The sequence below is a fragment of the Pseudomonas monsensis genome (assembly GCF_014268495.2).
Classification (GTDB): Bacteria; Pseudomonadota; Gammaproteobacteria; order Pseudomonadales; family Pseudomonadaceae; genus Aquipseudomonas; species Aquipseudomonas monsensis.
In genome coordinates this window covers 5470172-5527256 of sequence record NZ_CP077087.1, presented here as the reverse complement: position 1 = coordinate 5527256, position 57085 = coordinate 5470172, and the positions used below count along the sequence as shown (strand labels likewise).

Annotated in this window: 49 protein-coding genes, 1 other RNA gene, 1 pseudogene and 1 riboswitch (2 of these 52 cut by a window edge); of the genes and pseudogenes, 33 read left to right on the top strand and 18 right to left on the bottom strand. The window is 59.5% G+C overall.

Annotated elements, in window-relative coordinates:
• Window positions 1–230, top strand: the 3' portion of a protein-coding gene (locus HV782_RS24340) for a PA4642 family protein (RefSeq protein WP_123463076.1). Its footprint begins 58 nt before the window's first position; only the last 230 of its 288 coding nucleotides appear in the window; the start codon falls outside the window, past its left edge; its stop codon occupies window positions 228–230.
• A 125-nt stretch (window positions 231–355) separates the two neighbouring features.
• On the opposite strand, the gene mqo is transcribed toward HV782_RS24340, so the two are convergent.
• Both mqo and HV782_RS24330 read right to left on the bottom strand, forming a co-directional pair.
• Window positions 356–1864 carry a malate dehydrogenase (quinone) gene (gene mqo, locus HV782_RS24335; protein WP_123463077.1) on the bottom strand — a complete coding sequence of 503 codons (1509 nt, stop codon included), beginning with the start codon at window positions 1862–1864 and terminating at the stop codon, window positions 356–358.
• A gap of 706 nt (window positions 1865–2570) precedes the next feature.
• The gene (locus HV782_RS24330) at window positions 2571–2804 is read right to left on the bottom strand and encodes a hypothetical protein (protein WP_123463079.1); all 234 of its coding nucleotides are present in this window, start codon (window positions 2802–2804) and stop codon (window positions 2571–2573) included.
• 205 nt (window positions 2805–3009) lie between these two features.
• Here HV782_RS24330 and HV782_RS24325 point away from each other — a divergent pair, with 205 nt between their 5' ends.
• The gene (locus HV782_RS24325) at window positions 3010–3594 is read left to right on the top strand and encodes a YajG family lipoprotein (protein ID WP_123463081.1); all 585 of its coding nucleotides are present in this window, start codon (window positions 3010–3012) and stop codon (window positions 3592–3594) included.
• Between the two features lie 267 nt (window positions 3595–3861).
• Here HV782_RS24325 and HV782_RS24320 read toward each other — a convergent pair whose 3' ends face one another.
• Window positions 3862–4068: a hypothetical protein gene (locus HV782_RS24320; RefSeq protein WP_123463209.1), complete on the bottom strand. Its 207-nt coding sequence runs from the start codon at window positions 4066–4068 to the stop codon at window positions 3862–3864.
• 193 nt (window positions 4069–4261) lie between these two features.
• Between HV782_RS24320 and HV782_RS24315 the strand changes: the two genes are divergently transcribed.
• A complete protein-coding gene (locus tag HV782_RS24315; RefSeq protein ID WP_123463083.1) occupies window positions 4262–4540 on the top strand; it encodes a hypothetical protein in 279 nt (92 codons plus the stop codon).
• 90 nt (window positions 4541–4630) lie between these two features.
• Here HV782_RS24315 and HV782_RS24310 read toward each other — a convergent pair whose 3' ends face one another.
• Window positions 4631–5794, bottom strand: coding sequence for a 1-acyl-sn-glycerol-3-phosphate acyltransferase (locus tag HV782_RS24310; RefSeq protein ID WP_177490484.1), 1164 nt, complete (start codon window positions 5792–5794; stop codon window positions 4631–4633).
• Between the two features lie 142 nt (window positions 5795–5936).
• Here HV782_RS24310 and HV782_RS24305 point away from each other — a divergent pair, with 142 nt between their 5' ends.
• From HV782_RS24305 to HV782_RS24295, 3 genes are read left to right on the top strand one after another with little or no spacing between them, the layout of a single operon-like run.
• Window positions 5937–6119: a CPXCG motif-containing cysteine-rich protein gene (locus HV782_RS24305; protein WP_128614484.1), complete on the top strand. Its 183-nt coding sequence runs from the start codon at window positions 5937–5939 to the stop codon at window positions 6117–6119.
• Between the two features lie 9 nt (window positions 6120–6128).
• Entirely contained in the window at window positions 6129–6389 is a 261-nt protein-coding gene (locus HV782_RS24300) for a putative signal transducing protein (protein WP_025109321.1), read from the top strand.
• A 36-nt stretch (window positions 6390–6425) separates the two neighbouring features.
• Complete coding sequence (locus tag HV782_RS24295) at window positions 6426–7049, top strand: SOS response-associated peptidase (RefSeq protein ID WP_123463089.1); 624 nt, start codon at window positions 6426–6428, stop codon at window positions 7047–7049.
• A gap of 206 nt (window positions 7050–7255) precedes the next feature.
• Here HV782_RS24295 and HV782_RS29085 read toward each other — a convergent pair whose 3' ends face one another.
• Entirely contained in the window at window positions 7256–7999 is a 744-nt protein-coding gene (locus tag HV782_RS29085) for a methyl-accepting chemotaxis protein (RefSeq protein WP_371748317.1), read from the bottom strand.
• Window positions 8000–8110: 111 nt separating this feature from the next.
• A pseudogene (locus tag HV782_RS29080) lies at window positions 8111–8308 on the bottom strand (HAMP domain-containing protein); the annotation flags it as partial.
• A 1352-nt stretch (window positions 8309–9660) separates the two neighbouring features.
• Between HV782_RS29080 and HV782_RS24285 the strand changes: the two are divergent.
• Window positions 9661–10476 carry a M48 family metallopeptidase gene (locus HV782_RS24285; protein ID WP_123463092.1) on the top strand — a complete coding sequence of 272 codons (816 nt, stop codon included), beginning with the start codon at window positions 9661–9663 and terminating at the stop codon, window positions 10474–10476.
• Between the two features lie 67 nt (window positions 10477–10543).
• Here HV782_RS24285 and HV782_RS24280 read toward each other — a convergent pair whose 3' ends face one another.
• The 3 genes from HV782_RS24280 to HV782_RS24270 form a co-directional block, all read right to left on the bottom strand.
• Window positions 10544–11128 carry a TMEM165/GDT1 family protein gene (locus tag HV782_RS24280; RefSeq protein WP_077574495.1) on the bottom strand — a complete coding sequence of 195 codons (585 nt, stop codon included), beginning with the start codon at window positions 11126–11128 and terminating at the stop codon, window positions 10544–10546.
• Window positions 11129–11215: 87 nt separating this feature from the next.
• Window positions 11216–11340, bottom strand: a riboswitch (yybP-ykoY riboswitch).
• 50 nt (window positions 11341–11390) lie between these two features.
• Window positions 11391–12389: a methyltransferase gene (locus HV782_RS24275; protein ID WP_123463094.1), complete on the bottom strand. Its 999-nt coding sequence runs from the start codon at window positions 12387–12389 to the stop codon at window positions 11391–11393.
• A gap of 33 nt (window positions 12390–12422) precedes the next feature.
• The gene (locus HV782_RS24270; RefSeq protein WP_186747993.1) at window positions 12423–13388 is read right to left on the bottom strand and encodes a 2-hydroxyacid dehydrogenase; all 966 of its coding nucleotides are present in this window, start codon (window positions 13386–13388) and stop codon (window positions 12423–12425) included.
• A gap of 304 nt (window positions 13389–13692) precedes the next feature.
• Between HV782_RS24270 and HV782_RS24265 the strand changes: the two genes are divergently transcribed.
• Window positions 13693–14322, top strand: coding sequence for a LysE family translocator (locus HV782_RS24265; RefSeq protein ID WP_166221232.1), 630 nt, complete (start codon window positions 13693–13695; stop codon window positions 14320–14322).
• A 50-nt stretch (window positions 14323–14372) separates the two neighbouring features.
• Here HV782_RS24265 and HV782_RS24260 read toward each other — a convergent pair whose 3' ends face one another.
• A complete protein-coding gene (locus HV782_RS24260; protein ID WP_128614459.1) occupies window positions 14373–15137 on the bottom strand; it encodes an AraC family transcriptional regulator in 765 nt (254 codons plus the stop codon).
• Window positions 15138–15222: 85 nt separating this feature from the next.
• Here HV782_RS24260 and HV782_RS24255 point away from each other — a divergent pair, with 85 nt between their 5' ends.
• The 5 genes from HV782_RS24255 to HV782_RS24235 all read left to right on the top strand — a co-directional run bounded on the left by HV782_RS24255 (window position 15223) and on the right by HV782_RS24235 (window position 24800).
• Window positions 15223–16407, top strand: coding sequence for an MFS transporter (locus tag HV782_RS24255; RefSeq protein WP_186747992.1), 1185 nt, complete (start codon window positions 15223–15225; stop codon window positions 16405–16407).
• A gap of 146 nt (window positions 16408–16553) precedes the next feature.
• Window positions 16554–18236 carry a fatty acid--CoA ligase gene (locus tag HV782_RS24250; protein ID WP_186747991.1) on the top strand — a complete coding sequence of 561 codons (1683 nt, stop codon included), beginning with the start codon at window positions 16554–16556 and terminating at the stop codon, window positions 18234–18236.
• 336 nt (window positions 18237–18572) lie between these two features.
• The gene (locus HV782_RS24245; RefSeq protein WP_128614461.1) at window positions 18573–20462 is read left to right on the top strand and encodes a DUF1302 domain-containing protein; all 1890 of its coding nucleotides are present in this window, start codon (window positions 18573–18575) and stop codon (window positions 20460–20462) included.
• A gap of 28 nt (window positions 20463–20490) precedes the next feature.
• Window positions 20491–21855, top strand: coding sequence for a DUF1329 domain-containing protein (locus HV782_RS24240; RefSeq protein WP_128614462.1), 1365 nt, complete (start codon window positions 20491–20493; stop codon window positions 21853–21855).
• A 212-nt stretch (window positions 21856–22067) separates the two neighbouring features.
• Window positions 22068–24800 (top strand): winged helix-turn-helix domain-containing protein, encoded by a 2733-nt coding sequence (locus HV782_RS24235; protein ID WP_186747990.1) that lies wholly within the window; start codon window positions 22068–22070, stop codon window positions 24798–24800.
• A 91-nt stretch (window positions 24801–24891) separates the two neighbouring features.
• On the opposite strand, the gene HV782_RS24205 is transcribed toward HV782_RS24235, so the two are convergent.
• Window positions 24892–33462, bottom strand: a complete 8571-nt coding sequence (locus tag HV782_RS24205) for a M10 family metallopeptidase C-terminal domain-containing protein (RefSeq protein WP_275970825.1) — start codon at window positions 33460–33462, stop codon at window positions 24892–24894.
• Window positions 33463–33671: 209 nt separating this feature from the next.
• Between HV782_RS24205 and HV782_RS24200 the strand changes: the two genes are divergently transcribed.
• Both HV782_RS24200 and HV782_RS24195 read left to right on the top strand, forming a co-directional pair.
• Window positions 33672–34316, top strand: coding sequence for an MBL fold metallo-hydrolase (locus HV782_RS24200; RefSeq protein WP_186748484.1), 645 nt, complete (start codon window positions 33672–33674; stop codon window positions 34314–34316).
• A gap of 116 nt (window positions 34317–34432) precedes the next feature.
• On the top strand, window positions 34433–35170 hold the full coding sequence (locus HV782_RS24195) for a YiaD family glycine zipper/OmpA-like lipoprotein (RefSeq protein WP_123463115.1): 738 nt from the start codon (window positions 34433–34435) through the stop codon (window positions 35168–35170).
• A 228-nt stretch (window positions 35171–35398) separates the two neighbouring features.
• Here HV782_RS24195 and HV782_RS24190 read toward each other — a convergent pair whose 3' ends face one another.
• Window positions 35399–35833: a Z-ring associated ZapG family protein gene (locus HV782_RS24190; RefSeq protein WP_064392879.1), complete on the bottom strand. Its 435-nt coding sequence runs from the start codon at window positions 35831–35833 to the stop codon at window positions 35399–35401.
• 144 nt (window positions 35834–35977) lie between these two features.
• On the opposite strand from HV782_RS24190, the gene HV782_RS24185 reads away from it, so the two are divergent.
• The 3 genes from HV782_RS24185 to zapE all read left to right on the top strand — a co-directional run bounded on the left by HV782_RS24185 (window position 35978) and on the right by zapE (window position 39172).
• On the top strand, window positions 35978–36607 hold the full coding sequence (locus tag HV782_RS24185; protein WP_123463211.1) for an alpha/beta hydrolase: 630 nt from the start codon (window positions 35978–35980) through the stop codon (window positions 36605–36607).
• A 24-nt stretch (window positions 36608–36631) separates the two neighbouring features.
• Entirely contained in the window at window positions 36632–37987 is a 1356-nt protein-coding gene (locus tag HV782_RS24180; RefSeq protein ID WP_186748485.1) for a tryptophan--tRNA ligase, read from the top strand.
• Between the two features lie 90 nt (window positions 37988–38077).
• On the top strand, window positions 38078–39172 hold the full coding sequence (gene zapE / locus HV782_RS24175) for a cell division protein ZapE (RefSeq protein WP_123463119.1): 1095 nt from the start codon (window positions 38078–38080) through the stop codon (window positions 39170–39172).
• Between the two features lie 135 nt (window positions 39173–39307).
• Here the strand turns inward: zapE and HV782_RS24170 are convergent, their stop codons facing one another.
• Window positions 39308–40204 (bottom strand): GlxA family transcriptional regulator, encoded by an 897-nt coding sequence (locus HV782_RS24170; protein WP_185015770.1) that lies wholly within the window; start codon window positions 40202–40204, stop codon window positions 39308–39310.
• Between the two features lie 250 nt (window positions 40205–40454).
• Here HV782_RS24170 and HV782_RS24165 point away from each other — a divergent pair, with 250 nt between their 5' ends.
• Window positions 40455–41591 (top strand): acyl-CoA dehydrogenase family protein, encoded by a 1137-nt coding sequence (locus HV782_RS24165; RefSeq protein WP_186748486.1) that lies wholly within the window; start codon window positions 40455–40457, stop codon window positions 41589–41591.
• Between the two features lie 106 nt (window positions 41592–41697).
• Here HV782_RS24165 and HV782_RS24160 read toward each other — a convergent pair whose 3' ends face one another.
• Window positions 41698–42738 (bottom strand): NADP(H)-dependent aldo-keto reductase, encoded by a 1041-nt coding sequence (locus HV782_RS24160; RefSeq protein WP_186748487.1) that lies wholly within the window; start codon window positions 42736–42738, stop codon window positions 41698–41700.
• A 244-nt stretch (window positions 42739–42982) separates the two neighbouring features.
• Here HV782_RS24160 and rplM point away from each other — a divergent pair, with 244 nt between their 5' ends.
• From rplM to HV782_RS24125, 7 genes are all read left to right on the top strand, one after another.
• Window positions 42983–43411 carry a 50S ribosomal protein L13 gene (gene rplM / locus HV782_RS24155; RefSeq protein ID WP_003228062.1) on the top strand — a complete coding sequence of 143 codons (429 nt, stop codon included), beginning with the start codon at window positions 42983–42985 and terminating at the stop codon, window positions 43409–43411.
• 14 nt (window positions 43412–43425) lie between these two features.
• Window positions 43426–43818: a 30S ribosomal protein S9 gene (gene rpsI / locus HV782_RS24150; RefSeq protein ID WP_127648153.1), complete on the top strand. Its 393-nt coding sequence runs from the start codon at window positions 43426–43428 to the stop codon at window positions 43816–43818.
• 270 nt (window positions 43819–44088) lie between these two features.
• On the top strand, window positions 44089–44682 hold the full coding sequence (gene petA, locus HV782_RS24145; protein ID WP_003228055.1) for a ubiquinol-cytochrome c reductase iron-sulfur subunit: 594 nt from the start codon (window positions 44089–44091) through the stop codon (window positions 44680–44682).
• Window positions 44682–45893 carry a cytochrome b gene (locus HV782_RS24140; RefSeq protein ID WP_064589124.1) on the top strand — a complete coding sequence of 404 codons (1212 nt, stop codon included), beginning with the start codon at window positions 44682–44684 and terminating at the stop codon, window positions 45891–45893. The genes petA and HV782_RS24140 overlap by 1 nt, the downstream gene beginning before the upstream one ends.
• A complete protein-coding gene (locus HV782_RS24135) occupies window positions 45893–46675 on the top strand; it encodes a cytochrome c1 (RefSeq protein WP_186748488.1) in 783 nt (260 codons plus the stop codon). The genes HV782_RS24140 and HV782_RS24135 overlap by 1 nt, the downstream gene beginning before the upstream one ends.
• Before the next feature lie 146 nt (window positions 46676–46821).
• The gene (locus HV782_RS24130; protein ID WP_003228048.1) at window positions 46822–47439 is read left to right on the top strand and encodes a glutathione S-transferase N-terminal domain-containing protein; all 618 of its coding nucleotides are present in this window, start codon (window positions 46822–46824) and stop codon (window positions 47437–47439) included.
• Between the two features lie 16 nt (window positions 47440–47455).
• Window positions 47456–47869, top strand: coding sequence for a ClpXP protease specificity-enhancing factor (locus HV782_RS24125; protein WP_003228047.1), 414 nt, complete (start codon window positions 47456–47458; stop codon window positions 47867–47869).
• Window positions 47870–47920: 51 nt separating this feature from the next.
• Here HV782_RS24125 and HV782_RS24120 read toward each other — a convergent pair whose 3' ends face one another.
• From HV782_RS24120 to HV782_RS24105, 4 genes are all read right to left on the bottom strand, one after another.
• A complete protein-coding gene (locus HV782_RS24120) occupies window positions 47921–48499 on the bottom strand; it encodes a BON domain-containing protein (RefSeq protein WP_123463129.1) in 579 nt (192 codons plus the stop codon).
• A complete protein-coding gene (locus tag HV782_RS24115; RefSeq protein ID WP_008082788.1) occupies window positions 48496–49089 on the bottom strand; it encodes a phosphoheptose isomerase in 594 nt (197 codons plus the stop codon). The genes HV782_RS24120 and HV782_RS24115 overlap by 4 nt, the downstream gene beginning before the upstream one ends.
• Window positions 49090–49190: 101 nt before the next feature.
• Window positions 49191–49553, bottom strand: coding sequence for a YraN family protein (locus HV782_RS24110; protein ID WP_123463131.1), 363 nt, complete (start codon window positions 49551–49553; stop codon window positions 49191–49193).
• Window positions 49553–51364: a penicillin-binding protein activator gene (locus HV782_RS24105; protein ID WP_123463132.1), complete on the bottom strand. Its 1812-nt coding sequence runs from the start codon at window positions 51362–51364 to the stop codon at window positions 49553–49555. The genes HV782_RS24110 and HV782_RS24105 overlap by 1 nt, the downstream gene beginning before the upstream one ends.
• 177 nt (window positions 51365–51541) lie before the next feature.
• On the opposite strand from HV782_RS24105, the gene rsmI reads away from it, so the two are divergent.
• From rsmI to HV782_RS24070, 7 genes are all read left to right on the top strand, one after another.
• Window positions 51542–52447 (top strand): 16S rRNA (cytidine(1402)-2'-O)-methyltransferase, encoded by a 906-nt coding sequence (gene rsmI, locus HV782_RS24100; RefSeq protein WP_186748489.1) that lies wholly within the window; start codon window positions 51542–51544, stop codon window positions 52445–52447.
• Window positions 52448–52520: 73 nt separating this feature from the next.
• Window positions 52521–52874: RNase P RNA component class A (rnpB, locus tag HV782_RS24095), an RNA gene on the top strand.
• Between the two features lie 403 nt (window positions 52875–53277).
• Complete coding sequence (mraZ, locus tag HV782_RS24090; protein ID WP_007917012.1) at window positions 53278–53733, top strand: division/cell wall cluster transcriptional repressor MraZ; 456 nt, start codon at window positions 53278–53280, stop codon at window positions 53731–53733.
• Window positions 53730–54677: a 16S rRNA (cytosine(1402)-N(4))-methyltransferase RsmH gene (rsmH, locus tag HV782_RS24085; RefSeq protein WP_437180145.1), complete on the top strand. Its 948-nt coding sequence runs from the start codon at window positions 53730–53732 to the stop codon at window positions 54675–54677. The genes mraZ and rsmH overlap by 4 nt, the downstream gene beginning before the upstream one ends.
• Entirely contained in the window at window positions 54674–54967 is a 294-nt protein-coding gene (gene ftsL / locus HV782_RS24080) for a cell division protein FtsL (protein ID WP_085700842.1), read from the top strand. Before rsmH ends, ftsL begins: the two co-directional genes overlap by 4 nt.
• The gene (locus HV782_RS24075) at window positions 54967–56706 is read left to right on the top strand and encodes a peptidoglycan D,D-transpeptidase FtsI family protein (protein ID WP_186748495.1); all 1740 of its coding nucleotides are present in this window, start codon (window positions 54967–54969) and stop codon (window positions 56704–56706) included. Before ftsL ends, HV782_RS24075 begins: the two co-directional genes overlap by 1 nt.
• A protein-coding gene (locus HV782_RS24070; RefSeq protein ID WP_186748490.1) for a UDP-N-acetylmuramoyl-L-alanyl-D-glutamate--2,6-diaminopimelate ligase crosses the window boundary here: on the top strand, window positions 56706–57085 show its 5' portion. The gene runs 1084 nt beyond the window's last position; 380 of the gene's 1464 nt are visible here — the first part of the coding sequence; it begins with the start codon at window positions 56706–56708; the stop codon falls past the right edge of the window. The genes HV782_RS24075 and HV782_RS24070 overlap by 1 nt, the downstream gene beginning before the upstream one ends.

Below are 57085 nucleotides of genomic sequence, written 5' to 3'. Positions count from 1 at the left end.
TGTTCCTCGATTTTGAACCGGTCGACGCCACTTCGCCGTCGCTGCACAAACTGGTCAAGGCTTACCGTGGTTTGCGCATCGACGATTTCGAGCGCTTTCTGACGTTCTTCGTTGAAGCTGGCTATGACGTGGATGGCAAGGATGAGCAGGGCAAGACCTTCGTTGATCTGATTGCCGATCAGCGTAACGCTCAGGACTATATCGAACTGATCAACAAGTCACGCACCTGAGATTTCCCGATACCTGTGGCGACGGTTCGCTAAATCCCCTCGCCACAAAGGTCCGGGTTTCAAATTTCAGGCATAAAAAAACGCCCCGCACTCACTGAGTACGGGGCGTTTTTTATGCGGCGCGATCAAGCGAAGCTTGGGGTCTCGCTGCTTTCTTCAACCAGTTCCAGGGCAATGTTGTTCTGCGTGTTGATCTTGCGATACAGCGCAGCATCGGTTTCCAGAACCTTCTCGCGGGCCGGGAAGATCTCTGCCAGTTTGGCAGCCCATTCACCCTTGGCCTTGGCCGGGAAGCATTTCTCGATCAGTTCCAGCATGATCGAAACGGTCACCGAGGCTCCTGGCGAAGCACCGAGCAGCGCGGCGAGGGAACCGTCCTTGGCCGCGACCAGTTCGGTACCGAATTGCAGGATGCCGCCCTTTTTCGGGTCTTTCTTGATGATCTGCACCCGTTGGCCGGCCACTTCCAGGCGCCAGTCTTCGGCTTTCGCCTGCGGGTAGAAACGGCGCAGGGAATCCAGACGCTGCTCCATCGACTGCATCACTTCGCTGACCAGGTACTTGGTCAGGTCCATGTTGTTTTTTGCCACCGCCAGCATCGGCCCGATGTTGCCGGCGCGAACCGACAGCGGCAGGTCCATGAAGGAGCCGTGCTTGAGGAACTTGGTGGTGAAACCGGCGTATGGTCCGAACAGCAGGGACTTCTTGCCGTCGACCACGCGGGTGTCCAGGTGCGGCACGGACATTGGTGGCGAACCCACGGCCGCCTGGCTGTAAACCTTGGCCTGGTGCTGCTTGACCACTTCCGGGTTGTCGCAACGCAGCCACTGGCCGCTGATCGGGAAGCCGCCGAAGCCTTTGCTCTCTTCGATGCCCGAGGCCTGCAGCAACGGCAGCGCCGCGCCACCGGCGCCGAGGAAGACGAACCTGGCGTCGACTTCACGGCTGCTGCCGCTGTTGACGTCCTTGATGCTGACGGTCCAGCCGTTGCCGTTACGCTTGAGACCGGTGACGCGCTTGCAGTATTTGACTTGCGTGTCGGGTGCGCTGGTCAGGTGCTTGAGCAACTGATTGGTCAGGGCGCCGAAGTTGACGTCGGTGCCGTTCATCACGCGGGTCGCGGCGAGGACTTCGTCCGGCGAGCGGCCCGGCATCATCAGCGGCATCCACTCGGCCATTTTGGCCTTGTCTTCGGTGTACTCCATGTCGGCGAAGGCGTGGTGCTTGTGCAGAACCTCGAAACGCTCCTTGAGGAAGGAAACGCCTTTGTCGCCCTGGACGAAACTCAGGTGTGGCACCGGGCTGATGAACGACTTGCACGAGCCGAAGGTGCCTTTTTTGGTCAGGTACGACCAGAACTGCTTGGACACTTCGAACTGGGTGTTGATGTGCACGGCTTTCTTGATGTCGACGGTGCCGTCGGCAGCCTGCGGGGTGTAGTTCAGCTCGCACAGGCCGGCGTGGCCGGTACCGGCGTTGTTCCATGGGTTGGAACTCTCCGCGGCACCGGAATCCATCAGCTCGACGACTTCCAGCTTGATCGCGGGGTCGAGCTCTTTGAGCAGCACTGCCAGGGTGGCGCTCATGATGCCGGCCCCCACCAGAACTACGTCGACTGCTTCGTTATGCGCCATTTAACGCGTCTCCAAAATCTGCAGCACCAAATTGTCGGCATGGCTGCCAGGCATTCAGGGACAGGTCAATTGTGTCCCGGCTATCCGTGGTCAGGTTCGCCATGTCCGAATCTTCGCAATTTTTCGCAACTTCGACGGATGCAGGCGGCCTGGCTTCAAGAGTCACATGAACTCATTTCAGCACGTGGCTGGCAATTCGACTTATGGTCGAGACATCCGTTTTTGTGCAACCAAATCCGTAGCGGACAGGCTTCAGGCTCCGGTATTCGAGGTATATCCGGTCCTGTGTCGTTGGGCTGTTTCAGACGCTAATGGTGCATGTTCAGACGCAAAACTATTCATTTGCTCGCCACACTCTTGTGAAGTTGTGAAAACCCGTTTTTTTCACGCTCTTTTGAAGACGTGAACCTCAAAAAGGGCTGTCCCAGCCTGGCACCCTGCCCGCAAAGGCAAAACAACGCGGTGGCCGAGCGTATGACAGCTCTGCAGATTCGCGAAAAGCAGGGGTTTTGCCGGAAGAACAGGCAAGCGCGCCAACTTCACTCGATCTGTGTGGGCGGCTCTCTGTGGGCGGTTTTGATGTCGATGCATGCGCATTGACGCTGTCGCGGGGCCCGATCAGGAGACGTCCTTATAATCGGGGGGAGATTGTATCGAAGAAATGCGCGGTGTTGCTCGTGTTTAATGACTTTTATTAGGCATCCGGTCAGATGCTCAACATCGCCTGAGCACGTGCGCGGGGCTGCGACGGTATGACGCGGGCGCTGGCCGGCAGTGGCTGGTGCAACCAGTTGAGGCGGATTTCTTCGATTTCGACCCAGCCGTCGCCCATTGGCTGCAGGCTGCATTGCTTGAACGCCTGGCAATGGCCATTGCGATCGAGCAGGGCAAAGCTGCGGTGCAGTGGGCGTGGAGCGAACAACGAGATCAGATAACGCATGGCCGAGTACCTTGTTGGAGGACTGACTGCAAGGTTGCCGGTGGACCATGACGTCACGGTGTATAGGCAGTGAAGAATGTGTGACAGGAACCGCGTTCGACAGGGTTTGTCAGACATTTCAGTATTCATGGTGTGACGCTGGTGACCCGCAGTGGCCCACCGCTATACTGCCGGCCTGTTTGTGCCTGATTCTGGAGATAAGAGCATGTTGCAACGCCTGTTGTTCGGTTTGATCACTGTGGCCGGTTTGACACTGGCCGGCTGCGCCCACAGCCCGCAACAACTGAGTCCGGAGCCGAAGCTGACCACGCAACTGGCACCGGTCGGTCGTGGCCAGCCAGTCATCGTGCGCGTGGTTGACGGTCGTCCGTCGCCAACCCTGGGCACCCGTGGCGGCCTGTACCCGGAAACCAGCGCCATCACCGTGCAGCGCGAGCAGATCCTGCCGAAGCTGCAGGCTCAGGCGGAAGCGGCCGTACGTTTGCTCGGCTTTACCCCGACCAACAACGCGCCTAACGCTCCACAACTGACCGTGACCCTGGCCGAACTGAAGTATCAATCGCCCAAAGAAGGCATGTACGTGACCGAAGCGACCATCGGTGCAACGTTCCGCTCCGACGTACAGAATGCCAATCGCCGTTACAGCGGTCGTTATGGTGCGTCGCTGGATCAGCGTTTCGGCATGGCGCCGAATCAGGAAACCAACACCAAACTGGTCAGCGACGTGTTGAGCGACGCCTTGACCCGTCTGTTCAAGGATCCGACCGTGGGCCAGATCCTCGCCGAATAAGTGTTCGGTAGATGTGAAAAAGCCCGGGGCCAGTGATGGTTTCGGGCTTTTTTGTGGGTGCAGAGTTTGAGAATTGTGGTGTCGGGAAGATCCTTTCCCCCTCACCCCAACCCTCTCCCTCAGGGGGCGAGGGGGAAAGGGAGCCGATTTGCGTTGTTCTTGAGGTCTACATTCACCTCGAAGTTTCAGGTCGATGTACCTCGACCAGACAACCCGGTCAGTCCCTTCTCCCTCCGGGATAGGGTCAGGGTGAGGGTGCTTTTGCTTTCAGGCTGCCTGCGAGTAGAAGTCGAGAACGCTGACACCCGTCAGCAAGTCGGTCTCGGGCAAATCCGCATGCTGATGCCCGCCGAGGGCGCAATACACCAGCCAATGGCGATCCTGCACATTGAAGGCGAGACCGCCGACGAGGCTCTGTTGTTCTTCGTAAGGGGTGATGAGGTACAGACGATCCTGGTTTTCAGCGTGAAGCATGTCGCGTTCCATGTGTGTTTCGAGGCGCGCAGGGTGGCGTATCCACATGACGAAGCCGTGACACAGGACAGCCATCGGTCGATTGTCGGGTTATTTGTCGCAAAGGGTAGGGTAGTGAAGGAGGCTTTCGGTAGAATCCGTGCCGCGGTCGTCGATCTGGCGCCTGCCACACCGATTTAGTCTGAGGTCTGTGATGTCGCTGCACTTGATGACGCTGTTTACCGCCCATCCCGCCAAATTGATCAACCTGCTGGCGCTGGCCCTGGCCTTTCCGGGCAGTTGGCTGCTGCACGCGACCCGTCGTCGTGAACAACGCGCCATGGCCAGCATCGCCGCGCAACGCCAGGCCTTGCCGGACGCCGAGCCGATTCTGGATTGGGCGACGTTGCGCATGAACCGGTTTTTCTATCGCTTCGGATTTGCCTGCCTCGGCCTGGCCTTGCTCATCTCCTGGATCAGCACCCGCTTCTGAAGTTGAGTACATGACCCTCGCCACAAAAGTATGAGGCAGGCATAAAAAACGGCGCCCGAAGGCGCCGTTGTCACGTCTGGTGCATGCCGCTTACAACGGCAACCCAGCCTTGACCCGGTACTGATTGCGCACCGGCGTCGCATATTGCAGCACCAGATACGGACGGTGCTCTTCAGGGCAGGCGTCCAGTCGGCTCTGCCACTCTTCCTGCGCCTTGGCCAGTTCATCGGCCGGGAACACCTCGGCGGCTTTCGGCACGTTCAGTTGCGGATCGGCATCCGCCCACATCGCATACGCCAGGTAGTGCACCGGGAACAGGCGATACCCGCCGAGAATCTGCTTGTCCATCTCGATCGCCAATTGCTTGGTGTCTTCGAACAATTCAGTGATCGGCGCGGCAAAGTTCACGTGCACCCGGCCCTTGTAGCCGGTGATCCCCTTGGCAATGCTTACGTCATCCTCGCCCGGCGCCTTGGCGTAGGTGCCAGTGGTGGCGCGGATGTACAACTCGCGGGCCTTGGCCTGGTCGCACGGGTCGTATTCGTAGCTGATCGACACCGGGGTCAGGTTCAGCGACTGGATGACTTCGCCGAACGGCTCGTCCTTGCGGCTCATGTGGAACATCTTGAGGATCGCCGACTCGGTACGGTCGTCGCCGTCCTTGGCCCGGCCTTCGGCCTGCGCGATCCAGATCGACGCGCAATCGTTGCGGATCGAGTGGTTGATGTACGCCGACAGCAATTGGTACGCGGCCATTTTCTCGCGACGTCCGGTGATCGAACGGTGCACGATGAAACTCTTGTTCAGACGCATCAGGTCGCTGACGAATGGCTTTTGCAGCAGGTTGTCGCCAATCGCGATGCGCGGGGTCGGCAGGCCGGCGTGGTACACGGCGTAGTTGACGAAGGCCGGGTCCATCACGATGTCACGATGGTTGGCGATAAACAGATAGGCACTGCCGGATTTGAATTGCTCGACACCGGTGTAGGTCACGCCGTCGGTGGCGCGCTCGATGGTGTGGTCGACGTAGAACTCGACTTTGTCCTGCAAAGTGGCCACCGAATTGACGTCGGCGAACTCACGACGCAAACGATGGGCTATAAGAGGTTTGAGCATCCAGCCGAAGGCACCGGCAAAACGCGGGAAGCGGAAGTGGGTGAGGATATCTAGAAACGCCTTGTCGCCGAGCAGTCGTGCCAGTACCGCAGGTACTTCGCTGTCGTCGTAAGGTCGGATGGCATCGAATTCGCCCATCATGCTCTCTTGTTGGAAACGGCTAGGGTAAGTAAAGGTTTTGATCGAAAACCCGCGAGGCACGGTCTGAAAAAGTAGCCAGACAAAAATAGCCCTGCAAATAGACCGGCGATTATACGCACAAGTCACCTGGGAGACCGCGATGCTGGAAAGCGCACTGTATGAATGTCCGTATTGTGGTGAAGAGGTCGAGACGACGCTGGACCTGTCCGATGGCGATCAGACCTATATCGAGGACTGTCAGGTGTGTTGTCGACCGATCAAGTTTGTCTTGCAGGTGCACGACGGGGACTGGTTTCTGGAAGTGTTCAGCGAAAACGAATGAGGGGCGCCCATGCAGCGAATCTACGAGCCGGAAAACCTGATGGAAGGCGAGATGCTCAAGGGCATGCTCGCCAGCGAAGGCATCGAGGCGCATCTGGTGGGCCGCGATTTGCTCGGCGGCACGGGGGAGTTGCCGATTTTCGGTCTGCTGGGGCTGTCGGTCGATAACGATCAGGCCGAATACGCCCGCGAGCTGATCACCGCGTACAATGCCGCGCTGCCGCTGCCCGGCGATGAACCGGAGAGCTTCCCCGGGACGCTGGTCTGTTAGGCTGACGTTCGTTTTCTTTCTGAGTCGTGTTGCCCCATGTGTGGACGTTATGCCCTGTTTCGCTGGAACCGCGATTTCGCGGCCCTGCCCGGTTTTCCCGCCGATCAGCAGGCGCAGTGGAACATTTCCCCCAATGATTCGGTGTTGATGCTGCGGGCCGAAGCCGATGGCCAGCGCACGCTGGCCCGCGCCCGTTGGGGGCTGACGCCGCCGTGGCTGACCGACTTGTCGAAAACCCCGGCGCACGCCCGTGCGGAAACCGTGGCCGAACAACCGATGTTTCGTGAAGCCCTGCGCCAGCGCCGTTGCCTGCTGCCGGCCAACGGCTTCTACGAATGGCGCGGGACCCAGCGCAAACGGCCGTTCTGGCTGACGCCGGGGGAGGGCTCATCACTGTTTTTCGCGGCGATCTGGGAGGCCTATCCGGTGCAGGAGCAGGTCTGGTTGAGCACGGCAGTGATTACACAGCCGGCCTCGAGTCAGCGCCGGCCGTTGATTCTCGATGAGGCCGGGCAGGCGGCGTGGCTCGATCCCGAGACGCCGCTACATGTGTTGCAGGGTTTGCTGGCCAGCGAACCTGCGGCGTTGCGCGAGCGGGTGCTGGCGAATCTGATCAATGATCCCAAGCTCAACGGGCCGGAGTGTCTGACCCCGGGCTGAAGCCTGCAGATCAAAAGCCCCTCACCCTAACCCTCTCCCGGAGGGAGAGGGGACTGATTGGGGGATATTGACGGAATACACCGACTGGAAGGTTTTTCACCGAATCCATAATCGCCACGATTTTTCAGGTCGATGTATGACGGTAGACAACTCGGTCAGTCCCCTCTCCCTTTGGGAGAGGGTCAGGGTGAGGGCCTTTTGGCTTTTCAGACCTTGAACTGATTGATCAACCGCCGCTGCTGCTCCGCCAGTTTGGTCAAATCCGCGCTCGCTGAACTCGACTCATCCGCACCCCCCGCCACTTCATTCGCCACCTGACCGATATTGATCACGTTACGGTTGATGTCATCGGCCACCGCGCTCTGTTCTTCCGCCGCGCTGGCAATCTGCGTATTCATGTCGTTGATCACCGACACCGCCTGGGTGATCGTCTCCAGCGCCTCGGCGGCTTTCGCCGCGTGTTGCACACTTTCGTCGGTGCGGTTCTGGCTGTCTTCCATGACCCGCACCACATCGCGGGTGCCCTGTTGCAATTGCTGGATCATGGTCTGGATTTCTTCGGTGGCTTTCTGGGTCTTCTGCGCCAGATTGCGCACCTCGTCCGCCACCACGGCAAAACCACGACCCTGCTCGCCGGCACGGGCCGCTTCGATGGCGGCGTTCAGCGCCAGCAGGTTGGTCTGTTCGGCGATGCCGCGAATGGCGGTGAGGATGGCGTTGATGTTCTCGCTGTCCTTGGCCAGGGTCTGCACCACATCGACAGCCTTGCCGATTTCCAGCGCCAGTACGCCAATCGAATTGGACGTGTCGCGCACGATCTGCATGCCCTGACTGGCTGCCTGATCCGCATGGCTGGCGGCTTGTGCGGCCTGAGTGGCATTGCGTGCGACGTCTTGCGCAGTGGCGGTCATTTCCTGCACCGCCGTGGCGACCTGATCGATTTCGGCCATTTGTTTCTGGATGCCGATGTTGGTGCGAATCGCGATATCAGCCGTGTGTTCCGAGGAATCGCTGACGCTCTGCACTGACGTCACCACTTGGGTGATCATCGCCTGCAACTTGCCCAGAAACGTGTTGAAGCCCTTGGCGATCGAACCCAGTTCATCGCTGCGATCGCTGGTCAAACGTCGGGTCAGATCGCCTTCGCCTTGGGCGATGTCATTGAGCATCGCAACCATTTGTTTCAGCGGTCGGGCGATGCCGTGGCCGACCAGCCAGATCACCAGCAGGCCGAGGCCGGCGATGATCAGGCCGACCATAGCCATGCCGAAGGTGTCGGATTTGCGCTGGGCCTCCAGATCGCCCTGCAGTTTTTGCAGGTCGGCCATCACCGCGTTGAGCGGTAATTGCAGCATCAATGTCCAGCGTGCGTCGGTCTGGCCGATGCCGAAGGGCAGGTACAGTTCGATGCGGCCCTTGTCCTTGTTCACCGAATAGGTGACTTCGCCGCGCTTGAGACTGGCCATGCTGGCGATCTGTTCGGCGTCAAGAATGTCGCTGACCTTCTCACCGAATTTGCTTGGGTCCTTGGTGTAGGCAACGATCCGGCCATTGCCGCCGATCAGGGCCATTTGTCCGGCGCCACTGTAGAGTTTCTGGTTGGCGCCCAGAAGCATTTCCTGGATGAAGTTCACCGACAGGTCAGCGCCAACGATGCCCTGGAACGCGCCGTTGAGCATGATCGGTTCAATAAAGGAGGCGAGCATGACGATCTTGTCGCCGACTTTGTACGGCGCCGGATCGATCACGCAGGATTTCTTGGTTTCTTTCGAGCACAGGTAGTACTCGCTGGCGCGCACGCCGGTGGACAGGGTTTTCTGGTCGTCGACGTCCACCAGTTTGTCCAGGCCGAGGGTGCCGTCATCGTTGCGGAACCACCACGGCAGGAAACGTCCGTTGGCCGCGTCGATCCCTACCACGCTGGTGCCGACATAGGCCGCGTCATTGTGGTCGAGGGCGTTTTTCTCCCAGCCGATGTAGGTGCCGAGAATTTTCGGGTTCTTTTCAACGTTCTCTTTGATCAGGCTGATCAGTTGTTCGCGGCTGACGGTCAGACGTGGCTGGCCGTCGGCACCTGGTGTGCCGAGCAGGGCGTTGACCCGCACCAGGCCGCCGGCAATCAACAGTGGCGCTTCGAGTTCACGCTGGATCTGGCTGACCTGAGTCTGCGCCAGTGAGGTCAGGCGCTGTTCGATGACCTGCTCGAACTGGGTCTGGGTGCGCTGTTGCACCATCTCTTGCGTGCGGGCGCCGGAGAACAGCGCATACAGCACCAGCGCAACGACCACGCTGAGCACGATGGCGCCGGCCAGGGCGGCGACGGAAAACTGGATCGACTTGAACTTCATGGGAGCTCCGCACGCAAGAGGACGTCTGCGCTGTTGTATCGGCAGCCGGCATTGGGCCATGAGTGCGAGCAGGTGCAATTGAAAGCCGATGTCGCAAATGGATCAGTGCGCGACGCAGTTGCACGGGACTTGGCGGTCGCTGTGAATTTTTTACGACAGCGCTGGTGGGAAACATCTGAAAGTCGCTGCAACACGTCCGTTGTATCTGGCGTCGATACAATTACCCGCCTAGGATACGCGGCAGGTTTTCAGGGAGCTTTTGAATGAACAAGACATTGGTTGTAAGTGCACTGAGCGCAGCGCTGTTGCTGGCCGGTTGTCAGTCGGTCAACACCACCAGCGGCGGCGCCGTGGGTGTGGAGCGCAAGCAGTACATGTTCAGCATGCTGTCCTCGCAAGAGGTCGACCAGATGTATGCCCAGTCGTATCAGAAGACCGTTGGCGAGGCTTCCAGCAAAGGTGTGCTCGACAAGACCAGCCCGGAGGCCAAACGGGTGCAGGCGATTGCCAACCGCCTGATCGCCCAGGCGCCGAACTTCCGTCCGGATGCGGCGCAGTGGCAGTGGGAAGTCAATCTGATCAAGAGCGATGAGCTCAACGCCAACTGTGGGCCGGGCGGCAAGATCATTTTCTACACCGGGCTGATCGACAGCCTGAAACTGACCGACGATGAAATCGCTGCGGTCATGGGCCATGAAATCGCCCACGCCTTGCGCGAGCACGGTCGTGAAGCGATGTCCAAGGCCTATGGCATTGAAATGGCCAAGCAAGGCGCGGGTGCACTGCTCGGTCTTGGTCAGGACAGCCTGGCGCTGGCCGACACCGTGGCCAACTACGGCATGACCCTGCCCAACAGCCGCGCCAACGAAAACGAAGCCGACCTGATCGGTCTCGAGCTGGCCGCCCGCGCCGGGTACAACCCGAACGCGGCGATCACCCTGTGGAACAAGATGAGCAAGGCCTCGGAAGGCGCACCGCCGGAGTTCATGAGCACGCACCCGGCGTCGTCCAGCCGGATCGCCTCGTTGCAGGCGGCGATTCCGAAGGTCATGCCGCTTTACAACAGTAGCAAGCAGTAAGCTGCAAGCTGCAAGTCAAAGCAGACTCGCTTGGCTTGCAGCTCGTTGCTTGAAGCTTGCAGCTGCTTTAAACCCAGCCACTGCTCTGCATCGCCTTGTACACCGCCACGATTGCCAGAATCATGAATGCCGAGGCCGCGAGGCGACGGATCAAGGTCAGCGGCAATTTGTCCGCAGCAAAGTTACCCGCCAATACCACTGGCACGTTGGCAATCAACATGCCCGCCGTAGTACCGATAATCACCAGCCACAGTTCCGGATATTGCGCGGCGAGCATCACCGTCGCGACCTGAGTCTTGTCGCCCATTTCGGCGAGGAAAAACGCAATCAGCGTGGTCAGAAACGGCCCGAACTTGCGTGCGGTGCTGGTTTCATCGTCATCCATCTTGTCCGGAACCAGCGTCCACAGCGCAGTGGCCGTAAAGCTTGCGGCGAGAATCCAGTGCAGCGTCGCATTCGAGAAGAAACTGCCAAACCAGGCACCTACCGCACCGGCTGCCGCGTGGTTGGCCAGGGTCGCGGCGACGATACCGGCAATGATCGGCCAGGGTTTGCGAAAGCGAGCGGCGAGAATCAGTGCGAGCAGTTGCGTCTTGTCGCCGATTTCGGCCAAGGCAACGATTGCGGTGGGAACGAGTAATGAGTCCAGCATCAGGATTTCCTAAGGGGCGGGTCGACACGGCTATGACACGTACAGCCTTCCCGCCCCGGGTAAGGTGTGCGTGTCATAGGTCTTGTCAAACCCTGCGAACCGTCTGGTGCGGTCGCTTGGGTCGCATGCGCCATGATCTGAGGATCAAGTATGTTGACGCATGCCGGACGAGCTTGGCGCTCGTGGGAGACTACTCCCCTAGGACGGAGCGGATTCTGCCTAGGCAAATCCGATAGAGCAAGCCTCTTTTTGAAAAGAAGTTTCAGCCGCGCTTGGCCCGGTAAATCCGGAAACCATTGCCTTCGGCCTTGATCGCACACACGCCCAGATGCTCTTCGATCAGTGGCTGATACTTCAGGAAGCTGTTCGCAACTAGCCGCAGTTCGCCACCGTTTTTCAGATGTTTCGCCGCTTTTCGCAGCAAGTTCTCCGTGGCGAAATAATCGGTGTGCACGCCGACATGGAACGGCGGATTGCTCAGGATCGCGTTCAAACCCATCGGCGCAGCGTCGATGCCGTCGCCAGTGATCACCTCGGCTTCCAGACCATTGGCCGCCAAGGTGAGGCGACTGCTTGCGGCGGCGAAGGCATCGACATCCAGCAGCGTGACCTGATTGTGTGGGTAACGACGCTTGACCGCCGCGCCCAGTACACCGGCACCACAACCGAAATCGAGCAGATGTCCGCTCGGCAGTTTGTCCAGGTGTTCCAGCAGCAAGGCGCTGCCGCGATCCAGTCGGCCGTGGCTGAACACCCCCGGCAGGCTGATGACTTTCAATGGGCCTTCGGCCAGTGGCAGCTCGTAAGTCTGGGCCAGGCTTTCCAGGGATTTGGCTTCAGGCGCGTTGGCCACGGTGACTTGCCACAGTTGGCAGTGTCGCGCGCTGTCGAGTTTGCGCGGCTTGCCAAACGGGTTGAGTTGCTTGGACGCACCCTCGATGCCACTGCGTTTTTCGCCAACCAGAAACACCTCGCGCCCGGCCAGACGCGAGGCCACGGCGTTGAGGATGTAATCGGTCAGGTCTTTGGACTTGGGCAAAAACACCACGGCGCTGTCGAACTCACGCTGAGGAATCTCCACGCCAAAATGGCTGCGACCCTCGAAACGCGCGTCGAGTGCGGCTTGATCACCCGCGTGCCAGCACCAGCCAAACGCATCGGGCAGGCGCCCGAGCAAATCGTCGGCGGGCAAACCGGCGAGCAACAGCGAACCCTGGAATAACTCGGCCTGACGAAGCAGTACTTCACTGCGCGGATCCATAACTGCTCCTCGAAAAAAAAGTGCCGCAGTTTATCAACTGACGACCCGCAGCGCCTTACCGCTGAAGAACGCCTGAGCGTTTTCGGTCAATTGACCCACGATGCGCTGCCGTGCTTCGCGGCTGCCCCAGGCATTGTGCGGGGTGACGATCAAACGCGGGATGTCGGCGGCCAGCAACGGATTGCCGTTGACCGGTGGCTCGACACTCAATACGTCGGTGGCCGCACCGCCCAGATGACCGTTGCGCAAGGCATCGGCCAGGGCTTGTTCATCGACCAGCCCGCCACGGGCAGTGTTGACCACGAAGGCGCCGGGTTTCATCGACGCCAGTTCGCGGGCACCGATGAAGTGGCGGGTGTGTTCGTTGAGCGGGCAATGCAGGGTCAGGGCATCAATCTGTGGCAGCAATTCGTTCAGGGGCAAGCGATCCGGTCGGGCAGGGCGCCCCGGAATCTGCCCGAGCAGTACGCGCATGCCAAAGGCCTCAGCCAGTCGCGCGACGGCGCCGCCGAGTTCGCCGTGACCGAGCAGGCCGAGGGTTTTGCCTTCCAGTTCGACGATCGGGTAGTCCAACAGGCAGAACTGTTTCGCTTGCTGCCAGCGACCGGCGGCTACGGCTTTCTGGTAATCGGCCAGGCGCGTGGCGAGGTTGAGCAGCAGCATGATGGTGTGCTGCGCCACGGATGGCGTGCCGTAACCCTGACAGTTGCACACCGTGATGCCGTGGTCGCGGGCCGCGTCCAGGTCGACGTTATTGGTGCCGGTGGCGGTGATCAGGATCAGCTGCAGATCCGGGCTGGCGGCCATCGCAGCGGCGTCGATGCGGATTTTGTTGGTGATCGCTACCGTGGCGCCGTGCAGGCGCTCGCTGACTTGTTCGGGCAAGGTCTGGGCGAACAGTTGCAAGTCACTGAAGCAGGCACGCAAAGGGCCAAGGTCGAGATCGCCGAGATCCAGTGAAGGGTGATCAAGGAATACGGCGCGGCGCGGGTTCGTCATCAACTGTACCTTTTGTGCTCGGAACGGAAGGCGTAATCTGCCGAGCCTACCAGATGAAACAATTGGTTACTCAGAGCACAAAAGTCTGATGCGATGCATCGCAATGTGGATAACGCTGTGACGAGGGGATTTATCCCCGTTGGCGCGCGAAGCGCGCCCTGAAACTGGTAATCGTGTTGAAACAGTGACAGCACATGCACTGAATTTACGACTGCTGCGCAGCCGAACGGGGATAAATCCCCTCGCCACAGGTTCGAGTTCGCCGCGCATTTATTTTTCACCAAGCTGCCCCAGAGGAGCCCCCATGTACTGGACCGAGTTCTTGACCGTTGCATTGATCCACCTGCTGGCCGTGGCCAGCCCCGGCCCGGACTTTGCCGTGGTGGTGCGCGAGAGCGTGACCCACGGGCGCCGCGCCGGCACCTGGACCGCGCTCGGTGTGGGCACGGCGATTTTCCTCCACGTCGGTTATTCGCTGCTGGGCATCGGTCTGATCGTGTCGCAATCAATCATGCTGTTCAACGCGCTGAAGTGGGCGGCGGCGGCTTATCTGCTGTATATCGGCTTCAAGGCGTTGCGCGCGCAGCCGGCGAAAACCGTGACCGATGATCTGCACAAGGAAGCCGGCGTGCGCACAGCCCGCGGTGCGTTCACTTCGGGCTTCGTCACCAACGGCCTGAACCCGAAAGCGACGCTGTTCTTCCTGTCGCTGTTCACCGTGGTGATTAACCCGCACACCCCGCTGGCGGTGCAGGCCGGCTACGGGATTTACCTGGCAGTCGCGACTGCGATCTGGTTCTGCCTCGTTGCGATGCTGTTCAGTCAGCAACGCGTACGCGCCGGTTTCGCCCGCATGGGCCATTGGTTTGACCGCACCATGGGGGCGGTGCTGATCGCGCTCGGCGTGAAAATCGCCTTCACCGAAATGCACTGATCGCACACCCCCCCCCGATTCAAATTTGGGGGGTGGGTGGTGTGCGATTTCTACGCGAGTTCGCTGAGTTTGCTCAGGGTATTCAGATACTCGCGGGGATTTTCCCCAAGCAAACGGCAAAACATCGCACTGAACGCCCGCGCGCTGCCGTAACCCAAGTCCCGTGCCACACGCTGCACGCTGTCCCCGGCGAGCAGGCGTGGCAGGGCTTCCATCAGGCGCAGTTGCTGGCGCCAGGCGTTGAAACTCATCTGCAATTGCTGCTGAAACAGCCGTGCCAACGTGCGTGAGCTGGCGCCGACCTGCTGCGCCCAGTCTTCCAGCGTATTGGGATGGTCGGGGCTATGCAGCAGCGCCAGACAGATGTTTTGCAGACGCCGGTCAGTCGGCATCGGAATGTGCAGCGGCAGGTTTTCCAGGCTGGCGAGTTCTTCCAGCATCAACTGTTGAATCAGTGGATTGTCGGCATGCGGCGGCCCTTGCACCGCGCGCAGAATCAATTCGCGCAGTAACGGCGTCACCGCCAATACGCAGCAATGTTGCAGGCTGGCGGGCGACAGTTCTGGCGCGATGAACAGCGAACGCATCTGCACATCGCCGCTCATGAAAATCTCGTGCGCGACCTCGGGCGGAATCCACACCGCGCGACTCGGCGGAATCACCCACGCGCCCGATGCCGTGACCACACGCATGATCCCGCTGGCCGCATACAACAACTGCGCCTCGCGGTGCAGATGCAGCGGTTGATGCGCGCCGTCCAGATAATCCCGGGGGTAGGCGCTCACCGGGCCGTGTTCGAAGTGGCTGATCAACATGTCTGATTCAATGACTTGGTAGGCAGAAATGTGCTTTCCGGCCAACTTAGCATAAGCGGCTCATCACTACGTAAAGCGTGCTGCCATGAATCAATCGACCAATGTCATCCGTTACATCAACGCCGCCCATGTGATCGATCACATGTTCATGCTGATTTTTCCCGCCGCCGTGCTCGGCATGACGCAGGCCTTCGGTCTCGACTACGCCACGCTGATCGGCTTGTCACTGGGCGGTTTCATTGCCTTCGGCGCCTGTTCGCTACCCGCCGGTTGGCTGGGTGATCGCTGGAGTCGGCGGCAGATGATGCTGGTGTTTTTCTTCGGCATCGGTGCCTCGGCTATTTTTACCGGCCTGAGTAACAGTCCGACGATGCTGGTGATCGGCCTGACCCTGATCGGTATTTTCGCCGCGATTTATCACCCGGTCGGTACGGCGATGCTGGTCGCTTACGCGCAGAACCGTGGCCGCGAAATCGGCATCAATGGCATGTGGGGCAATCTTGGCGTGGCGTTTTCGGCGCTGGTCACCGGGCTGCTGGTGGCGCAATTTGGCTGGCGCTTGGCGTTTCTGTTACCCGGCGCGGTGGCCGTTGTGCTGGGTTTTGGTTTTGCCGGGCAGGTGCGTGAAGAACCGATTCCGAAACGTCCGCACACGCCTCTCAAAGGCGCCGCCGGACAGCGTATTTCGATGGTCATGGTTTTTGGTGTGCTGGCGCTGGCCACAGCCACCGGCGGCGTGGTGTTCAACGCCACCACCATGACTTATCCGAAACTGTTCCAGGAGCGTTTGCAGGAGCTGTTCGCCTCACCGCAAACCCTTGGCGTGGTGGTCAGTCTGGCCTATGCCTTTGGTGCGGTGGCGCAGTTGAGCATTGGCCGGGTGTTGCACCGGCTCAGCCTGAAGTGGCCGTTTGTCGTGCTGACGGTGTGCCAGGCGCCGCTGCTGTTTGCGCTCGCTTATGCCGATGGCTGGGCGGTGATCGCACTCGGTGCGGCGTTCATGTTCGTGGTGTTCGGTCAGGTCACGGTGAACGATGCGATGGTCGCGAACTTCGTCGCCCCGCAGTGGCAATCGCGGGTGTTTGCCCTGCGTTACTGTTTATCGTTCGGTGCCAGCGCGACGGCGATTCCGCTGATTTCCTATGTCGAACCGCGCCATGGTTTTGTAGGCCTTTACTTGATTCTCGCGGGTTTCGGCGCACTGACCTTCCTCGGGGCAATGGTTTTCCCGCGGACGCCTTCTGAAGAGGCTGTAGGACAAACAGCCTGATAGCTGACGAAAACCGGCAAATGCTGGCGCAAAGCTAGCATTTGTACGGTTCTGCAAATCATTCCTTTGGCTGATTTGGCTGGCGTATAAGGGTTCTAGAGTACCAAGCTCTACGCCAACACCGTGCAGCCAGAAAAGGGATTCATATGTTGCAGACTCGCGTCATTCCCCCGGCCGATGGGGCCTACCAGTATCCATTGCTGATCAAGCGGCTGCTGATGTCCGGCGCCCGTTACGAGAAAACCCGCGAGATCATCTACCGTGACCAGTTGCGCTACAGCTATCCGACCCTGATAGAACGTGTGGCGCGCCTGGCCAACGTGCTGACGGCCGCCGGTGTGAAGGCCGGTGACACGGTGGCGGTGATGGACTGGGACAGCCATCGTTACCTGGAATGCATGTTTGCCATTCCGATGATCGGCGCGGTGATCCACACCATCAACGTGCGTCTGTCGCCGGAACAGATTCTCTACACCATGAACCACGCCGAGGACCGCTTCGTGCTGGTCAACAGCGAGTTCGTCGGGCTGTATCAGGCCATCGCGCCGCACCTGACCACGGTCAAGAAAACCCTGTTGCTGACCGATCTGCCGGAAAAAACCGCCGAGCTGCCGAATCTGGTCGGCGAGTACGAGCAGTTGCTGGCCGCCGCGAGTGCGCAGTACGACTTTCAGGACTTCGACGAAAATTCGGTCGCCACCACGTTCTACACCACGGGCACCACCGGCAACCCGAAGGGCGTGTACTTCACCCATCGGCAACTGGTGCTGCACACCATGGGCGTGTCGACCATCATGGGCGCGATCGACAGCGTGCGCCTGCTCGGCACCAACGACGTGTACATGCCGATCACGCCGATGTTCCACGTGCACGCCTGGGGGCTGCCGTACGTCGCGACCATGCTCGGCCTCAAGCAGGTTTATCCGGGGCGTTACGACCCGGAATTCCTGGTCGAGCTGTGGCGCAAGGAAAAGGTCACGTTCTCCCATTGCGTGCCGACCATCCTGCAAATGCTGCTCAACGCCAAAGGCGCGCAAGACACCGACTTCGGCGGCTGGAAGATCGTCATCGGTGGCAGCGCGCTCAACCGCACGCTGTATGAAACCGCCAAGGCGCGCGGCATCCAGCTGACCGCCGCGTATGGCATGTCCGAGACCGGGCCGCTGGTGTCCTGTGCCCACCTCAATGATGAACTGATGGCCGGCACCGAAGACGAGCGCACCACCTACCGGATCAAGGCCGGTGTGCCGGGGCCGCTGGTCGAGGCGGCGATCGTTGACGCAGAGGGCAACTTCCTGCCCGCCGACGGCGAAACCCAGGGCGAACTGGTGCTGCGTGCGCCGTGGCTGACCGAAGGTTATTTCAACGAGCCGCAGAAGGGCGCCGAGCTCTGGGCCGGCGGCTGGCTGCACACCGGCGATGTGGCCACGCTCGACAGCATGGGCGTGATCGACATTCGCGACCGCATCAAGGACGTGATCAAGACCGGCGGCGAATGGATCTCTTCGCTGGACCTCGAAGACCTGATCAGTCGTCACGCGGGGGTACGCGAAGTAGCAGTGGTGGGCATTGCCGATCCGCAGTGGGGCGAGCGCCCGTTTGCCTTGCTGGTGATCCGTGAAGGGCACGTGATCGGGGCGCGCGAGCTCAAGGAACACCTCAAGCCGTTCGTGGAACTGGGGCACCTGAGCAAGTGGGCGATTCCGAGTCAGATTGCCCTTGTTACCGAAATTCCCAAGACCAGCGTCGGCAAGCTCGACAAGAAGCGCATCCGCCTCGACATCACCGAATGGCAGGCCAACAACAGCACCTTCCTCTCGACACTTTGAGTGTCCGCTGGCGCGCCGAAAACGGCGCGCCAGACCCACCAAGCAAGCGCTTGGCTTGTGAAATCGAAAAAATCAGCCATCCTTGCCGTGCCGACTTGTGTCGGACTGGCGAAAGGACTGTTCCAGAGTGGTTGGCGGCTGCAAATCACACTTTAGAGGGATCAAGCAGTACCACCTGCTGGCTATAGTCCGCTCAAGGATTTTTAAGAACGGGGCACACGCACAAAACGGGGCGATGCATCTTTGGAGTGACTTCGGGCTGTCTCTGGCACCCGGTCCTTCAGCGTTTTTAAAAGTACTCACTGCCATAACAATAATGCACATGGAGTAGCGTCGATGACCTCAGTAAACCAGTTCTGGCGCCGGGCGAAACTGCCTCTGGCGGTCAGTCTTGCCTCTTCGCTCGCCGGGCCCGCATTCGGCGTCAGTTTCAACGTCGGTGAAATCGAGGGCCAGTTCGACTCGTCCCTGTCGATCGGTGCCAGTTGGTCTACTCAGCAACCGAACAAGAACCTGATCGGCGTCAACAACGGCGGCCACGGCCTGTCGCAGACCTCCGATGACGGTCACGCCAACTTCAAGAGCGGTGAAACCTTCTCGAAGATCTTCAAGGGTATCCATGACCTTGAACTCAAGTATGGCGACACCGGGGTGTTCGTCCGTGGCAAATACTGGTACGACTTCGAACTCAAGGATGAAAGCCGCGAGTTCAAGGACATCAGCGATTCGGGCCGCAAGGAAGGCGCCAAGTCGTCCGGCGGGCAGATCCTCGACGCCTTCGTCTACCACAACTATGCGATTGCCGATCAGCCGGGTTCCGTGCGTCTGGGCAAGCAGGTCGTGAGCTGGGGTGAAAGTACCTTCATCGGTGGCGGCATCAACTCGATCAACCCGATCGACGTGTCTGCGTTCCGTCGTCCGGGTGCCGAGATCAAGGAAGGCCTGATCCCGGTCAACATGTTCTACGTCTCGCAGAGCCTGACCGAAAACCTTTCGGCCGAAGCGTTCTATCAACTGGAATGGGACCAGACTGTCGTCGATAACTGCGGTACGTTCTTCTCGCAGCCGGACATCGTCGCCGACGGTTGCAACGACAACCTGCGCGTGCTGAACAAGCGTTCGCAAATCCCGGCCGTGGCCCTCGGCCCACTGGCCGCCAACGGCGTCAATGTCAACCAGGAAGGTGTGCTGGTCCGTCGCGGTCCTGATCGGGACGCTCGAGACAGTGGCCAGTGGGGCGCGTCCTTCAAGTACATGTACGAACCGCTGGACACCGAGTTCGGCGCCTACTTCATGAACTACCACAGCCGTGCGCCAATCTTCAGCGCCACCGGTGCTCCGCAATCGGTTTACAACACGGCACGCGCGCTGCCGGGGCCTTTTGCGGCACTCGCCCCCCTGCTGGTCGCGGGTAACTCGAACTACTTCATTGAATACCCTGAAGACATTCGCCTCTACGGTCTGAGCTTCTCCACCACCCTGCCTACCGGTACGGCGTGGAGCGGTGAGATCAGCTACCGTCCGAACGCACCGGTGCAGCTGAACTCCACCGACATCCTGTTCGCCGGCGTTCGTCCGCTGGGCGGCGCACTGACCAACGCTTCGCTGCTCACCGGCGTTCCTGGCCAGGATCTGCATGGCTATGAGCGCAAGGAAATCACCCAGATCCAGACGACCTTCACGCACTTCTTCGATCAGGTCATGGGCGCCAGCCGTCTGACCCTCGTCGGCGAAGTCGGCGCGACCTACGTCGGCGGGCTGGAAAGCCGTTCCGACAAGCGTTATGGCCGCGATCCGGTGTACGGCCCGGGTGAGTTGCCGGCCACTGGCGGCGTCAATACCTGCGCCAACATTCTCAACGCCAGCACCATCAATGGTGCGGGCCCAGGTTCGCCGCAGAACAACCGCAGCCGCAATTGCGACAACGACGGCTTCACCACATCAATGTCGTGGGGCTACCGCGGTCGCGCCATCTGGGAATACAACGACGTGTTTGCCGGCGTGAACCTCAAGCCGAACGTGGCCTGGTCCCACGACGTCAGCGGTTACTCGCCAGGCCCTGGCGGCAACTTCGAGGAAGGTCGCAAGGCGGTCAGCCTGGGCGTCGACGCCGAGTACCAGAACACCTACACCGCAAGCCTGGCTTACACCAACTTCTTTGACGGCAAGTACACCACCGTGGATGACCGTGACTTCGTTGCGCTCAGCTTTGGCGTGAACTTCTAAGCACTGCATTTTCAGGACGAACGAATTTATGAAAATAACAAAGAGTCTGTTCCACGCCGGTGTTCTGGGCCTGTCATTGCTGGCGACCGGCGTCATGGCGGCGGTGCCTGCCGCCGAAGCCGACAAGCTGGGCAAGAGCCTGACCCCGATGGGCGCCGAAATGGCCGGCAACGCCGACGGTTCGATCCCGGCCTGGAAGCCGCTGCCGAAGAACGCTGGCAGCGTCGACAGCAAAGGTTTCCTGTCCAACCCGTACGCCAGTGAACAGCCGCTGTTCACCATCACTGCCAAAGACGTCGACAAGTACAAGGACAAGCTTGCACCGGGCCAGTACGCGATGTTCAAGCGTTATCCGGACACCTTCAAAATGCCGGTCTATCCGTCCCATCGCGGTGCGACCGTGCCGGATGACGTGTTTGCCGCGATCAAGAAGAACGCCACCAACACCAATCTGGTGTCCGGCGGCAACGGTCTGGAAAACTTCGAAACGGCGGTGCCGTTCCCGATTCCGAAAAGCGGCGTGGAAGTCATCTGGAACCACATCACCCGCTATCGCGGCGGCAGCGTGACCCGTCTGGTGACCCAGGCCACGCCGCAGCCGAACGGTTCGTTCAGCCTGGTGTACTTCCAGGACCAGTTCGTGTTCCGCGACAAGATGAAGGACTACGACCCGAAAAATCCGGGCAACATCCTGTTCTACTTCAAGCAGAAAGTGACTGCGCCGGCGCGTCTGGCCGGTGGTGTGCTGCTGGTGCACGAGACCCTCGACCAGGTGAAAGAGCCACGTTCGGCGTGGGTCTACAACGCCGGTCAGCGTCGTGTGCGCCGTGCGCCACAAGTGTCCTATGACGGTCCGGGTACTGCCGCCGACGGTCTGCGTACCTCCGACAACCTCGACATGTACAACGGTGCACCGGATCGCTACGACTGGAAGCTTGAAGGCAAGAAAGAGATGTACATCGCCTCCGACAGCTACAAGCTCGACGATCCGAAGCTGAAGTACACCGACATCATCAAGGCCGGTCACATCAACCAGGATCTGGCGCGTTACGAGCTGCGCCGCGTCTGGCACGTGGTTGCAACCCTGAAAGAAGGTCAGCGTCACATCTACGCCAAGCGTGACTTCTACATCGACGAGGACACCTGGCAGGCCGCCGTGATCGACCACTACGACGGTCGCGGTCAGCTGTGGCGCGTAGCCGAAGCGCATGCCGAGAACTACTACGACAAGCAAGTGCCGTGGTATGCCCTGGAAACCCTCTACGACCTGCAATCGGGCCGTTATCTGGCGCTGGGCATGAAGAACGAAGAGAAACAGGCGTATGACTTCGGCTTCACCGCCACCACCAGCGATTTCACCCCGGCCGCGCTGCGTCAGGACGGTGTTCGCTAAACCGTTGTAAAAACCGAGGCCGCATCCTCGTGGAACGCCCCGACTGGTTCGGGGCGTTTTTTTTGCTTTTGCAGGCGTTGCCGGAAGACGTGTGCAGGGGCGTGTAGTCTTTTTGTAGCCATTTGTAGCAGCAACCTTCATAACCGGTTCGTTTAAGGCTAGTCTGCGGACATCTGCAACGCCGCCAACAGCAATTCGAACAAGAGCCGGCCATGACTGATCTGTCCCCGCTTCCGGGTCCCGCAAGTGTTGCCGTCACGGCATTGGACGGGCGTTTTTTTCGCCCGCCGTTGCCGGACGGCTACGTGTTGCGACCACGCCTTTGCGAGCGCCTGCAAGCCGGGCTCGGTGGACGGCTGTTGCTGGTCAGTGCCCCCGCCGGGTTCGGCAAGAGTTCACTGGCGATAGAGTTCTGTCAGAGCTTGCCGGAGCATTGGCAAAGTCTGTGGCTGGGTTTGAGCCCGCGTGACAGCGATCCCGGACGCTTTCTCGAACGCCTGCTCGAAGGCTTGCAGGACTACTTCCCGCAATTGGGTAGCCGCGCACTCGGCCTGTTGAAAATGCGCCAACGCCATCAGCCCTTTGCCTTCGAGGAATGGCTCGACGGCATGCTCGATGAGTTGGCGCTGCACCTCGACCCTGCGACGCCACTGTTACTGGTACTCGACGATTACCATCTCGCCCAAGGGCCGGTGCTCGACCGCTGCCTGCAATTTTTCCTCAATCATCTGCCCGATGGCTTGCTGGTCATGGTCACCAGCCGCCAGCGCCCGGACTGGCATCTGGCGCGCTTGCGGCTGTCGCGCCAACTGCTTGAACTCAATGAGCAGGATCTGCGCCTGACCCACGACGAAGCCTTGTCTCTGCTTGATCGACACAGCACGTCACTGCGCGGCGAGGCGCTGGAGAACCTGATCCAGCGCAGCGAGGGCTGGGTCGCCGGGTTGCGTTTCTGGCTCCTGGCAGCGTCCGAAGCCGGCAGCGAGGCGGCCTTGCCGCAAGCGCTGAACGGCGGGGAAGGGCTGATCCGTGATTACCTGCTTGAAGAAGTGATTGATTGCCTGCCGCCCGAAGTACAGGCGTTTCTCTATGACACGGCGCCGCAGGAACGCTTCTGCAGCGAACTCTGCGACGCCGTGCGCGAAGCCCATGACAGCGGCGAGATCCTGCGTTTTCTGCTGGCGCACCAGGTGTTTCTGGTGCCGCTGGACGAACACGGCCACTGGTATCGCTATCACCATCTGTTTTCCGATCTATTGCGCAGTCGGCCATTCGCTCAGGCGCTGGTGCCGACCGCCACTCTGCACTTGCGCGCCTGTCGCTGGTTCAACGCACAGGGCTTGCTCGACGAGGCCGTGGAGCAAGCGTTGCGTGCCGGCCATCTCGACGTGGCGGCGAATCTGGTGCAGAACCTGTCCGAGGAGCAATTGCTGGCCGAGCAAAACGTCGGCATGTTGCTGCGCTGGAAAATGGACTTGCCCGACAGCCTGCTGATCAGCACCCCGCGCCTGATCGTGCTGTACAGCTGGGCGCTGGGGCTGGCGTGTCAGCTCGATGCTGCCGAGGAGCTTGCCAGCCATCTGAGCCGTTTCCTGCCGGCACCTTCGGCCACCGCGCAAAAGTCGATGCTGGCGCAATGGCTGGCGTTGAGCGGGATCATCGCCCGGGGGCGCGGACATCGAGAACTGACGATCCGATATTGCACCGAGGCTTTGGAGAGCTTGCCAGCCAAGCGCTACGGCCAGCGGTTGATGTGCCTGTCGACATTGTCCAACCTCGCGATTGCCGACGGCGACCTGTGGCGCGCCCGAGGCTTGAATCGTGAATCCCTCGAACTCGCGCAACGCGTCGGCAATCCCTTGTTCGAGGCGCTGGCGCATTACGACCGTGCCCGCGTCCTGCAATCGCGTGGCGAAATTCTGCGCGCACTGGATGAAGTGCATCAGGGCCTGGAGCGCTTGCGTGGCCTGTCGCCGCAACGCTTGTATGCGGTGCGCGCACGGTTGACGTTGTACGAAGGCTTCCTGCTGGCGATGCGCTTGCAGCCTCAGGCCGCACGCGTGCGATTACTGGCCGGTATCGGTGAGGCACGAGCCTGCCGCGACATCAGTGTGTTGATCGGGCACTGCGTGATCGCCAGGCTGGACGGTACGACTGGCGAGTTCGCCAAGGCCTTCGCCGAACTGGCCGAAGCCGAGCGCCTGATGCACATCTGGGATGTGCCGCCGATTTACTATCTGGCGATGATCACCCTGGTCAAATGCGAATTGTGGCTGGCGCAGGGGCGCACCGATCTGGCCGAGGCCTGGCTGGCGCGACTCGGGCAAACCTATACCGGTGAGCGTGCGGCGGCGCCGCCGGAGTTTCATCCGCAATTGCCGTTGCATGTCGAACTGCAGCAGGCACTGCTCGACATGATTCAAGGGCAGCCGATGCTCGCCGAAGGACGCTTGAACGTGCTGCATGAAAACGGCCAGCAGACCGGGCGGCAATTGCTCAGCGTGATGGCGTTGACGCAGAAAGTGGCGTTACTGCTGGCGACCGGACGCGAACCGGAAGCGCGCAAGGTGTTGAGTCAGGCACTGGAGGCGGCGGCGGGAGGGGTCTTGCAACCCTTTAACGAGTTGCTGAAAAGTCATGCAGACTGGATGCGCGGGGCACTATTGAATTCTCCCGTTTCGGTCGGGCAATACTTGCTGGAACACTGTGCGCTGATAACAAATCGCCCGGCCATCGAATCTTTGCCGGCGGAGCAACTGAGTGCTCGGGAACTGGCGGTTTTGCGTCTGATTGCGCAAGGTTGCTCGAATCAGGAGATCAGTGATCGGTTGTTCATTTCGTTGCACACCGTAAAAACCCATGCCAGTCATATCAACAGCAAGCTCGGCGTTGAGCGACGCACACAAGCGGTGGCCCGGGCGCAGGAACTCGGCATGTTGTCGTAGCGGGTGAAGTGCACATAAAAAAGCCCCGAACCAGTCGGGGCTTTGATTTTTATCCGGCCTGCTGCCAGGCCGGATTCAACAGCTTTTGACGTCAGGCCACCAGATCGTTGGTGCTGAAGGTATTGACGCCGACCAGTTGGATTTCAAAATCGGCACCCGCATTGCCACTGATATTGCCGGACAGTACGTGATCCACAAAACGCAACTGGCCTGCACCGGTGAAGTCGCTGGCACCGATGAATGTGAAACCATTAACACCGTTCAGCAGCAGGTTGGCATCGAATTTCGTCAGGTCGATCTTGTCGCCCTGCAGACTGCTGAAGTCAGTAATGACATCGCGGTTGGCCCCCATCCCCATTTCGTTAACCGCGCCGAAGACGAAGGTATCCGCCCCCGCGCCACCGATCAGGGTATCGGCACCTGCGCCGCCGTTGAGCACGTTGTCGGAGCCGTTGCCGGTCAGGGTGTTGTTCAGGCTGTTGCCCAGCGCGTTGAAAGCACCGCTACCCAGCAGCAACACATTCTCGACGTTCTGCAGGTTGCTCAACCCCAGGTCGATCGTTTCACCCGGTGTGCTGGCGTTGTAGGTGACATACAGGGTGTCGATGCCTTCGTTGGCATTTTCCTGAACCAGCGCCAGTTCACCTGCCTGATCAAGGCCGTAGTCATCGTTGCCCTTGCCACCGATCAGGGTATCGAGACCGGCGCCGCCGTTGAGCTGATTGTTGCCGTCGTTGCCGGTGATCACGTTGTTCTGAGCATTGCCGATGCCGTTGATGTTGGCATTGCCGGTCAGAACGAGGTTTTCCAGGTTGGCGCCGAGGGTGTAGGTCACCGAAGCACGCACGGTGTCGATTTCGCTGACCAGGGTGCTGGTTTCGCTGATCGCATCGGCGATGTTATCGACAATGTAGGTGTCGTTGCCGGCACCACCGACCAGGTAGTCGACCCCGGCTCCACCGTCGAGGATGTTGTCGCCGGCGTTGCCGTAGATAACGTTGTCCAGTCCGTTGCCGGTGCCGTTGATGTTGGCATTGCCGGTCAGGATGAGGTTCTCCAGATTGGCGCCGAGGGTGTAGGTGACCGAAGCACGCACGGTGTCGATTTCACTGGCCAGGGTGCTGGTTTCGGTGACGATGTCGCCGACGTTGTCGACGATGTAGGTGTCGTTGCCCGCGCCGCCAATCAGGGTGTCGGCACCCGCGCCGCCGTCGAGCACGTTGTCGGAGCCATTGCCGGTCAGGGTGTTGCTCAGGCTGTTGCCCTGCGCGTTGAAAGCCCCGCTACCCAGCAGCAACACATTCTCGACGTTCTGCAGGTTGCTCAACCCCAGGTTGATCGTTTCACCCGGTGTGCTGGCGTTGTAGGTGACATACAGGGTGTCGATGCCTTCGTCGGCATTTTCCTGAACCAGTGCCAGTTCACCTGCCTGATCAAGGCCGTAGTCATCGTTGCCCTTGCCACCGATCAAGGTGTCGAGACCGGCGCCGCCGTTGAGTTGGTTGTTGCCGTCGTTGCCGGTGATCACGTTGTTCTGAGCGTTGCCGATGCCGTTGATGTTGGCATTGCCGGTCAGAACGAGGTTTTCCAGGTTGGCGCCGAGGGTGTAGGTCAGCGATGCGCGCACGGTGTCGATTTCACTGGCCAGGGTGCTGGCTTCGATGACCACGTCCCCGACGTTGTCGACGATGTAGGTGTCGTTGCCCGCGCCGCCGATCAGGGTGTCGGCACCCGCGCCGCCGTCGAGCACGTTGTCGGAGGCGTTGCCGGTCAGGGTGTTGCTCAGGCTGTTACCCAGCGCGTTGAAAGCCCCGATACCCAGCAACCGCACGTTTTCGACGTTCTGCAGGTTGCTCAACCCCAGGTCGATCGTTTCACTCGGTGTGCTGGCGTTATAGGTGACATACAGGGTGTCGATGCCTTCGTTGGCATTTTCCTGAACCAGCGCCAGTTCACCTGCCTGATCAAGGCCGTAGTCATCGTTGCCCTTGCCACCGATCAGGGTATCGAGACCGGCGCCGCCGTTGAGCTGGTTGTTGCCGTCGTTGCCGGTGATCAAGTTGTTCTGAGCATTGCCGATGCCGTTGATGTTGGCATTGCCGGTCAGAACGAGGTTTTCCAGGTTGGCGCCGAGGGTGTAGGTCACCGAAGCACGCACGGTGTCGATTTCGCTGACCAGGGTGCTGGTTTCGCTGATCGCATCGGCGATGTTATCGACAATGTAGGTGTCGTTGCCGGCACCGCCGACCAGGTAGTCGACCCCGGCTCCACCGTCGAGGATGTTGTCGCCGGCGTTGCCGTAGATAACATTGTCCAGTCCGTTGCCGGTGCCGTTGATGTTGGCATTGCCGGTCAGGATGAGGTTCTCCAAGTTGGCGCCGAGGGTGTAGTTCACCGAAGCACGCACGGTGTCGATTTCACTGGCCAGGGTGCTGGTCTCGGTGACGATGTCGCCGACGTTGTCGACGATGTAGGTGTCGTTGCCCGCGCCACCGATCAGGGTATCGGCACCTGCGCCGCCGTTGAGCACGTTGTCGGAGCCGTTGCCGGTCAGGGTGTTGTTCAGGCTGTTGCCCAGCGCGTTGAAAGCACCGCTACCCAGCAGCAACACATTCTCGACGTTCTGCAGGTTGCTCAACCCCAGGTCGATCGTTTCACCCGGTGTGCTGGCGTTGTAGGTGACATACAGGGTGTCGATGCCTTCGTTGGCATTTTCCTGAACCAGCGCCAGTTCACCTGCCTGATCAAGGCCGTAGTCATCGTTGCCCTTGCCACCGATCAGGGTATCGAGACCGGCGCCGCCGTTGAGCTGATTGTTGCCGTCGTTGCCGGTGATCACGTTGTTCTGAGCATTGCCGATGCCGTTGATGTTGGCATTGCCGGTCAGAACGAGGTTTTCCAGGTTGGCGCCGAGGGTGTAGGTCACCGAAGCACGCACGGTGTCGATTTCGCTGACCAGGGTGCTGGTTTCGCTGATCGCATCGGCGATGTTATCGACAATGTAGGTGTCGTTGCCGGCACCACCGACCAGGTAGTCGACCCCGGCTCCACCGTCGAGGATGTTGTCGCCGGCGTTGCCGTAGATAACGTTGTCCAGTCCGTTGCCGGTGCCGTTGATGTTGGCATTGCCGGTCAGGATGAGGTTCTCCAGATTGGCGCCGAGGGTGTAGGTGACCGAAGCACGCACGGTGTCGATTTCACTGGCCAGGGTGCTGGTTTCGGTGACGATGTCGCCGACGTTGTCGACGATGTAGGTGTCGTTGCCCGCGCCGCCAATCAGGGTGTCGGCACCCGCGCCGCCGTCGAGCACGTTGTCGGAGCCATTGCCGGTCAGGGTGTTGCTCAGGCTGTTGCCCTGCGCGTTGAAAGCCCCGCTACCCAGCAGCAACACATTCTCGACGTTCTGCAGGTTGCTCAACCCCAGGTTGATCGTTTCACCCGGTGTGCTGGCGTTGTAGGTGACATACAGGGTGTCGATGCCTTCGTCGGCATTTTCCTGAACCAGTGCCAGTTCACCTGCCTGATCAAGGCCGTAGTCATCGTTGCCCTTGCCACCGATCAAGGTGTCGAGACCGGCGCCGCCGTTGAGTTGGTTGTTGCCGTCGTTGCCGGTGATCACGTTGTTCTGAGCGTTGCCGATGCCGTTGATGTTGGCATTGCCGGTCAGAACGAGGTTTTCCAGGTTGGCGCCGAGGGTGTAGGTCAGCGATGCGCGCACGGTGTCGATTTCACTGGCCAGGGTGCTGGCTTCGATGACCACGTCCCCGACGTTGTCGACGATGTAGGTGTCGTTGCCCGCGCCGCCGATCAGGGTGTCGGCACCCGCGCCGCCGTCGAGCACGTTGTCGGAGGCGTTGCCGGTCAGGGTGTTGCTCAGGCTGTTACCCAGCGCGTTGAAAGCCCCGATACCCAGCAACCGCACGTTTTCGACGTTCTGCAGGTTGCTCAACCCCAGGTCGATCGTTTCACTCGGTGTGCTGGCGTTATAGGTGACATACAGGGTGTCGATGCCTTCGTTGGCATTTTCCTGAACCAGCGCCAGTTCACCTGCCTGATCAAGGCCGTAGTCATCGTTGCCCTTGCCACCGATCAGGGTATCGAGACCGGCGCCGCCGTTGAGCTGGTTGTTGCCGTCGTTGCCGGTGATCAAGTTGTTCTGAGCATTGCCGATGCCGTTGATGTTGGCATTGCCGGTCAGAACGAGGTTTTCCAGGTTGGCGCCGAGGGTGTAAGTGACCGAAGCACGCACGGTGTCGATTTCGTTAAACAGCGTGCTGGTTTCGATGACCACGTCACCGACGTTGTCAACGATATAGGTGTCGTTACCACGGCCACCGGTCAGAGTGTCCGCCCCGGCGCCACCGTCGAGAAGATTGTCGCCGGTGTTACCGGTGATGACGTTATTCAGCGCGTTACCGGTACCGTTCAGGTTGGCACTGCCGGTGAGCGTGAGATTTTCCAGGTTGGCGCCGAGGGTGTAGTCGATCGAGGCACGCACGGTGTCGATTTCACTGGCCAGAGTGCTGGTCTCGGTGACGATGTCGCCGACGTTGTCGACGATGTAAGTGTCGTTGCCCGCGCCGCCGATCAGGGTGTCGGCACCTGCGCCGCCATCAAGCACGTTATCCGAGGCGTTGCCGGTCAGGGTGTTGCTGAGGCTGTTGCCTGTTGCATTTAAAGCACCATTGCCCAGCAGCAGCACGTTCTCGACGTTCTGCAGATTGCTCTGCGTCAGGTCGACACTCTGGCCGAGGTAAAGCGCGTCATAAAGGACATACAGCGTGTCGTTGCCTTCGTTGGCGTTCTCCTGGATCAGGTCCAGCTCACGGGACTGATCCACGGCGTAGTCGTCGTTGCCTTTGCCGCCAATCATGGTGTCGCGGCCGGCACCACCGTTGAGCTGGTTGTCGCCATCATTGCCGATCAGCACATTGTTCTTGGAGTTGCCGATGGCATTGATGTTGGCGCTGCCCGTCAGCGTAAGATTTTCCAGGTTGGCGCCGAGTGTCCAGGTCAAGGACGAAATAACGGTATCGACCTCGCCATCAAAAAAACTGGTTTCACTGACGACGTCGTTGACGTTGTCGACGATGTAGGTGTCGTTGCCTGTGCCACCGGCCATGAAGTCGGCACCCGCACCGCCGTCGAGGACGTTGTCGCCAGCGTTGCCGGTCAAGATGTTATCCAGCGCATTACCGGTTGCGTTGATGCTGGTGTTGCCGGTCAGCGTAAGGTTTTCCAGATTGGCGCCGAGGGTGTAGCTGATCGAGGCACGTACCGTGTCGATTTCGCTGGCCAGGGTACTGACCTCATTGACCACGTCCCCGATGTTGTCGACGACGTAAGTATCATTGCCTGCACCGCCGGTCAGGATGTCGGCGCCGGCGCCGCCATCAAGCACGTTGTCCGAGGCGTTGCCGGTCAAGGTGTTATCCAGGCTGTTGCCCATCACACCAAACGCGCCGGTTCCGAACAGCAGCACATTCTCGACGTTTTGCAGGTTGTTCTGGCTGAGGTCGATTACACGAGTTTGCGCCGTGGCGTTGTATGTAATGAACAGGGTATCAATGCCTTCATTGGCATTCTCCTGAACCAGCGCCAGCTCACCTGCCTGATCAAGGCCGTAGTCATCGTTGCCCTTGCCACCGATCAGGGTGTCGAGACCGGCACCGCCGTTGAGCTGGTTGTTGCCGTCGTTGCCGGTGATGACGTTGTTCTGAGCGTTACCAATGCCGTTGATGTTGGCATTGCCGGTCAGCGTGAGGTTTTCCAGGTTGGCACCGAGGGTGTAGGCAAACGATGACCGTACGGTGTCGATTTCGCTGGCCAGGGTGCCGGTTTCGATGACGACGTCGCCGATGTTGTCGACGACGTAGGTGTCGTTGCCCGCGCCGCCGATCAGGGTATCCGCACCTGCTCCACCGTCGAGGATGTTATCGCCGTCATTACCGGTGAGGACGTTGTTGCCGCTGTTGCCGGTGCCATTGAGGTTGGCGATGCCGGTGAGCGTGAGATTCTCCAGGTTGGCGCCGAGCGTATAGTTGATCGAGGCACGTACAGTGTCGATTTCGTTGACCAGCGTGCTGGACTCAATGATTACATCATCGACATTGTCGACGACGTAGGTGTCATTGCCGGCTCCGCCGGTCATGATGTCGGCGCCGGCGCCGCCATCGAGTACGTTATTGCCGCTGTTACCGGTCAATACGTTGACCAGGTCGTTACCCGTGAGATTAATGGACGCCGATCCCAATAGCAGGCCGTCTTCCACGTTGCTCCCGAGAGTGTGACTGACCGAGGCGCGTACCAGGTCGTGACCACCTTCGGCGGACTCTATGACCTGGTCGTTGGCGTCGTCGACAATGTAGATGTCATCGCCCGCATAACCCTGGAGGATATCCGCTCCGGCGCCGCCGTCGAGAATGTTGTTGCCGTTGGTGCCATTGATACGGTTGTTGCTGAAGTTGCCGGTGCCGTTGAGGGCAGAACCAGTGAGCGTCAGGGTCTCGATGTAATTGCCAAGAGTGTAATCAACGGACGCGATAACCTGGTCGTGGTCATACGACCAGTCTTCAAGGATGACATCAGCAGCGTTGTCGACATAGTAGGTATCGCTGCCTCTGCCGCCGATCATTGTGTCGGCACCCAGGCCACCATCAATGATGTTGTCGCTCGAGTTACCGGTCAGCACGTTGTTGACGTCATTGCCGGTCAGGTTGATCGCGGCAGTACCCAGCAACTCGCCGTCTTCAATATTGGTGCCAAGGGTATAGCTGATGGTCGAGCGAACCAGATCACGACCTTCGCCAGCCAGTTCGACGATGGTGTCGTCGAGACTGTCGATGACGTACGTGTCGTTCCCGGTTCCCCCCACCAGAATGTCAGCGCCCGCACCACCATCCAAGACATCGTTGCCTGCACCACCCTGGAGGGTGTTGGCAGAAGCATTGCCCGTCAGAGCGTTGTTCAGATTGTTGCCGACGGCGTTGAACGCGCCATTACCCAGTAACAATACATTTTCGATGTTCTGCAGATTGCTCTGATTCAGATCGATGGTGTCAGCCTGTGCTGTTGCGTCATAGGCGACATAGAGGGTGTCGATACCTTCGTTGGCCTTTTCCTGAACCAGCGCCAGTTCGTCCACTTGGTCGAGACCGTAGTCATCGTTACCTTTGCCGCCAATCAGGGTGTCGAGGCCTGCACCGCCATTGAGTTGGTTGTTGCCGTCGTTACCGATGATCACGTTGTTCTGGGCGTTACCGATGCCATTGATATTGGCAAGGCCCTCGAGCGTCAGATTTTCCAGGTTGGCGCCGAGGGTAAAGGTCACCGATGAGCGTACGGTATCGATCTCGGTGGCTAGGGTACTGGTCTCGATAACTACGTCGCCGATGTTGTCGACAACATAAGTGTCGTTGCCAGCGCCGCCAATCATGGTGTCGGCACCGATGTAGCCGTCTAGAAGGTTATTGCCGGCATTGCCGGTAAGCACGTTGTTCGATGTATTCCCGAAAGCGTTGAGGTTGGCGTTGGTCAGCAGCGTCAGATTTTCTACGTTGGCACTGCTGCTCAGGCTGTAGGAAACAGTGGAAAAGACAGAGTCGATTTCTGTGAGAGACGTTCCGGTTTCGACAACCACGTCACCACTGTTGTCGACGTAGTACGTATCGTTGCCTGCACCGCCGACCATGTAGTCTGCGCCCTCGCGACCATCGAGGACGTTGTCCAGGGCGTTGCCTTTCAACTGGTCATTAAATGTCGAGCCGATGGCATTTTCGATTTTGGTGCCATAGGCAATAGCCAGACCGCTATTGAAAAAGTTGTTTTTGCCATACAGGAAACCGACGCCGATCGAACTGAATGCCCCTTCATTCAAATCCAGGCTGACCGAGATCATCTGGTTGCTTGCATCAATGGTATCGGTGCCGCCCGAGTCCCAGATGGTTTCGAAAATCTTGTCGTAATGGTTCCAGCGATAGACGTTGTCTCCGGACTGCCAATGGGTATTGGCACCATACAATGACTGGATCGCGAGGATGTCCAGAAGCATGGGGGTCGTCGGCTGGTAGCTGTAGTTGTTGTTGTAGCTCATGACCGTGAAGCGGACGTCGTCCAGCGACGGATCAAGAATCGTCGAGTTCAGCGTGTTCGGTGAAAACGGGTGCTTGAGCCCGATGGCGTGTCCGATCTCATGAATGTAGGTCATGAAGTCGTAAGAGCCGTTGATAGGGAATTCGTTGGCAGGATCACCAATCCAGACATCGCCGCCTTTGGGGGTGTTGGAAGGCGTGTAGGCCCAGGCGGCAGCCTGGTCCTTCATCAGCGTATAACCGCCAAAGCGCAAGTCACCGACATTGGAGATATCGTCGGTGGTTTTTGTAAAAGTGATATCGGCTACCGCACTCCAGGCCGCCAGCGCTCGAATAATTCCGCCTTGTTGGTCCGTCGACAGATCGTACGCTGCCTTGTATTCATTGTCGGGGCTGTAGTTGGTGGCGAAGTACGATGTGGCTGAATTGATGAAGCTGTAGGTCAGGCTGGTTGTACCACCAAGAGGCCAGTTGGCGCCAAGCCAATAGGAACCGGATAACAGGCTGTCAACGGGTTTGAAGCCTGTCAGCGAGGAAAAAAAACTTGGGGTTGAGCCAGTTGGAGTAGGCATGCGATTTCCTGAGTACGATGGGGCCCTTCCTGAATGCGGCCGCTACAAAACTGTGATTTTGCACCAGAGAAGGTACAATTGATATCATGTGGCCATTACTTTTCTGAGCTGTTCGTCAGTTATTTGGCTTGGCAATCTGTATCGGCGTGTGGCGTAGAATCCTGAAGCAACAATCACCGCTTCACCTCACTCCAGGCCATCGATTGACCATGACTGTTACCAGCCAAGCCTTGATTCGCGAAACCTTCCCCGTCGGCCCTTTGCAGTGCAACTGCACGATCATCGGCGACCCGATCACGAAAAAAGCCATCGTCGTCGATCCGGGTGGCAATCCCGATCTGATCATGGAGCGTCTCGACGCTTTGGGGTTGAAGGTGGTCAGCATCATTCACACCCACGCGCATCTCGATCACTTCCTCGCTTCCGGGCAGATGAAAGAGAAAACCGGTGCGACCCTGCATCTGCATAAAGACGATCAGTTCCTCTGGGATAACCTGGAGATGCAATGCCAGATGTTCGGGGTGCCTTACACCCCGGTGCCATCACCGGACCGCTGGCTGAGCGATGACGAAGAGCTGGCGTGCGGCTGCGGCGTGGCGCTGCACACGCCGGGGCATACGCCAGGTTCCATGAGCTTTTGGTTTTCCGAGGCTAAGCTGTTGATTGCCGGCGACACGCTGTTTCGTCGCGGGGTAGGGCGCACTGATTTATGGGGCGGCGATCAGGCCACCATCGTGCGTTCGATCAAGCAGCGGCTGTACACCCTCGACGAAGACGCAATCGTTGTTGCCGGACATGGTCCGGACACGCGTCTCGGGGACGAAATGCGGGAAAACCCGTTCGTGCGCGCCTAAACATTTTGTCATGAGTGTGTGGCGGAATTTTTCGGCATTGTCATGATCCAACGCCCGCACAGGTCTATTGCCTAGGGCCGCTGCCACACAGAATGCGAAAAAACCAGGAGCTCTTCATGTTCACCACGCCTCGTTTGATTATTGTTGCTACCGCTGTGGCCATGTTGGCCGGCTGCGCCTCGCCCAACCCGTATGACAATCAGGGCCAGGCCGACGGTGGCTCGCAAGGCATGAGCAAAACCGCCAAATACGGTGGCCTCGGCGCGCTGGCCGGTGCACTGGCCGGTGCCGCCATCGACCACAACAACCGTGGCAAGGGGGCCTTGATTGGTGCCGCAGTGGTGGGGGCGTCGGCAGCCGGTTACGGTTATTACGCCGACCAGCAAGAGAAAAAGCTGCGTGCGAGCATGGCCAACACTGGGGTTGAAGTGCAGCGTCAGGGCGATCAGATCAAGCTGATCATGCCGGGCAACATCACGTTTGCCACCGATTCGGCGAACATCGCGCCGAGCTTCTACCAGCCGTTGAACAACCTGGCCAACTCGCTGAAAGAGTTCAGCCAGAACCAGATCGAAATCGTTGGCTACACCGACAGTACCGGCAGCCGTCAGCACAACATGGACCTGTCCCAACGGCGTGCGCAGAGCGTGGCCACCTACCTGACCTCGCAAGGTGTCAGCGGTGCCAACCTGTCGGCCCGTGGCGCCGGTCCGGATAACCCGATTGCCAGCAACGGTGACGTCAATGGCCGGGCGCAGAACCGCCGCGTTGAAGTCAACCTGAAGGCGATTCCGGGTCAGCAGTACGGTGGTCAGCAGCAACAACAGCCGGGTACGGTTCAGCAGTATCCGTAAGCGATTGCCTGAATGAAGAAATGCCCGGTCCTGTGATCGGGCATTTTTGTGTGTGGCCTTTGCCGGCTCCTTCGCGAGCAGGCTCGCTCCCACAGTGGAATGCATTTCAAAATGTTGGAGTGAGCCTGCTCGCGATGGCGATCAAATCGGCACCACAAAACCATCAGGCACAAAAAAGCCCCCGGACAACGGAATTGTCCGGGGGCTTTTTGTTGCGCGCGAAGCTGATTACTTCTTCAGACCATAGTGCTCATCGAGCATGCCTGGCGAGTTCGGGGTCTTCGGTGCGTAGTCGCGTGGCGGCTCCTGATCGCGCGGTGGCGTCAGGCGTTCGCGCGGTGCCTGTGCGGCATCGGCGTGCAGGGCGGCGATCAGGCGCTGGCGGGTCTGCTCGTCCAGGGCCAGACGATTGGCGCCCTCGGCGAGATGATCCTGCACTTCCTGATAGCTCTGGGTCAGCTTCTTGACCAGCATCGCGGTGCTGTTGAAGTGGGTGACCACCTCGTTTTGATAACTGTCGAAGCGCTCCTGGATATCATCCAGTTGACGCTGCGTGCGGCTCGGTGCGGCGTTCGGCGCAACGCGCGCGATCAGGAATCCAATGGCGACACCCACAACCAGGGCAAGAGTCGGTAACAACCAAACTAAGAGCGAGTGTTCCACGAGTCCTTCCTCTATAAACGGCTTTGCTTTACGTTAACGGCTCGAACCTGCGCTGTATACCGCGATTCACTCGCAATAGATTGGCACAGACAATTTGCTAGACGAGTCGACCCGATTCGAGGTCACGGAGTTCCTTCCTTGCTGATGCGTGAAACCCCTGTAGTGATTGACGGCCCGGTGGGCCAACTTGAGTCTCTGTACCTGGATAACGAGCAGCCAATCGGCATCGCGTTGATCTGTCATCCGAACCCGGTACAGGGCGGTACCATGCTCAACAAGGTCGTCTCGACCCTGCAGCGCACCGCGCGCGACGCCGGCCTGATTACCTTGCGCTTCAACTATCGCGGCGTCGGTGCCAGCGAAGGTTCCCATGACATGGGCAGCGGTGAAGTCGACGATGCTCAGGCTGCAGCCGCATGGCTGCGGGAAAAACACCCGGATCTGCCACTGACCCTGTTCGGTTTCTCCTTCGGCGGATTTGTTGCAGCAAGTCTCGGCGGTCGTCTTGAGGCCGAGGGCGTGCCGCTCAAGCAGCTGTTCATGGTGGCGCCGGCGGTCATGCGCCTGGGCGATCAGGATCAACTGCCGCAGCACGGCGAGCTGACCGTGATCCAGCCGGAAACCGACGAAGTGATCGATCCGCAACTGGTCTACGACTGGTCGGAAAAACTCCAGCGCCCCCATGAGCTGCTGAAAGTGGCAGAATGCGGACACTTTTTTCATGGCAAGCTGACCGATCTCAAGGATCTGATCCTGCCGCGTCTTTCGAATTGATTGCAGTCTGACAAGCGATTACCCATGACGAACCGTACCCGCATCCTCACCGGCATCACCACCACCGGCACGCCGCACCTGGGCAACTATGCCGGCGCCATCCGCCCGGCGATCCTTGCCAGCCGCGACAGCAATGCCGACTCGTTCTACTTCTTGGCCGACTACCACGCCCTGATCAAATGCGATGACCCGCTGCGCATTCAGCGCTCGCGTCTGGAAATCGCCGCGACCTGGCTGGCCGGTGGCCTGGATGTCGACCGCGTAACCTTCTATCGCCAGTCCGACATCCCGGAAATCCCTGAGCTGACCTGGCTGCTGACCTGCGTCGCCGCCAAGGGCCTGCTCAACCGTGCGCACGCCTACAAGGCCTCGGTGGACAAGAACGTCGAGACCGGTGAAGACCCGGATGCCGGCATCACCATGGGCCTCTACAGCTACCCGGTGCTGATGGCGGCGGACATCCTGATGTTCAACGCACACAAGGTGCCGGTCGGTCGTGACCAGATCCAGCACGTGGAAATGGCCCGTGACATCGGCCAGCGCTTCAACCACCTGTTCGGCCAGGGCAAAGAGTTCTTCACCATGCCCGAAGCGCTGATCGAAGAGAGCGTGGCGACGTTGCCGGGCCTCGACGGGCGCAAGATGTCGAAGAGCTACGACAACACCATCCCGTTGTTCTCCAGCGCCAAAGAGATGAAGGACGCGATCTCGCGGATCGTCACTGACTCCAAGGCACCAGGCGAAGCCAAGGATCCGGACAACTCGCACCTGTTCACCCTGTTCCAGGCGTTTGCCACACCGGCGCAGGCTGATGAGTTCCGCAGCGAACTGCTCGGCGGTCTGGGTTGGGGCGAGGCGAAGAATCGCCTGTTCCAGTTGCTCGACAACGAACTGGGCGAGGCGCGCGACAAGTATCACCAGTTGATCGAACGTCCGGCAGATCTGGAAGACATCCTGCAGATCGGCGCGAAGAAAGCCCGTGCCGTGGCAACGCCGTTCCTCAACGAACTGCGTGAAGCCGTAGGCCTGCGTTCCTTCGTCAATCAAGTGCAAGTCGCTGCGACCACCAAGAAGAAGGCCGCGAAAGCCGCGCGCTTCGTCAGCTTCCGTGAAGACGATGGCAGCTTCCGCTTCCGTCTGCTGGCGGCCGATGGCGAGCAACTGCTGTTGTCGCGCAACTTCGACGACGGCAAAACTGCAGGCCAGGTGACCAAGCAACTGCAATCCGGCCAGCCGCTGGATGTGCGCAATGAAGACCTGAGCTTCAGCGTATGGCTGGAAGGCGAGTGCGTCGGCGACAGCCCGGCGTTCGCTGATACCGCTGCGCGGGACGCGGCCGTCGAGGCGTTGCGCGTTGCGCTGACCCCGGTTCAGGACTAAACAACGGCGCGGCCCGACCAAGGGCTGATTGCCATTCCTACGGGCCGTCGCTACAGTGACGGCCCGTTTTTGTTGCCTTGCTAACGAATTATGACGCCCCTAGAACGATACCAAGCTGATCTGAAACGCCCGGACTTCTTCCATGACGCCGCGCAGGAAACTGCTGTGCGTCATTTGCAGCGTCTGTATGAAGATCTCATTGCTGCCGACCAGAACAAGCCGGGTTTGCTGAGCAAGCTGTTTGGCAAAAAGGATCAGACGCCGGTCAAGGGTCTGTATTTCTGGGGCGGCGTGGGTCGCGGCAAGACCTACCTGGTCGACACCTTCTTCGAAGCGCTGCCGTTCAAGGAAAAGACCCGCACCCACTTCCACCGCTTCATGAAGCGTGTGCACGAAGAGATGAAAACCCTCGGCGGCGAGAAAAACCCGCTGACCATCATCGCCAAGCGCTTCGCGACCGAGTCGCGGGTGATCTGTTTCGATGAGTTCTTCGTGTCCGACATCACCGACGCGATGATCCTCGGCACGCTGATGGAAGAACTGTTCAAGAACGGCGTGACCCTGGTCGCGACCTCGAACATCGTTCCGGATGGCTTGTACAAGGACGGTTTGCAGCGCGCGCGTTTCCTGCCGGCGATTGCGCTGATCAAGCAGAACACCGAGATCGTCAACGTCGACAGTGGCGTCGACTACCGACTGCGTCACCTCGAACAAGCCGAGCTGTTCCACTATCCGCTCGACGAAGCGGCGCACGAAAGCTTGCGCAAGAGCTTCCGCGCACTGACGCCGGAGTGCACTGCCGCGATCGAGAACGATGTGCTGATCATCGAAAACCGTGAGATCCGTGCCCTGCGCACGTGCGACGACGTGGCCTGGTTCGACTTCCGCGAACTGTGCGATGGCCCGCGCAGCCAGAACGACTACATCGAACTGGGCAAGATCTTCCACGCCGTGTTGCTCAGCGGCGTCGAGCAGATGAGCGTCACCACCGACGACATCGCCCGGCGCTTCATCAACATGGTCGACGAGTTCTACGACCGTAACGTCAAGCTGATCATTTCTGCCGAAGTCGAGTTGAAAGACCTGTACACCGGCGGGCGCCTGACGTTCGAGTTCCAGCGCACGCTCAGCCGTCTGCTGGAGATGCAATCCCACGAATTCCTGTCGCGGGCGCACAAGCCTTAAACAGAATCGGCGTACAAAAAAAAAGGGCCTGCAATTGCAGGCCCTTTTTATGCGCTGAAGAAAAACTCGAACGCACTGCAATCCGTGTGGGAGCTGGCAAGCCAGCTCCCACAGGTTTTGTATTTGCTTCGGGGGTTACGCAGCCTGCTGAAACTGCTGCCGATACTGGTTCGGCGACAGCTCGGTGTGCTGGCGGAACAACCGCGCAAAGAAGCTCGCATCGTCGTAGCCGACCTCATAACTGATGGTCTTGATGCTCTTGCGGCTGCCGGACAACAGGCCCTTGGCGGTCTCGATGCGCAGGCGTTGCAGGTAATGCAGCGGCTTGTCGCCGGTGGCGGTCTGGAAGCGGCGCATGAAGTTGCGGATGCTCATGCCGTGCTCACGGGCGACGTCTTCGAAGCGGAACTTGTCGGCGTAGTGCTCTTCGAGCCAGTGCTGGATCTGCAGGATGATCACGTCCTGATGCAGCTTCTGCCCGCCGAAGCCGATGCGCCCTGGCGAATAGCTGCGCTGCACTTCGTAAAGGATGTCGCGGGCCACGGCTTGCGCCACGTTGGCGCCGCAGAAGCGTTCGATCAGGTAGATATAGAGATCGCACGCCGATGTCGTGCCGCCGGCGCAATACAGGTTGTCGGCGTCGGTCAGGTGTTTGTCCTGATTTAGGTAAACCTTGGGGAATCGCTCGGCGAAGGCATTGAAGAAGCGCCAGTAGGTGGTCGCTTCCTTGCCATTGAGCAAGCCGGCCTCGGCCAGCCAGAACACGCCGGTGGCTTCACCGCAGAGCACGGCGCCGCGGGCGTGCTGTTCACGCAGCCACGGCAAGACCTGGGGATAACGGCTGCAAAGGGTATCGAAATCATCCCAGAACGCCGGAAGGATGATCACATCGGCGTTTTCCAGGCCGCCGTCCACCGGCATCACCACGTCACTGAAACTGTTCACCGGTTTGCCGTCGGGGCTGACCAGGCGCGTTTCGAACGCCGGTGTCAGGCCGTGGCCCAGTTGTTTGCCGTAACGCAGGCTGGCCAGGTGGAAGAAATCCTTGGCCTGCATGAGTGTGGATGCGAAAACCCGGTCGATTGCCAGGATGCTGACGCGCCGCAAAGGCGTGGAGACTTGCTTGGACATAATTCAACTTTTGTTTTGTTTTTATAAGGGAAAGTGGTCACCAGACGGCTGGATCGTCTTATTTTTTGTCGGATGTGTCCAGTGTCCTGTATCGGAGGTGAGGCATAGTCTCTGAAGGTCATCTCCCTCCAACAAGAAAGAAAGGTGCCGCATGATCCCCAGAACCTTGTTCAGCTCCGAGCACGAATTGTTCCGCGACAGCGTACGAACCTTCCTCGAAAAAGAGGCTGTGCCGTTCCATGCGCAATGGGAGAAACAAGGCCACATCGACCGCAAACTGTGGAACAAGGCGGGGGAGGCGGGGATGCTCTGCTCGCACTTGCCCGAAGAGTACGGCGGCCTGGGCGCGGACTTTCTCTACAGCACCGTGGTGATCGAGGAGGTGGGGCGGCTGGGGCTGACCGGCATCGGCTTTTCGCTGCATTCGGACATCGTTGCGCCCTACATCCTGCATTACGGCAGCGAGGCGCTGAAGCACAAGTACCTGCCCAAACTGGTCTCGGGCGAGATGGTCACGGCCATCGCCATGACCGAGCCGGGCGCCGGTTCCGACCTGCAAGGCGTGAAGACCACCGCTGTGCTGGATGGCGATGAGTACGTGATCAACGGCTCCAAGACCTTTATCACCAACGGCTTTCTCGCGGATCTGGTAATCGTTGTCGCCAAGACCGATCCGAAGGCTGGCGCCAAGGGCACCAGCCTGTTCCTGGTCGAAGCCAATACGCCTGGCTTCGAGAAGGGCAAGCGCCTGGAGAAGGTCGGCATGAAGGCCCAGGACACGTCGGAATTGTTCTTCCAGGACGTCCGTGTACCCAAGGAAAACCTGTTGGGCCAGGCCGGGGCGGGGTTCGCTTATTTGATGCAGGAGTTGCCGCAGGAGCGCCTGACCGTGGCAATCGGTGGGCTGGCTTCAGCCGAAGCTGCGTTGCAGTGGACGCTGGATTACACCCGTGATCGCAAGGCCTTCGGCAAGGCAATTGCCGATTTCCAGAACACCCGCTTCAAGCTGGCGGAGATGGCCACCGAGATTCAGATCGGCCGGGTCTTCGTCGACCGCTGCCTCGAGTTGCATCTGCAAGGCAGACTGGATGTGCCGACGGCGGCGATGGCCAAGTACTGGGGCACCGACCTGCAATGCAAGGTGCTCGACGAGTGCGTGCAATTGCACGGCGGGTACGGCTTCATGTGGGAATACCCGGTGGCCCGGGCGTGGGCCGATGCGCGGGTGCAGCGGATCTATGCCGGCACCAATGAAATCATGAAGGAGATCATTGCGCGGTCGCTGTAGGTTTTCGGTGGCTGTCAGACCGCTATCGCGAGCAGGCTCGTTCCTGCAGAGGAACGCATTCCAAAATGTAGGAGTGAGCCTGCTCGCGATTTGATTTATGGATTAATCAAGGCGCCGGATTCGGATGATCCTTGTGAATCGCCTCAATCCCGGCCAGCACTTCGTCGGAAAGCTTCAGCTCGAAACTGGCAATGTTGCTGTCCAGTTGCTCAAGGGTCGTCGCGCCAATGATGTTACTGGTGACGAACGGTTGCTGGGTCACGAATGCCAAGGCCATTTGCGCCGGGTCCAGGCCATGTTCGCGGGCCAGGGCCACGTAACGGCTGCACGCCGCTTCCGACTGCGCATTGAAATAGCGGCTGAAGCGGCTGTAGAGGCTCAGGCGACCTTTTGGCGGGCGGGCGCCACCTTCGTACTTGCCCGACAGGAAACCGAACGCCAGCGGCGAATAGGCGAGCAGGCCGCACTGTTCGCGGATGGCGATTTCCGCCAGGCCGATTTCGAAGCTGCGGTTGAGCAGGTTGTAAGGGTTCTGGATCGACACCGCGCGCGGCCAGCCACGGGCTTCGGCCAGAGCGAGGAAACGCATGGTGCCCCACGGGGTTTCGTTGGACAGACCGATGTGGCGGATCTTGCCGGCCTTGACCTGTTCGTCGAGGGCTTCGAGGGTGTCTTCGAGCGGCGTCAGGTTGGCTTCGATCTTGTGCTTGTAGCCCAGTTGTCCGAAAAAGTTGGTGCTGCGCTCCGGCCAGTGCAATTGATACAGGTCGATGTAGTCGGTCTGCAGGCGCTTGAGGCTGGCATCGACCGCTTCGGTGATGTGTTGACGGTTGTGGCGCAGGTTTTTGTCGCGGATGTAGTCGATGGTGTTGCCGGGGCCGGCGATCTTGCTGGCGAGGATCCAGTCGGCGCGGTCACCGCGAATTTTGAAGTAATTGCCGATGTAGCGCTCGGTGGTGGCGTAGGTTTCGGCTTTCGGCGGCACCGGGTACATCTCGGCGGTGTCGATGAAATTGATCCCCGCTTCCTTGGCCCGTTCGATCTGGGCAAAGGCTTCAGCTTCAGTGTTTTGCTCGCCCCAGGTCATGGTGCCGAGGCAGATTGCACTCACGTTCAGGTCGGTACGGCCTAGCTGGCGATAGTCCATCGGGTGCTCCTTGGGCAAAACAATCATAAAAGCAGGTTGAAAATTTTTTCGCAATCTGCATAATTGCCGACCTCTTTCTGCAGTGGAAGTGATGCGCCGCCGCCGAAGAATCTTGCCGTTGAACGGACGCGCCGACCCGAGCCCCCGAAAGCGTCTGTATCCGGCTGCCTTTGACTTGTCAAAGTACGCACTATTCAGTAAGATCCGCCGTCTTATTTACAGGCGGCCCCTGAGGCTATAAAGAATGAAAACTTTTACTGCTAAACCGGAAACAGTAAAGCGCGACTGGTTTGTCGTCGACGCTGCTGGTCAGACCCTGGGTCGTCTGGCCACCGAAATCGCGAGCCGTCTGCGTGGCAAGCACAAGCCTGAGTACACTCCTCACGTTGACACCGGCGACTACATCGTCGTAATCAACGCCGAGCAGATCCGTGTTACCGGCGCTAAAACCACTGACAAAATGTACTACTCCCACTCCGGTTTCCCGGGCGGCATCAAGTCGATCAACTTTGAAAAGCTGATCGCCAAAGCCCCTGAGCGCGTGATCGAGACCGCGGTTAAAGGCATGCTGCCTAAGAACCCGCTGGGTCGTGACATGTACCGTAAGCTGAAAGTCTATGCGGGCGCTGCACACCCTCATACTGCTCAGCAGCCCCAAGAACTGAAGATTTAACGGAATAGTTCATTATGTCGGCGACTCAAAATTACGGCACTGGCCGTCGCAAGACCGCAACCGCACGCGTTTTCCTGCGTCCGGGTACTGGTAACATCTCCATCAACAACCGCTCCCTGGACTCGTTCTTCGGCCGCGAAACTGCCCGCATGGTAGTTCGTCAGCCGCTGGAACTGACCGAGACTGTCGAGAAATTCGACATCTACGTCACTGTCATCGGCGGCGGTGTAAGTGGTCAAGCTGGCGCAATCCGCCACGGTATCACTCGCGCTCTGATGGACTACGACGAAACCCTGCGCGGCGCTCTGCGCAAAGCTGGCTTCGTTACTCGCGACGCCCGTGAAGTTGAACGTAAGAAAGTGGGTCTGCGTAAAGCGCGTAAGCGTCCGCAGTACTCGAAGCGTTAATTCCGCTTCCACGTTCAAAAAGAACGCCCGATTCCTCACGGAAGCGGGCGTTTTTTTATGCCTGCGATTTATCAAAAGAATTGCGCTGTGACAACTTGCCTCATCCGTAGACCCCCTATACTGCAAGGCTTGGGGGTGGAAGCTCCGGGTAATTCCCTTGTCAGAATTGGGGCTTTTCATTACCATTCGGCAAAATTTTTATAAGTAACATTGATTTATTTAGTAGATGCCTGATTTAACAGGCCACAAAAGCTGATGGGAGAGGACTGAATGAGCAATGACGGCGTGAATGCAGGCCGGCGTCGCTTCTTGGTAGCAGCCACATCCGTGGTGGGTGCTGCAGGAGCGGTGGGGGCTGCGGTCCCGTTCGTGGGGTCATGGTTTCCCAGTGCCAAGGCGAAAGCCGCCGGCGCACCGGTGAAAGTGAATGTCAGCAAAATCGAGCCAGGGCAGCAGATGATTGCTGAGTGGCGCGGCCAGCCGGTGTTCATTGTCCGCCGTACTGCGGAAATCCTGGGGAATCTCAAGAAGATCGAGGGCCAGCTCTCCGATCCGACTTCCAAAAACTCCACGCAACCTACTTATGTCGATCCTGAAGTGCGTTCGATCAAGCCGGAAATTCTGCTGCTGATCGGGATCTGCACGCACCTGGGTTGCTCACCAACTTTCCGTCCCGAAGTGGCACCTGCGGATCTGGGTAAAGACTGGGTCGGTGGCTATTTCTGCCCTTGCCACGGTTCCCACTACGATCTGGCTGGCCGCGTCTACAAGTCGCAACCTGCGCCTTTGAACCTGCCAGTTCCCCCGCATTCCTATGAGACCGATGACCTGATTGTCATTGGCGTCGATACGGAGAAAGCGTGATGAGCAAGTTCATGGATTGGGTTGATGCGCGCTTTCCCGCCACAAAAATGTGGGAAGACCATCTCAGCAAGTATTACGCTCCAAAAAACTTCAACTTCTTCTACTTCTTCGGCTCCCTGGCGCTGCTGGTGCTGGTCAACCAGATCGTCACCGGTGTCTGGCTGACGATGAGCTACACGCCGTCGGCAGAGGAAGCGTTCGCTTCCGTCGAATACATCATGCGCGATGTCGAGTACGGCTCGATCCTGCGTCTGCTGCACTCCACCGGTGCTTCGGCATTCTTCATCGTGGTCTATCTGCACATGTTCCGTGGCTTGCTCTACGGTTCGTATCAGAAGCCGCGTGAACTGGTGTGGGTGTTCGGCATGCTGATTTACCTGGCGCTGATGGCCGAAGCGTTCATGGGTTATCTGCTGCCGTGGGGTCAGATGTCCTACTGGGGTGCCCAGGTGATCATCTCGCTGTTCGGTGCGATTCCGGTCATTGGTAACGACCTGACCCAGTGGATCCGTGGTGACTACCTGATCTCCGGGATTACCCTGAACCGCTTCTTCGCCTTGCACGTTGTCGCGCTGCCGATCGTGATTCTCGGTCTGGTGGTGCTGCACATCCTGGCGCTGCACGAGGTCGGTTCGAACAACCCTGACGGCGTCGACATCAAGAAGCACAAAGACGAGAACGGTATCCCGCTGGACGGTATTGCCTTCCACCCGTACTACACCGTGAAAGACATCGTCGGCGTGGTGGTGTTCCTGTTCATCTTCTGCTTTATCGTGTTCTTCTTCCCGGAAATGGGCGGCTACTTCCTCGAAAAACCAAACTTCGAGCAGGCCAACCCGTTCAAGACGCCAGAGCACATTGCACCGGTCTGGTACTTCACGCCGTTCTACGCGATCTTGCGTGCGATCCCGGACAAACTCATGGGCGTGATCGCCATGGGTGCTTCGATCGCCTTGCTCTTTGTCCTGCCCTGGCTTGACCGCAGTCCGGTCAAATCGATGCGCTACAAGGGCTGGATGAGCAAGATCTGGCTGGTGGTGTTCTGCATTTCCTTCGTGATTCTCGGCATTCTCGGTGTGCTTGCGCCGACGCCGGAGCGCACGCTGGTATCGCAGGTCTGCACCTTCCTGTACTTCGCCTACTTCATTCTGATGCCGTTCTACACCAGGCTCGAGAAGACCAAACCGGTTCCGGAAAGGGTGACTGGCTGATGAAAAAGTTATTTTTTGCTCTGATTTTTGCTGCGCTGCCTGTGCTGTCTTTCGCCGCTGAACACGGTGGTCCAGAACTGGAAAAGGTCGACATTGACGTGTCCGACAAGGCTGCCCTGCAAGATGGCGCGCGCACTTTTGCCAACTATTGCATGGGTTGCCACAGTGCCAAGTTCCAGCGTTACGAGCGGGTGGCCGATGACCTCGGCATTCCACACGAAATGATGCTGGAGAAGCTGGTGTTCACTGGTGCCAAGATCGGCGATCACATGTACATCGGCATGCAGCCGGCGGACGCCAAGACCTGGTTCGGTGCAGCGCCACCGGATCTGACCCTGGTGGCGCGTGTGCGCGGCACCGACTGGCTCTACGGTTACCTGCGTTCGTTCTACGAAGATCCTGCACGTCCATGGGGCGTGAACAACAAGGTCTTCCCGAACGTCGGCATGCCTAACGTGCTGGTCGGCCTGCAAGGTCGTCAGGTGGTTGGCTGCAAACAAGTGCAGATCGTTGAAGACGGCAAGAAGCAATATGATCCGCTGACCGGTACGCCGCTGACTCATGAAGCGTGCGATCAGTTGACCATCGTGCCGAAAACCGGTGCTCTGAACGAAGAGCAGTTCGATGAGAAGGTCAAGAATCTGGTAACCTTCCTGGCTTACTCGGCTAACCCGGTTAAGCTGCAACATCAGCGCATCGGTACTTACGTCTTGCTGTACCTGGCGTTCTTCTTTGTGTTCGCCTACCTGCTCAAGCGTGAATACTGGAAAGACGTGCACTGATACGCTTCAAGCATTGCTGTTAATCGCGCGCGCCCAAGGGCGCCTCTGATAACGCAACGTCTGGTCAGCCAGAGGTTGCGGGAGGCGCCCTCTGGGCGCGCGCGTTTTTCCGGTTCCGACAATTTCAACAAGCGAGGAGGATCGCCATGGGCGTGACCAATCGGTTGGCCTGTTACTCCGACCCCGCCGACCACTATTCCCACCGAGTGCGCATCGTACTTGCAGAGAAGGGTGTCAGCGCCGAGATCATTTATGTGGAAGCTGGTCGCCAGCCGCCTAAACTGATTGAGGTGAACCCTTACGGCAGTCTCCCTACGCTGGTCGATCGTGACCTGGCGCTCTGGGAGTCGACCGTGGTGATGGAATATCTGGATGAGCGTTACCCGCACCCGCCCTTGATGCCGGTTTATCCGGTGGCGCGTGCCAACAGTCGTCTGCTGATTCACCGCATCCAGCGCGACTGGTGTGGTCTGGTGGATCTGATTCTGGATCCGAAAACCAAGGAAGCCGCGCGTGTCGTGGCGCGCAAGGAATTGCGTGAAAGCCTGACCGGCGTGTCGCCGCTGTTCGCCGACAAGCCGTTTTTCCTCAGCGAGGAACAAAGTCTGGTGGATTGCTGCCTATTGCCAATACTCTGGCGTTTGCCGATTCTGGGTATTGAACTGCCGCGGCCGGCCAAGCCGCTGCTTGATTATATGGAGCGCCAGTTTGCGCGTGAGGCTTTCCAGGCGAGTCTGTCTGGCGTCGAACGCGATATGCGCTAAGGCTTAAGGAGCCGCTATGAACTCCAGTCGACCTTATCTGGTCCGCGCGCTCTACGAGTGGATTGTTGATAACGATTGCACCCCGCACATGCTGGTCAATTCCGAATACCCGGCGGTGCAGGTGCCGCAGGGTTTCGCCAGTGACGGACAGATTGTCCTGAACATCTCGCCCAGTGCCGTGCGCCATCTGCACATGGATAACGACGTGGTGACCTTTGAAGGTCGCTTCGGCGGTGTTCCGCACAGCCTGTATGTGCCGATCAGCGCGATCCTGGGGATCTATGCCCGGGAGAACGGTCAGGGCATGGTGTTCGATCTTGAGTCGCCGATGGATGACGAAGACGACATCGAACCGGATGACGACTTGCCGCCGCCGGACAGCGAGCCGCCGCGCCCGAGTGGCCGGCCAAGCCTGAAAGTGGTGAAGTAAAAAAAAGGCGACCCGAAAGGGTCGCCTTTTTTATTGCGCAGGTGCTGCAAATCAGTCGATGTATTCGAACAGCTTCACGATCTTCTGCACGCCAGAAACGCTTTGCACCAGATTGGTTGCCTGTTGGGCTTCCTGCTTGGTCAGCAGGCCCAGCAGGTAGACGATACCGTTCTCGGTCACGACCTTGATGCGCGAGCCGGGAATACTGGCGTCGGTCAGCATCTGAGTCTTGATCTTGGTGGTCAGCCAGGCGTCGTTCTGGCGGGCGAGGAAGCTTGAAGGTGCAATCACTTGCAGTTCGTTGTGCACCTTCTTCACACGCTGGACGTTGGCGGCAGCCTGTTCGGCTTTGGCCTTGAGGTCTTCGCGCGGCGTCTGGCCGGCCAGCAGCACGACGCCGTTGAAGCTGGTGACGACGATGTGCGAGCCGTTGTCCAGGGCCGGGTCGGCCTTGGCCACGTTCACGCCCACTTTGGTTTCGATCAACGAGTCGTCGATCTTGCTGCCGAAGGTGCGGGTGCCGCGGTCGTCTTCGATCGGCGCTTCACGGCTGGCGTTCACCACCGAGGTGCAGCCGCTGATGCCGAGGCACAGGGTCAAGGCCAGAAGGCCAAGGCGATTAGGGGTCATTCTTCACTCCCGAACAGTTGGCTGTCGATCAGATCGCAGAGGCAATGGATCGCCAGCAAGTGGACTTCTTGAATACGTGCAGTGACGTTGGCCGGTACGCGAATTTCGACATCCTCGGGCAACAGCAGCGACGCCATGCCGCCGCCATCGCGTCCGGTCAAAGCTACGACAATCATTTCGCGATCATGTGCGGCCTGGATCGCCTGAATAATGTTCGCCGAGTTGCCGCTGGTCGAAATCGCCAGCAAGACATCGCCGGGCTGGCCGAGCGCACGGATCTGTTTGGAGAACACTTCGTTGTAGCTGTAGTCGTTGGCGATCGAAGTGATCGTCGACGTGTCGGTGGTCAGCGCGATGGCTGGCAGGCTCGGGCGTTCGCGCTCGAAGCGGTTGAGCAGCTCCGACGAAAAGTGCTGGGCGTCGCCAGCGGAGCCGCCGTTGCCGCACGAAAGCATTTTGCCCTCGTTGAGCAGGGCGTTGACCATGATCTGGCTGGCTTGCTCGATGTGCGGTGCAAGTACGTCCATCGCCTGTTGCTTGGTGTCGATACTGGCCTGGAAAAGCTGGCGAATTCGGGATTGCATGTCCATCTGTGTGACCTTAAGTAGCGCGGCTGTCCGGCACATGAATGTGCAGCCCGCAAAGCAAAGAGCAAAATGTGTCGGGTGAAAATCCGGTCGGTTACAGGCGATCAGCTGTCGAACGCATTCTGCAACCAGTTCAGCTGATCCGGATGGCTGTCGATGGCCACCACGTCGAAGCGGCAGGGGGAATTGGCCCAACGCGACTCGCGCTGAAGAAAATACTGCGCAGCGAAAATCAATTTCTGCTGCTTGCGCTCATCAATGCTAGCGAGCGCGCCACCCCATTGAGTGTTTTTTCTGTAGCGAACTTCAACGAATACTACTGTATCGCCATCAAGCATGACCAGATCAAGCTCGCCGCGTTTACATAACCAGTTCTGCGCCAACAGGCGCAGCCCCTGGTTCTGCAGATGCTCGAGCGCCTGGCGCTCGGCATCCTTGCCGCTTTGCGAGCGTGACCTGTCAGGCATCAGCGCGGAGTGTCCGGCAGGCGTTGAACCTGACCGCTGACGAACTGTGCCCACGGCAGCTGACGCACGACACGCTGGGTCTGGGTCATGCCGAGGCTACCCGACTCGCCGTCGATGCGGCTGTCCGGCAGTGCCTTGAGCTGACCCAGGCGCGGAGCCAGACGATAAGCATCGACGCCCATGGCGTACAGGCGACCGAGGCTGCCGGCAGCCTGTGGCCACTGTGCAACCACTTGCTGACGCAGCGGGTCGCTGGTTTCCAGCAGCCACGGGGTTTCGCAGAAGCGAATGCCGTTCATGTCGTTGTACTGGTTGACGTCGCCACTGGCGCTGTACACGTGTGAGGTCGCGTACACCGGTACGTCACCGGCGTACTGGAAGTTCAGGGTCGGCTTGATCTGTTGCGCCTGTTGCGGAGTGGCGGCCAGGAAGATGAATTCGATGTCCTGACGACGCGAAGGCTGCGCGGCCACGTTGGTGCCGGCGGCATTCTGCAGACTCTTGGCGCGGGCTTCGCTCTGGCGCAGCTGGAACATGTCGGCGATCTGCTGGGCCAGTTGCACTGGCTGATCAACACGTTCGGTGGCAACGATGCTGCCACCGTTGGCCTGCCAGTCCTGGCTGAACGCACGCAGTACGCGCTCGCCCCATTCGCCTCTCGGTACCATGATTGCGGCGCGATGCAGGCCGTCGGCACGTGCGCGGCGCGAGACTTCGCGGGCTTCGTCTTCAGCGGCCAGACCGAACTGGAACAGCTGCGCCGGGCCTTGATCGCCTTCGCTGTAGTTCAGCGCGAGGGTCGTGATCGGCAGTTGCGGGCGAGTGCTCAGTTGTTTGACCAGCGGTTTTTCCAGCGGGCCGACTACCAGTTGCACGCCGTCAGCCTGAGCCTTGCGGTAGAACTCGTCCATCGAGGTCAGTTTCGAGCTGTCATAGAACTCAATGGCTGGCGGCTTCTGGCCGGCCTGTTGGGCCTGGTAGTGCGCAGCCATGAAGCCTTCACGCAGGGCTTTGCCGACCGAGGCCAGCGGGCCATCCTGCGGCAACAGCAGCGCGATTTTGCTCAGGGGCTGGCTGGCCAGCTCCTTGAGTTTGGTCAGTGGCAGCGGCAGGTTGATCGCGGCCGGGTGCTTCGGATTCTGCGCACGCCAGGCGTCGATCGCGGCTTGTTGCTGTTCCAGGGTGCCCGCGGATTTCACCGCCAGGGCCAGGCCCATCCAGCCGCCGAGGTCGTCGCTGGTGTTCGGTTGCAACTGGTCGGTTGGCAGCGAGCCGATCAGCGTCCAGATCGCTTCGTGGTTCTTGCTCGCCGCCTCGCCTTGCAGCATCGGCGCGATGAACACGCGCTCACGGGCGGCGGCCAGTGTCTGTCCATCGGCTTCCAGTGCACGGGCATGCACGGTGCCGGTGCGCACCTGCTGCTCTTCCGGCATTTCGCCCAGGTGTTGCAGGCTTGGGTGGCTCAGGGCAGTCAGCGCGGCTTTCGGCTGATTGCGGGTCATGGCCAGTTCGGCGGACAGGGTGCTGGCGAAAATCTGCTGGCCTGGCTTCAACTGCTCGATTGGCACTTGTTGCAGGATTTGCGCGGACTGGCCGGCATTGCCCTGGCGATAAGCCAGGTCTGCCGCGCTCAGGCGCAACAGGGCAGCTTTTTCCGGGGTTTTAGCCTGGGTGGCCTGTTCGAGCAGTTGCTCGATGCTGGCATCCGGGGTCCGTGGAAGTTCGCCAAGGCTGGAGGAAGGGGAACTGGCGCAGGCCGCCAGCAAGGCAGCGAGGCAGAGGGCAGTGAACAGCCGCAGGCAAGCGATCATGTAAGTGTTCCTGATACTCGATCAAATTAGCGTCGAATTGTACCCAAGCACTGGCCGGGGCGCGATGTTAGTGGCGTGAAACGGACAATTTAGCTGGAGCAAATGTTGCAGTGGCGCACAACCGAGGGGAAAACCGTGCCTGGGCGGAGCGCCGCGCACGCCTCGTGACGCGCTACAATGGCCGCTTTTACCGATCACGAGGTGTGCGCTTTGATTGCTCCAGGTTCCCTGAATTCCGCTGCTGGCTCGCTTTATGTGGTGGCGACGCCCATCGGCAACCTGGACGACATCAGCGCCCGGGCCCTGAAAATCCTGCGCGAAGTGGCGCTTATTGCGGCCGAAGACACGCGGCACTCGGCGCGCCTGATGCAGCACTTCGGCATTGCTACGCCGCTGGCTGCCTGCCATGAACACAACGAGCGCGATGAAGGCAGCCGCTTTATTACCCGTCTCATGGCAGGCGATAACGTGGCGCTGATCTCCGACGCCGGCACGCCGTTGATTTCCGATCCGGGTTATCACCTGGTGCGTCAGGCCCGCGCCGCCGGGATCAATGTCGTACCGGTGCCGGGTGCCTGCGCATTGATTGCGGCGCTGTCGGCGGCGGGGCTGCCGTCCGACCGTTTTATCTTCGAAGGCTTTCTGCCAGCCAAGTCGGTCGGGCGCAAGGCGCGTCTCGAGGCCGTCAAGGAAGAACCGCGCACGCTGATTTTCTATGAGGCGCCGCATCGCATCCTTGAGTGTCTGCAGGATATGGAAGAAGTCTTCGGCGGTGAGCGCCAGGCTTTGCTGGCCCGCGAGATCACCAAGACGTTCGAGACGCTCAAGGGCCTGCCGCTGGCTGAGTTGCGCGCATTCGTTGAGTCCGACAGCAATCAGCAGCGCGGCGAATGTGTCGTGCTGGTCGCGGGCTGGGCGGCGCCAGAGTCGGAAGATGCGGTCAGCAGTGAGGCGATGCGCATCCTCGATCTGTTGCTTGAAGAGATGCCGCTCAAGCGCGCCGCTGCTTTGGCAGCGCAGATCACCGGCGAGCGCAAAAACGTGCTGTATCAGGTAGCACTGGATAAACAGAAGGGCGTGTAAGCCGTCGCCCATAGCGGTCTTGAGGCTTTTAGCGCTTGTTCTTCAGGCGCTCTGCCGTTAACCTTCGCGGCGGAGAGTCGATCGGACAGTCGCTGCCCTCTATGAAAATTAGGGGGGGGAGGAAAGTCCGGGCTCCATAGGGCGAAGTGCCAGGTAATGCCTGGGAGGCGTGAGCCTACGGAAAGTGCCACAGAAAATAACCGCCTAAGCGCTTCGGCGCCGGTAAGGGTGAAAAGGTGCGGTAAGAGCGCACCGCACGTCTGGCAACAGTTCGTGGCTAGGTAAACCCCACTTGGAGCAAGACCAAATAGGGTCCCAAGGCGTGGCCCGCGCTGGGACCGGGTAGGTTGCTAAAGATGTCCAGTGATGGCCATCGTAGACGAATGACTGTTCAAGACAGAACCCGGCTTACAGATCGACTCTCCACCTTTTTCTTTTCCCTGCTTGAATTAAAGGCGACAGGGCTGTTTATTATCAGCAGGCCTGGGCTGGATATCCGGCAGCGGCAAACTCAGTAATAGCCATTTCCCACCTTGCTTCAATCAACAGCAGAAGCGCCTTTGTAATACCGAAAAAATCTTACTCTTAACAAATTACTTTAACTTTCGAGCGCAGCTTTCAGTGCTGCCTCAAGTTATGGGTCGAATGCATCCGCCAGATTCTCGTTGCTTCTTCTTTTATGCTCCTAAATCTCCGTTCTGTAAGGGTTTTCCTTTAATCCGCGCCTTGACGGTGTGGTGGGCGCATTCCTATAGTGTGCGCAAGTGGCGGAAAGTGGCATGAAGTGGGTTTTTTGAGCTCAAAACGATAAAAATTGGAGAAACGCTGACGTGTTTCGCGGAGCTAACGCTATCAGTCTCGACGCAAAGGGCCGTCTCGCCATGCCGAGCCGGTACCGTGACGAGCTCGATTCGCGCAGTTCCGGCCAATTGATCGTGACCATTGATGCCGTTGATCCGTGTCTGTGTGTCTATCCGCTCGACGAGTGGGAAATTATTGAAACCAAGTTGCGCGCGCTCCCTTCACTTCGCGAAGAGAACCGTCGCCTGCAGCGTTTGCTGATTGGTAATGCCGTCGACCTCGAACTCGATGGCAGTGGTCGTTTTCTGGTTCCACCGCGTCTGCGCGAATACGCCAAATTGGATAAGCGCGCGATGCTGGTAGGCCAACTGAACAAGTTCCAATTGTGGGACGAGGATGCATGGAACGCGGTGTCTGCCGCTGACCTTGCTGCTATTCAACAACCGGGCGCGATGCCTGATGAACTGCGTGATTTGATCCTGTGACTATTGATAGCGGCTTTAACCACATCACCGTACTGCTTGACGAAGCCGTCGAGGCTCTCGCTGTACGTCCTGATGGCTGCTATCTGGACGGCACGTTCGGGCGCGGCGGGCATAGTCGGCTGATCCTCAGCCAGCTCGGGACGGACGGGCGGCTCATCGGATTCGACAAAGATCCACAAGCGATTGCCACCGGGCAAACGCTAGCGGCCGAAGACGGCCGCTTTGTCGTTGTGCAGCGCAGCTTTGCCGAGCTCGGTTCGGTGGTTGCCGAGCGCGGCCTGGCGGGCAAGGTCAGCGGCATTCTGCTGGATCTGGGCGTGTCGTCGCCGCAGCTCGATGACGCCGAGCGCGGCTTCAGCTTTCTCAATGACGGCCCGCTGGACATGCGCATGGATCCGTCCCGTGGCATCAGCGCGGCGGAATTCGTCAATACCGCACCGGTGGAAGAAATTGCCCGGGTGTTCAAGGAATACGGCGAAGAACGTTTCTCCGGTCGCATGGCCCGTGCCGTGGCCGAGCGTCGCGATATCAAACCTTTCGAGCGCACCGCCGACCTGGCTGAAGTGCTGAAAGTCGCCAACCCGGCTTGGGAAAAGGGCAAGAACCCGGCCACCCGTGCGTTCCAGGGTTTGCGCATTCACGTCAACAACGAGCTGGGCGATCTGGAAGCCGGCCTTGATGCCGCGCTGGAAGCGCTGGAAGTGGGCGGCCGCCTGGTCGTGATCAGCTTTCACTCGCTGGAAGACCGCATCGTCAAACTGTTCATGCGCAAGCTGGTGAAAGGCGAAGCCGACAACCTGCCGCGCAACCTGCCGGTTCGCCACGTGGCGTTCGAACCGAAAATCAAAATTCATGGCAAAGCGCAGACGGCCTCCGATGCCGAACTCAAAGCCAACCCACGTTCCCGTAGCGCCGTCATGCGCGTCGCGGAGAAGTTGCGGTGAGCAAGCTTTTCGCCAAGCCCCTGCCGGGCGGCAGCTTTCTGATGCTGCTGCTGTTTATCGGCGTGCTCGTGTCGGCCATCGGCGTGTCTTACAGCGCGCACTGGAACCGTCAGTTGCTCAACACCCTGTATAACGAGCTCAGCGTACGCGACAAGGCGCAGGCCGAGTGGGGGCGCCTGATTCTCGAGCAAAGCACCTGGACCGCGCACAGCCGGATTGAAGTGCTGGCCACCGAACAACTGAAAATGCACATCCCTGGCGCGGCTGACGTGAAGATGGTGGCGCCATGATGAAACTCGAAGGGGCACTCTTTCCGTGGCGCTTCCGGGTGATGGTGGCGCTGCTCGGCATCATGGTTGCGGCGATCTGCTGGCGCATCATCGACCTGCAGGTAGTCGACCGTGATTTCCTTAAAGGACAGGGCGACGCACGCAGTCTTCGTCACATTCCGATTCCGGCGCATCGCGGCCTGATCACCGACCGTAACGGCGAGCCGTTGGCCGTGAGTACCCCGGTGACCACCCTGTGGGCCAACGCCAAGGAAATGCAGACGGCCAAAGAAAAGTGGCCAGCACTCGCCGCCGCGCTGGGTCAGGATCCGAAAGCCCTGACCGAACGCCTCGAGGCCCAGGCCAACAAAGAATTCATTTATCTGGTGCGCGGGTTGACCCCCGAGCAGGGCCAGGCCGTGCTCGACCTTAAAGTGCCGGGCGTGTATGGCATCGAAGAATTCCGCCGGTTCTACCCGGCCGGTGAAGTCACCGCGCACATGGTCGGCTTTACCGACATTGACGATCACGGGCGCGAAGGCGTTGAACTGGCCTACGACGAGTGGCTGGCCGGGGTGCCGGGCAAACGACAGGTCATCAAGGATCGGCGCGGACGGCTGATCAAGGATGTCCAGGTCACCAAAAACGCCAAGGCCGGCAAGCCCTTGGCGTTGTCCATTGACCTGCGTCTGCAGTATCTGGCCAACCGCGAACTGCGTAACGCCATCATCGAGAACGGTGCCAAGGCCGGTAGCCTGGTGATCATGGACGTGAAGACCGGCGAGATTCTGGCCATGGTCAACCAGCCGACCTACAACCCGAACAACCGGCGCAACCTGCAACCGGCGATGATGCGTAACCGCGCGATGATCGACGTGTTCGAACCGGGTTCGACCATGAAAGCCATCTCGATGAGCGCCGCGATCGAAACCGGCCGCTGGAAGCCGAGCGACACCGTCGAGGTGTATCCGGGTTCGCTGCAGATCGGCAAATACACCATCAAGGACGTGTCGAAGACCGAAGGTCCGGTGCTCGACCTGACCGGCATTCTGATCAATTCCAGTAACGTCGGCATGAGTAAGGTCGCGTTCGATATCGGCGGCGAAACGATTTTCCGCCTCGCACAGAAAGTCGGCCTCGGCCAGGACACCGGCCTCGGTTTCCCGGGCGAGCGCGTCGGCAACCTGCCGAACTACCGTGAGTGGCGCAAGGCTGAAACCGCAACGCTGTCGTACGGTTATGGTATTTCCGTGACCGCCATCCAGCTGGTGCACGCGTTCTCGGCGCTGGCCAACAACGGTCGTCTGGCACCGCTGACCCTGATCAAAACCGACAAGATGCCGCAGACCACGCAAGTGCTGCCGGAAGCCGTCGCGAAAACCATGCAAGGCATGCTGCAGCAAGTGATCGAAGCGCCGCGCGGCGTGTTCCGTGCGCAGGTGCCGGCGTATCACGTGGCGGGCAAGTCGGGTACTGCGCGTAAGACCTCGGTGGGCACGAAAGGCTACGCGGAAAACTCTTATCGCTCGCTGTTCGCCGGTTTCGGTCCGATGAGCGATCCGCGTTACGCGATTGTTGTGGTGATTGATGAGCCGTCCAAGGCCGGTTACTTCGGTGGTCTGGTTTCCGCGCCGGTGTTCAGCCGTGTGATGTCCGGCACCCTGCGCCTGATGAACGTGACGCCGGACAACCTGCCGACGACGCAACAAGCCAACGCCACCCCGGTCGTTCCGCTGAAAGCCAATGGAGGGCGCGGCTGATGTCATTAAGTCTGAACAAAATATTCCCCCACGCCGGCCACGATCTGTTGATCCGTGAATTGGCGCTGGACAGCCGCAACGTGCGCGCCGGCGATTTGTTCCTCGCGGTGCCGGGCGGCAAATTCGATGGCCGTGCGCACATCGCCGATGCCTTGCAGCGCGGCGCGGCAGCGGTGGCCTATGAAGTGGAAGGCGCCACTGTGCTGCCGATCACCGAAGTGCCACTGATTCCGGTCAAAGGTCTGGCGGCGCAGCTGTCGGACATCGCCGGACGTTTTTACGGCGAGCCGAGCCATCATCTAAACCTGATTGGCGTGACCGGCACCAACGGCAAGACCAGCGTGACCCAATTGGTCGCACAGGCGCTGGATCTGCTCGG

Bases quoted from the DNA above. Each gene is read 5' to 3' on its own strand.
- HV782_RS24075 (WP_186748495.1), top strand. From the start codon at position 54,967: ATGAAACTCGAAGGGGCACTCTTTCCGTGGCGCTTCCGGGTGATGGTG.
- HV782_RS24285 (WP_123463092.1), top strand. From the start codon at position 9,661: ATGAACAAGACATTGGTTGTAAGTGCACTGAGCGCAGCGCTGTTGCTG.
- HV782_RS24105 (WP_123463132.1), bottom strand. From the start codon at position 51,364: ATGATCGCTTGCCTGCGGCTGTTCACTGCCCTCTGCCTCGCTGCCTTG.
- rsmI (WP_186748489.1), top strand. From the start codon at position 51,542: ATGGCCGCTTTTACCGATCACGAGGTGTGCGCTTTGATTGCTCCAGGT.
- HV782_RS24165 (WP_186748486.1), top strand. From the start codon at position 40,455: ATGATCCCCAGAACCTTGTTCAGCTCCGAGCACGAATTGTTCCGCGAC.
- HV782_RS24255 (WP_186747992.1), top strand. From the start codon at position 15,223: ATGAATCAATCGACCAATGTCATCCGTTACATCAACGCCGCCCATGTG.
- rpsI (WP_127648153.1), top strand. From the start codon at position 43,426: ATGTCGGCGACTCAAAATTACGGCACTGGCCGTCGCAAGACCGCAACC.
- HV782_RS24185 (WP_123463211.1), top strand. From the start codon at position 35,978: ATGCGTGAAACCCCTGTAGTGATTGACGGCCCGGTGGGCCAACTTGAG.
- petA (WP_003228055.1), top strand. From the start codon at position 44,089: ATGAGCAATGACGGCGTGAATGCAGGCCGGCGTCGCTTCTTGGTAGCA.
- HV782_RS24110 (WP_123463131.1), bottom strand. From the start codon at position 49,553: ATGCCTGACAGGTCACGCTCGCAAAGCGGCAAGGATGCCGAGCGCCAG.
- HV782_RS24115 (WP_008082788.1), bottom strand. From the start codon at position 49,089: ATGGACATGCAATCCCGAATTCGCCAGCTTTTCCAGGCCAGTATCGAC.
- HV782_RS24295 (WP_123463089.1), top strand. From the start codon at position 6,426: ATGTGTGGACGTTATGCCCTGTTTCGCTGGAACCGCGATTTCGCGGCC.
- HV782_RS24300 (WP_025109321.1), top strand. From the start codon at position 6,129: ATGCAGCGAATCTACGAGCCGGAAAACCTGATGGAAGGCGAGATGCTC.
- HV782_RS24250 (WP_186747991.1), top strand. From the start codon at position 16,554: ATGTTGCAGACTCGCGTCATTCCCCCGGCCGATGGGGCCTACCAGTAT.
- HV782_RS24275 (WP_123463094.1), bottom strand. From the start codon at position 12,389: ATGGATCCGCGCAGTGAAGTACTGCTTCGTCAGGCCGAGTTATTCCAG.
- HV782_RS24135 (WP_186748488.1), top strand. From the start codon at position 45,893: ATGAAAAAGTTATTTTTTGCTCTGATTTTTGCTGCGCTGCCTGTGCTG.
- HV782_RS24120 (WP_123463129.1), bottom strand. From the start codon at position 48,499: ATGACCCCTAATCGCCTTGGCCTTCTGGCCTTGACCCTGTGCCTCGGC.
- HV782_RS24320 (WP_123463209.1), bottom strand. From the start codon at position 4,068: ATGCTTCACGCTGAAAACCAGGATCGTCTGTACCTCATCACCCCTTAC.
- HV782_RS24325 (WP_123463081.1), top strand. From the start codon at position 3,010: ATGTTGCAACGCCTGTTGTTCGGTTTGATCACTGTGGCCGGTTTGACA.
- HV782_RS24310 (WP_177490484.1), bottom strand. From the start codon at position 5,794: ATGGGCGAATTCGATGCCATCCGACCTTACGACGACAGCGAAGTACCT.
- HV782_RS24265 (WP_166221232.1), top strand. From the start codon at position 13,693: ATGTACTGGACCGAGTTCTTGACCGTTGCATTGATCCACCTGCTGGCC.
- HV782_RS24130 (WP_003228048.1), top strand. From the start codon at position 46,822: ATGGGCGTGACCAATCGGTTGGCCTGTTACTCCGACCCCGCCGACCAC.
- HV782_RS24260 (WP_128614459.1), bottom strand. From the start codon at position 15,137: ATGTTGATCAGCCACTTCGAACACGGCCCGGTGAGCGCCTACCCCCGG.
- HV782_RS24140 (WP_064589124.1), top strand. From the start codon at position 44,682: ATGAGCAAGTTCATGGATTGGGTTGATGCGCGCTTTCCCGCCACAAAA.
- HV782_RS24305 (WP_128614484.1), top strand. From the start codon at position 5,937: ATGCTGGAAAGCGCACTGTATGAATGTCCGTATTGTGGTGAAGAGGTC.
- HV782_RS24205 (WP_275970825.1), bottom strand. From the start codon at position 33,462: ATGCCTACTCCAACTGGCTCAACCCCAAGTTTTTTTTCCTCGCTGACA.
- HV782_RS24160 (WP_186748487.1), bottom strand. From the start codon at position 42,738: ATGGACTATCGCCAGCTAGGCCGTACCGACCTGAACGTGAGTGCAATC.
- HV782_RS24180 (WP_186748485.1), top strand. From the start codon at position 36,632: ATGACGAACCGTACCCGCATCCTCACCGGCATCACCACCACCGGCACG.
- HV782_RS24270 (WP_186747993.1), bottom strand. From the start codon at position 13,388: ATGACGAACCCGCGCCGCGCCGTATTCCTTGATCACCCTTCACTGGAT.
- HV782_RS24195 (WP_123463115.1), top strand. From the start codon at position 34,433: ATGTTCACCACGCCTCGTTTGATTATTGTTGCTACCGCTGTGGCCATG.
- rplM (WP_003228062.1), top strand. From the start codon at position 42,983: ATGAAAACTTTTACTGCTAAACCGGAAACAGTAAAGCGCGACTGGTTT.
- HV782_RS24315 (WP_123463083.1), top strand. From the start codon at position 4,262: ATGTCGCTGCACTTGATGACGCTGTTTACCGCCCATCCCGCCAAATTG.
- mqo (WP_123463077.1), bottom strand. From the start codon at position 1,864: ATGGCGCATAACGAAGCAGTCGACGTAGTTCTGGTGGGGGCCGGCATC.
- HV782_RS24235 (WP_186747990.1), top strand. From the start codon at position 22,068: ATGACTGATCTGTCCCCGCTTCCGGGTCCCGCAAGTGTTGCCGTCACG.
- HV782_RS24200 (WP_186748484.1), top strand. From the start codon at position 33,672: ATGACTGTTACCAGCCAAGCCTTGATTCGCGAAACCTTCCCCGTCGGC.
- HV782_RS29085 (WP_371748317.1), bottom strand. From the start codon at position 7,999: ATGGCCGAAATCGATCAGGTCGCCACGGCGGTGCAGGAAATGACCGCC.
- HV782_RS24125 (WP_003228047.1), top strand. From the start codon at position 47,456: ATGAACTCCAGTCGACCTTATCTGGTCCGCGCGCTCTACGAGTGGATT.
- HV782_RS24280 (WP_077574495.1), bottom strand. From the start codon at position 11,128: ATGCTGGACTCATTACTCGTTCCCACCGCAATCGTTGCCTTGGCCGAA.
- zapE (WP_123463119.1), top strand. From the start codon at position 38,078: ATGACGCCCCTAGAACGATACCAAGCTGATCTGAAACGCCCGGACTTC.
- HV782_RS24240 (WP_128614462.1), top strand. From the start codon at position 20,491: ATGAAAATAACAAAGAGTCTGTTCCACGCCGGTGTTCTGGGCCTGTCA.
- HV782_RS24330 (WP_123463079.1), bottom strand. From the start codon at position 2,804: ATGCGTTATCTGATCTCGTTGTTCGCTCCACGCCCACTGCACCGCAGC.
- HV782_RS24245 (WP_128614461.1), top strand. From the start codon at position 18,573: ATGACCTCAGTAAACCAGTTCTGGCGCCGGGCGAAACTGCCTCTGGCG.